60 protein-coding genes and 1 other annotated feature (2 of these 61 only partly in view) are annotated in these 57671 nt (G+C 47.1%); of the genes, 4 read left to right on the top strand and 56 right to left on the bottom strand.

Going from position 1 to position 57671, the window contains the following annotated elements; translation table 11 throughout:
* From dxr to MTR82_RS01365, 39 genes are all read right to left on the bottom strand, one after another.
* Positions 1 to 160, bottom strand: the 5' portion of a protein-coding gene (dxr, locus tag MTR82_RS01555; RefSeq protein WP_246807471.1) for a 1-deoxy-D-xylulose-5-phosphate reductoisomerase. It extends 986 nt beyond the left edge of the window; the window shows 160 of its 1146 coding nt (coding positions 1-160); it begins with the start codon at positions 158 to 160; its stop codon lies off the left edge, out of view.
* Positions 161 to 176: 16 nt separating this feature from the next.
* Positions 177 to 968, bottom strand: coding sequence for a phosphatidate cytidylyltransferase (locus tag MTR82_RS01550; RefSeq protein WP_246807470.1), 792 nt, complete (start codon positions 966 to 968; stop codon positions 177 to 179).
* Positions 965 to 1756: an isoprenyl transferase gene (locus MTR82_RS01545; RefSeq protein WP_052651259.1), complete on the bottom strand. Its 792-nt coding sequence runs from the start codon at positions 1754 to 1756 to the stop codon at positions 965 to 967. The genes MTR82_RS01550 and MTR82_RS01545 overlap by 4 nt, the downstream gene beginning before the upstream one ends.
* 154 nt (positions 1757 to 1910) lie before the next feature.
* A complete protein-coding gene (gene frr, locus MTR82_RS01540; RefSeq protein WP_246807469.1) occupies positions 1911 to 2468 on the bottom strand; it encodes a ribosome recycling factor in 558 nt (185 codons plus the stop codon).
* On the bottom strand, positions 2468 to 3193 hold the full coding sequence (gene pyrH / locus MTR82_RS01535) for a UMP kinase (RefSeq protein WP_052651255.1): 726 nt from the start codon (positions 3191 to 3193) through the stop codon (positions 2468 to 2470). Before pyrH ends, frr begins: the two co-directional genes overlap by 1 nt.
* A gap of 76 nt (positions 3194 to 3269) precedes the next feature.
* Positions 3270 to 4154, bottom strand: coding sequence for a translation elongation factor Ts (tsf, locus tag MTR82_RS01530; protein WP_246807468.1), 885 nt, complete (start codon positions 4152 to 4154; stop codon positions 3270 to 3272).
* An 87-nt stretch (positions 4155 to 4241) separates the two neighbouring features.
* Positions 4242 to 4961 carry a 30S ribosomal protein S2 gene (gene rpsB / locus MTR82_RS01525; protein ID WP_052651252.1) on the bottom strand — a complete coding sequence of 240 codons (720 nt, stop codon included), beginning with the start codon at positions 4959 to 4961 and terminating at the stop codon, positions 4242 to 4244.
* Between the two features lie 310 nt (positions 4962 to 5271).
* On the bottom strand, positions 5272 to 6051 hold the full coding sequence (gene codY / locus MTR82_RS01520; protein ID WP_052651250.1) for a GTP-sensing pleiotropic transcriptional regulator CodY: 780 nt from the start codon (positions 6049 to 6051) through the stop codon (positions 5272 to 5274).
* A gap of 87 nt (positions 6052 to 6138) precedes the next feature.
* Entirely contained in the window at positions 6139 to 7539 is a 1401-nt protein-coding gene (gene hslU / locus MTR82_RS01515; protein ID WP_246807467.1) for an HslU--HslV peptidase ATPase subunit, read from the bottom strand.
* Positions 7536 to 8084 (bottom strand): ATP-dependent protease subunit HslV, encoded by a 549-nt coding sequence (gene hslV, locus MTR82_RS01510; RefSeq protein ID WP_246807466.1) that lies wholly within the window; start codon positions 8082 to 8084, stop codon positions 7536 to 7538. Before hslV ends, hslU begins: the two co-directional genes overlap by 4 nt.
* Before the next feature lie 13 nt (positions 8085 to 8097).
* Positions 8098 to 8991: a tyrosine recombinase XerC gene (xerC, locus tag MTR82_RS01505; protein WP_246807465.1), complete on the bottom strand. Its 894-nt coding sequence runs from the start codon at positions 8989 to 8991 to the stop codon at positions 8098 to 8100.
* A gap of 71 nt (positions 8992 to 9062) precedes the next feature.
* Entirely contained in the window at positions 9063 to 10373 is a 1311-nt protein-coding gene (gene trmFO, locus MTR82_RS01500; RefSeq protein ID WP_052651242.1) for an FADH(2)-oxidizing methylenetetrahydrofolate--tRNA-(uracil(54)-C(5))-methyltransferase TrmFO, read from the bottom strand.
* Positions 10374 to 10391: 18 nt separating this feature from the next.
* A complete protein-coding gene (gene topA, locus MTR82_RS01495) occupies positions 10392 to 12461 on the bottom strand; it encodes a type I DNA topoisomerase (RefSeq protein ID WP_052651240.1) in 2070 nt (689 codons plus the stop codon).
* A gap of 104 nt (positions 12462 to 12565) precedes the next feature.
* Positions 12566 to 13459: a DNA-processing protein DprA gene (gene dprA / locus MTR82_RS01490; protein WP_052651238.1), complete on the bottom strand. Its 894-nt coding sequence runs from the start codon at positions 13457 to 13459 to the stop codon at positions 12566 to 12568.
* 67 nt (positions 13460 to 13526) lie between these two features.
* Positions 13527 to 14429 (bottom strand): succinate--CoA ligase subunit alpha, encoded by a 903-nt coding sequence (sucD, locus tag MTR82_RS01485; protein WP_052651236.1) that lies wholly within the window; start codon positions 14427 to 14429, stop codon positions 13527 to 13529.
* A gap of 17 nt (positions 14430 to 14446) precedes the next feature.
* A complete protein-coding gene (sucC, locus tag MTR82_RS01480) occupies positions 14447 to 15607 on the bottom strand; it encodes an ADP-forming succinate--CoA ligase subunit beta (RefSeq protein WP_052651234.1) in 1161 nt (386 codons plus the stop codon).
* A 132-nt stretch (positions 15608 to 15739) separates the two neighbouring features.
* Positions 15740 to 16516, bottom strand: a complete 777-nt coding sequence (locus MTR82_RS01475) for a ribonuclease HII (protein WP_246807464.1) — start codon at positions 16514 to 16516, stop codon at positions 15740 to 15742.
* Positions 16517 to 16608: 92 nt separating this feature from the next.
* The gene (gene ylqF, locus MTR82_RS01470) at positions 16609 to 17478 is read right to left on the bottom strand and encodes a ribosome biogenesis GTPase YlqF (RefSeq protein WP_052651232.1); all 870 of its coding nucleotides are present in this window, start codon (positions 17476 to 17478) and stop codon (positions 16609 to 16611) included.
* Between the two features lie 12 nt (positions 17479 to 17490).
* Positions 17491 to 18048 carry a signal peptidase I gene (gene lepB / locus MTR82_RS01465; protein WP_246807463.1) on the bottom strand — a complete coding sequence of 186 codons (558 nt, stop codon included), beginning with the start codon at positions 18046 to 18048 and terminating at the stop codon, positions 17491 to 17493.
* Between the two features lie 550 nt (positions 18049 to 18598).
* The gene (rplS, locus tag MTR82_RS01460; protein WP_052651228.1) at positions 18599 to 18943 is read right to left on the bottom strand and encodes a 50S ribosomal protein L19; all 345 of its coding nucleotides are present in this window, start codon (positions 18941 to 18943) and stop codon (positions 18599 to 18601) included.
* 138 nt (positions 18944 to 19081) lie between these two features.
* Entirely contained in the window at positions 19082 to 19807 is a 726-nt protein-coding gene (gene trmD / locus MTR82_RS01455) for a tRNA (guanosine(37)-N1)-methyltransferase TrmD (RefSeq protein WP_052651226.1), read from the bottom strand.
* Complete coding sequence (gene rimM / locus MTR82_RS01450; protein ID WP_052651224.1) at positions 19807 to 20322, bottom strand: ribosome maturation factor RimM; 516 nt, start codon at positions 20320 to 20322, stop codon at positions 19807 to 19809. Before rimM ends, trmD begins: the two co-directional genes overlap by 1 nt.
* Positions 20323 to 20389: 67 nt before the next feature.
* Entirely contained in the window at positions 20390 to 20623 is a 234-nt protein-coding gene (locus tag MTR82_RS01445; protein ID WP_052651222.1) for a KH domain-containing protein, read from the bottom strand.
* Between the two features lie 13 nt (positions 20624 to 20636).
* Positions 20637 to 20909: a 30S ribosomal protein S16 gene (rpsP, locus tag MTR82_RS01440; protein WP_052651220.1), complete on the bottom strand. Its 273-nt coding sequence runs from the start codon at positions 20907 to 20909 to the stop codon at positions 20637 to 20639.
* 92 nt (positions 20910 to 21001) lie between these two features.
* Positions 21002 to 22357 (bottom strand): signal recognition particle protein, encoded by a 1356-nt coding sequence (gene ffh, locus MTR82_RS01435; protein ID WP_052651218.1) that lies wholly within the window; start codon positions 22355 to 22357, stop codon positions 21002 to 21004.
* 12 nt (positions 22358 to 22369) lie between these two features.
* Positions 22370 to 22693 (bottom strand): putative DNA-binding protein, encoded by a 324-nt coding sequence (locus MTR82_RS01430; RefSeq protein WP_052651216.1) that lies wholly within the window; start codon positions 22691 to 22693, stop codon positions 22370 to 22372.
* Between the two features lie 67 nt (positions 22694 to 22760).
* Positions 22761 to 23771 carry a signal recognition particle-docking protein FtsY gene (gene ftsY / locus MTR82_RS01425; protein WP_246807462.1) on the bottom strand — a complete coding sequence of 337 codons (1011 nt, stop codon included), beginning with the start codon at positions 23769 to 23771 and terminating at the stop codon, positions 22761 to 22763.
* A gap of 14 nt (positions 23772 to 23785) precedes the next feature.
* On the bottom strand, positions 23786 to 27334 hold the full coding sequence (smc, locus tag MTR82_RS01420; protein WP_246807461.1) for a chromosome segregation protein SMC: 3549 nt from the start codon (positions 27332 to 27334) through the stop codon (positions 23786 to 23788).
* Positions 27334 to 28092 carry a ribonuclease III gene (rnc, locus tag MTR82_RS01415; protein WP_246807460.1) on the bottom strand — a complete coding sequence of 253 codons (759 nt, stop codon included), beginning with the start codon at positions 28090 to 28092 and terminating at the stop codon, positions 27334 to 27336. Before rnc ends, smc begins: the two co-directional genes overlap by 1 nt.
* A gap of 198 nt (positions 28093 to 28290) precedes the next feature.
* Positions 28291 to 28527, bottom strand: a complete 237-nt coding sequence (locus MTR82_RS01410; RefSeq protein ID WP_052651208.1) for an acyl carrier protein — start codon at positions 28525 to 28527, stop codon at positions 28291 to 28293.
* A 40-nt stretch (positions 28528 to 28567) separates the two neighbouring features.
* The gene (gene fabG / locus MTR82_RS01405) at positions 28568 to 29314 is read right to left on the bottom strand and encodes a 3-oxoacyl-[acyl-carrier-protein] reductase (protein WP_246807459.1); all 747 of its coding nucleotides are present in this window, start codon (positions 29312 to 29314) and stop codon (positions 28568 to 28570) included.
* Entirely contained in the window at positions 29311 to 30246 is a 936-nt protein-coding gene (gene fabD / locus MTR82_RS01400) for an ACP S-malonyltransferase (protein WP_052651204.1), read from the bottom strand. Before fabD ends, fabG begins: the two co-directional genes overlap by 4 nt.
* Entirely contained in the window at positions 30239 to 31234 is a 996-nt protein-coding gene (plsX, locus tag MTR82_RS01395; protein ID WP_246807458.1) for a phosphate acyltransferase PlsX, read from the bottom strand. Before plsX ends, fabD begins: the two co-directional genes overlap by 8 nt.
* Complete coding sequence (gene fapR, locus MTR82_RS01390) at positions 31231 to 31815, bottom strand: transcription factor FapR (protein WP_246807457.1); 585 nt, start codon at positions 31813 to 31815, stop codon at positions 31231 to 31233. The genes plsX and fapR overlap by 4 nt, the downstream gene beginning before the upstream one ends.
* A gap of 90 nt (positions 31816 to 31905) precedes the next feature.
* Positions 31906 to 33948, bottom strand: a complete 2043-nt coding sequence (recG, locus tag MTR82_RS01385) for an ATP-dependent DNA helicase RecG (RefSeq protein ID WP_246807456.1) — start codon at positions 33946 to 33948, stop codon at positions 31906 to 31908.
* The gene (gene sdaAA / locus MTR82_RS01380) at positions 33938 to 34837 is read right to left on the bottom strand and encodes an L-serine ammonia-lyase, iron-sulfur-dependent, subunit alpha (RefSeq protein WP_246807455.1); all 900 of its coding nucleotides are present in this window, start codon (positions 34835 to 34837) and stop codon (positions 33938 to 33940) included. Before sdaAA ends, recG begins: the two co-directional genes overlap by 11 nt.
* 16 nt (positions 34838 to 34853) lie before the next feature.
* Positions 34854 to 35516, bottom strand: coding sequence for an L-serine ammonia-lyase, iron-sulfur-dependent subunit beta (sdaAB, locus tag MTR82_RS01375; protein ID WP_052651198.1), 663 nt, complete (start codon positions 35514 to 35516; stop codon positions 34854 to 34856).
* 224 nt (positions 35517 to 35740) lie between these two features.
* Positions 35741 to 37393 (bottom strand): DAK2 domain-containing protein, encoded by a 1653-nt coding sequence (locus tag MTR82_RS01370; RefSeq protein ID WP_246807454.1) that lies wholly within the window; start codon positions 37391 to 37393, stop codon positions 35741 to 35743.
* A gap of 18 nt (positions 37394 to 37411) precedes the next feature.
* Complete coding sequence (locus tag MTR82_RS01365) at positions 37412 to 37774, bottom strand: Asp23/Gls24 family envelope stress response protein (RefSeq protein ID WP_052651195.1); 363 nt, start codon at positions 37772 to 37774, stop codon at positions 37412 to 37414.
* 219 nt (positions 37775 to 37993) lie between these two features.
* Here MTR82_RS01365 and rpmB point away from each other — a divergent pair, with 219 nt between their 5' ends.
* On the top strand, positions 37994 to 38182 hold the full coding sequence (gene rpmB, locus MTR82_RS01360) for a 50S ribosomal protein L28 (RefSeq protein WP_052651193.1): 189 nt from the start codon (positions 37994 to 37996) through the stop codon (positions 38180 to 38182).
* A 55-nt stretch (positions 38183 to 38237) separates the two neighbouring features.
* Here the strand turns inward: rpmB and MTR82_RS01355 are convergent, their stop codons facing one another.
* The 13 genes from MTR82_RS01355 to MTR82_RS01295 form a co-directional block, all read right to left on the bottom strand.
* Positions 38238 to 38906 (bottom strand): thiamine diphosphokinase, encoded by a 669-nt coding sequence (locus tag MTR82_RS01355; protein WP_246807453.1) that lies wholly within the window; start codon positions 38904 to 38906, stop codon positions 38238 to 38240.
* Positions 38903 to 39568 carry a ribulose-phosphate 3-epimerase gene (gene rpe / locus MTR82_RS01350; protein ID WP_246807452.1) on the bottom strand — a complete coding sequence of 222 codons (666 nt, stop codon included), beginning with the start codon at positions 39566 to 39568 and terminating at the stop codon, positions 38903 to 38905. Before rpe ends, MTR82_RS01355 begins: the two co-directional genes overlap by 4 nt.
* The gene (gene rsgA / locus MTR82_RS01345; RefSeq protein ID WP_246807451.1) at positions 39561 to 40457 is read right to left on the bottom strand and encodes a ribosome small subunit-dependent GTPase A; all 897 of its coding nucleotides are present in this window, start codon (positions 40455 to 40457) and stop codon (positions 39561 to 39563) included. Before rsgA ends, rpe begins: the two co-directional genes overlap by 8 nt.
* A 71-nt stretch (positions 40458 to 40528) precedes the next feature.
* A complete protein-coding gene (pknB, locus tag MTR82_RS01340) occupies positions 40529 to 42508 on the bottom strand; it encodes a Stk1 family PASTA domain-containing Ser/Thr kinase (protein WP_246807450.1) in 1980 nt (659 codons plus the stop codon).
* 2 nt (positions 42509 to 42510) lie between these two features.
* Positions 42511 to 43275, bottom strand: coding sequence for a Stp1/IreP family PP2C-type Ser/Thr phosphatase (locus tag MTR82_RS01335; RefSeq protein ID WP_052651184.1), 765 nt, complete (start codon positions 43273 to 43275; stop codon positions 42511 to 42513).
* Positions 43276 to 43307: 32 nt separating this feature from the next.
* Positions 43308 to 44651 (bottom strand): 16S rRNA (cytosine(967)-C(5))-methyltransferase RsmB, encoded by a 1344-nt coding sequence (gene rsmB, locus MTR82_RS01330; RefSeq protein ID WP_246807449.1) that lies wholly within the window; start codon positions 44649 to 44651, stop codon positions 43308 to 43310.
* On the bottom strand, positions 44648 to 45580 hold the full coding sequence (gene fmt / locus MTR82_RS01325; RefSeq protein WP_246807448.1) for a methionyl-tRNA formyltransferase: 933 nt from the start codon (positions 45578 to 45580) through the stop codon (positions 44648 to 44650). The genes rsmB and fmt overlap by 4 nt, the downstream gene beginning before the upstream one ends.
* Entirely contained in the window at positions 45577 to 46089 is a 513-nt protein-coding gene (gene def, locus MTR82_RS01320; RefSeq protein WP_246807447.1) for a peptide deformylase, read from the bottom strand. Before def ends, fmt begins: the two co-directional genes overlap by 4 nt.
* A gap of 18 nt (positions 46090 to 46107) precedes the next feature.
* On the bottom strand, positions 46108 to 48504 hold the full coding sequence (gene priA, locus MTR82_RS01315; RefSeq protein WP_246807446.1) for a primosomal protein N': 2397 nt from the start codon (positions 48502 to 48504) through the stop codon (positions 46108 to 46110).
* Positions 48494 to 49699 carry a bifunctional phosphopantothenoylcysteine decarboxylase/phosphopantothenate--cysteine ligase CoaBC gene (coaBC, locus tag MTR82_RS01310; protein WP_246807445.1) on the bottom strand — a complete coding sequence of 402 codons (1206 nt, stop codon included), beginning with the start codon at positions 49697 to 49699 and terminating at the stop codon, positions 48494 to 48496. The genes priA and coaBC overlap by 11 nt, the downstream gene beginning before the upstream one ends.
* Positions 49700 to 49773: 74 nt before the next feature.
* Positions 49774 to 49998 carry a DNA-directed RNA polymerase subunit omega gene (rpoZ, locus tag MTR82_RS01305; RefSeq protein WP_052651176.1) on the bottom strand — a complete coding sequence of 75 codons (225 nt, stop codon included), beginning with the start codon at positions 49996 to 49998 and terminating at the stop codon, positions 49774 to 49776.
* The gene (gene gmk / locus MTR82_RS01300; RefSeq protein WP_052651174.1) at positions 49998 to 50618 is read right to left on the bottom strand and encodes a guanylate kinase; all 621 of its coding nucleotides are present in this window, start codon (positions 50616 to 50618) and stop codon (positions 49998 to 50000) included. Before gmk ends, rpoZ begins: the two co-directional genes overlap by 1 nt.
* Position 50619: 1 nt before the next feature.
* Positions 50620 to 50880, bottom strand: a complete 261-nt coding sequence (locus MTR82_RS01295) for an extracellular matrix/biofilm biosynthesis regulator RemA family protein (protein ID WP_052651172.1) — start codon at positions 50878 to 50880, stop codon at positions 50620 to 50622.
* A 130-nt stretch (positions 50881 to 51010) separates the two neighbouring features.
* On the opposite strand from MTR82_RS01295, the gene MTR82_RS01290 reads away from it, so the two are divergent.
* The 3 genes from MTR82_RS01290 to MTR82_RS01280 all read left to right on the top strand — a co-directional run bounded on the left by MTR82_RS01290 (position 51011) and on the right by MTR82_RS01280 (position 54360).
* Positions 51011 to 52675: an Rqc2 family fibronectin-binding protein gene (locus MTR82_RS01290; RefSeq protein ID WP_246807444.1), complete on the top strand. Its 1665-nt coding sequence runs from the start codon at positions 51011 to 51013 to the stop codon at positions 52673 to 52675.
* Between the two features lie 138 nt (positions 52676 to 52813).
* Positions 52814 to 53662, top strand: a complete 849-nt coding sequence (locus tag MTR82_RS01285) for a transporter substrate-binding domain-containing protein (RefSeq protein WP_246807443.1) — start codon at positions 52814 to 52816, stop codon at positions 53660 to 53662.
* A 20-nt stretch (positions 53663 to 53682) separates the two neighbouring features.
* Positions 53683 to 54360, top strand: coding sequence for an amino acid ABC transporter permease (locus MTR82_RS01280; RefSeq protein WP_052651166.1), 678 nt, complete (start codon positions 53683 to 53685; stop codon positions 54358 to 54360).
* Positions 54361 to 54432: 72 nt separating this feature from the next.
* On the opposite strand, the gene MTR82_RS01275 is transcribed toward MTR82_RS01280, so the two are convergent.
* The 4 genes from MTR82_RS01275 to MTR82_RS01260 form a co-directional block, all read right to left on the bottom strand.
* Positions 54433 to 54834, bottom strand: a complete 402-nt coding sequence (locus tag MTR82_RS01275) for a VOC family protein (protein WP_246807442.1) — start codon at positions 54832 to 54834, stop codon at positions 54433 to 54435.
* A 70-nt stretch (positions 54835 to 54904) separates the two neighbouring features.
* Complete coding sequence (gene argS / locus MTR82_RS01270; protein ID WP_425023534.1) at positions 54905 to 56590, bottom strand: arginine--tRNA ligase; 1686 nt, start codon at positions 56588 to 56590, stop codon at positions 54905 to 54907.
* Between the two features lie 49 nt (positions 56591 to 56639).
* Positions 56640 to 56844 (bottom strand) — a binding site (T-box leader).
* Between the two features lie 66 nt (positions 56845 to 56910).
* Positions 56911 to 57189, bottom strand: a complete 279-nt coding sequence (locus MTR82_RS01265) for a hypothetical protein (RefSeq protein WP_052651160.1) — start codon at positions 57187 to 57189, stop codon at positions 56911 to 56913.
* Between the two features lie 33 nt (positions 57190 to 57222).
* On the bottom strand, positions 57223 to 57671 hold the end of the coding sequence (locus tag MTR82_RS01260) for a D-serine ammonia-lyase (protein WP_246807441.1). Its footprint extends 874 nt past the window's final position; the window shows 449 of its 1323 coding nt (coding positions 875-1323); its start codon lies off the right edge, out of view; the stop codon is at positions 57223 to 57225.

The raw sequence follows: 57671 nt of genomic DNA, 5'->3' as shown, positions 1-57671 counted from the left end.
TTTCAGGCCGAAATTCTTGAATGAGCTGTTTGACCACTTGAATATTTTTGCCGGCAGAAAAACCGCGCAGCGTAAATTCTGTATGATGTTCTCTAATGATGTCTGCTGTTTGCATACCGATGGAACCGGTCGCTCCCAGTAAGATGATATTTTTTCCCATTCAATTAATTCCTTTCTTAAATGAAATGCAAAAAGTGAAGCAACGGCATGACAAATAGAATACTGTCGAAACGATCCAGTATGCCGCCATGCCCCGGCAAAATATTGCCGGAATCTTTCACGTTAAAATGGCGCTTCAAAGCGGATTCGACCAAATCGCCCATTTGCCCAAAAACAGAAGCGATGATCGACACAGCGATAATCAGAAGCACCGGTTTTTCAAGGTCGACAAAAAAGTTGAAAATCAGCCCAATCGCAATCGCCCAGACAATTCCGCCGATAAACCCTTCGATGGTTTTATTCGGCGAAATTTCCGGCCAAAGCTTGCGTTTGCCGATTTTGCGGCCTGTAAAATAAGCGCCTGAATCCGTAAACCAGACCACGAGAAGGGCGAAGACCACAAACGCCAGCCCTTCCAAACGCGTTTCGATCAGGTAATAAAACCCGATTCCTACATATAACGTCCCGAGAATCGCAAATGCCGCATCGTCGAATGTGAAACTGTTCTTCACGACTACGGTATGGATTAACAGAAGAATAACTGCCAAGAATGCAATTTCAACTTTCACGTAGCCGGTCATTTCCGTTAAACCGATGGCCCATTTATCAGGAAGCATGAACGCATAAAGAGCGATAAGGGAAATGAGTCCCGGAATACTCCAAAGGGTTCTGCCTTTCATTTTCAAAAGCTCTTGCAGCCCAATCGTCGCAAGTGCGTAAGTAAGCAAGATAAACGGGATTCCGCCGATGATGACAAAAGGAATGAAAAGGGCAGCGGCTATAATTCCGGTGATGATCCGTTGTTTCAATTCGCTTCTTCTCCCTTCAATCCTCCAAAACGGCGGTTTCGCTGCTGATAGTTCTCGATGGCTTCAAGCAAAGACGCTTCGCCGAAATCCGGCCATAGCGTTTCAGTAAACCAAAACTCGGTGTAGGCCAGCTGCCACAGCATAAAATTGCTTAAACGGACTTCCCCGCTTGTGCGGATCAACAAATCAGGCTCTGGAAGCTGATTCGTCATCAACCCATTTGTAATGTGGTCTTCTGTAATATCTTCTAGGGCTAATTTTCCAGCTTGGACTTGTGCGGCAATGTCTTTCACGGCATCCACAATTTCTGCCCGGCTGCCATAGTTCAAAGCAAAATTTAAAATAAGGCCGGTATTGTCTTTTGTGGCTTCTTTTGCTTTTCGTATCGCTTCGATGGTGTGCGACGGCAAGTTATGATGGTACCCCATCATTTCGACTCGCACATTTTCCTCTATCAATTCCGGAAGAAAAGTCGATAAGAACTCTTCCGGCAAACGCATCAAAAAGTCCACTTCCATTTTAGGACGTTTCCAGTTTTCTGTTGAAAATGCATACAGCGTTAAAACACTTACCCCTAAATGATTGGCAAGCTTTGTGATTTTGCGGACCGTCTTCATTCCTTCGTGGTGGCCAGCTATTCTAGGCAATGAACGCTTTTTTGCCCAGCGCCCATTCCCATCCATAATAATGGCGATATGCGCAGGCACTTCTTCATTTGCCACGGCCAAGGCACGGCTTTCGTTTTCCGGCGCGGTATCGGCCATTCTTTTTAATAGTTTATTGAACATTATCTAATCCTCCACCTATTACAAATCGGCATGTCTAATGCTTATCATATCAAAAAAATCGCCTTCGTGCGCTTTCTTTCACGAAGCACTTGAATTTTTTGGCATAAAAAAGCGTCCTGTAAAACAGGACGCTTTATAACGAGTGAAAGTTCGATTAGACTTCTAAAATTTCTTTTTCTTTGTCTTTAGCCACTTCATCGATTTTCGCAATATATGAATCCGTCAATTTTTGGACGTCATCAGAATAGCTGCGCAAGTCGTCTTCCGTGATTTCGCTCTTCTTCTCGAGCTTTTTCAAATCATCATTTGCATCACGGCGAATGTTGCGGATTCCGACTTTTGCGTCTTCCGCTTCTTTTTTCACTTGTTTCACTAAATCCTTGCGGCGTTCCTCAGTCAACGCTGGGATGGCCAAGCGAATCACCGTTCCGTCGTTTGATGGGCTAAGGCCCAAGTCGGATTTCATGATGGCTTTTTCAATATCGCCCATGACTGTTTTATCATAGGGCTGAATTACGATTAAGCGTGCTTCTGGAACAGAAATCCCCGCTACTTGGTTGATGGGTGTAGGAGCTCCGTAATAATCCACTGTCAGTTTGTTCAGGATCGAAGGGTTAGCACGTCCTGCACGGATAGAAGATAGTTCACGTGAAAAAGCTTGAATGGCGTTTTCCATTTTTGTTTTCGTATCGTTCAATACAATTTTCGGCATTAGATTGATCTCCTCACTACTGTCCCGATTTTTTCACCGAGAACAGCCCGTTTTATATTTCCATTTTCCATAATTGAGAATACTACGAGTGGAATGTCATTGTCCATACAAAGTGTAGAAGCAGTAGAATCCATTACTTGCAGCCCCTGCTGGATGACGTCAAAATAAGAAAGCTCTTCGTATTTAACGGCAGTTGAATCTGTTTTCGGATCAGCTGAATAAACGCCGTCCACATTATTCTTCGCCATTAAAATCACATCCGCTTCAATTTCGGCAGCACGGAGTGCAGCTGTCGTATCCGTCGAGAAGTAAGGATTGCCTGTACCTGCAGCAAAGATGACAACCCGCTTTTTCTCTAAATGGCGAATTGCTCTTCTGCGGATATAAGGTTCTGCTACTTGGCGCATTTCAATAGAAGAGAGCACGCGCGTTTCAATGCCTTGCTTTTCTAAAGAATCTTGCAGCGCCAATGAGTTCATGACTGTCGCAAGCATCCCCATGTAATCTGCAGTTGCCCGGTCCATACCCATTTCTGAGCCGATCTTGCCTCTCCAGATGTTGCCTCCGCCTACTACTACCGCTACTTCAACACCCAGCTCGACCACTTCTTTTACTTGGCTGGCTACCGTTTTGATGATTTCAGGAGACAAACCGAAACCTTGCCCGCCTGCCATCGCTTCTCCACTTAGTTTTAGTACAATGCGTTTATATTGTTGAACACTCATCGGTACCCTCCATTACACTTTTATTGAAAAATAGGGAACACTTGGACGTGTTCCCCAGGTAAAACATATTAAATGATTATTTTTTGTTGACTTGGCTCATAACTTCATCAGCAAAGTTATCTTCACGTTTTTCGATGCCTTCTCCAACTTCGTAGCGGATGAATTCTTTAACAGCTCCGCCAGTTGAAGCAGCGAAATCGCGTACTTTTTGATCTGAGTTTTTAACGAAAGCTTGGTCAAGCAAGCAAACGTCCTCGAAGTATTTACCAAGGCGGCCTTCTACCATCTTCGCAACGATGTTTTCAGGTTTGCCTTCGTTTAGAGCTTGTTCAGTCAAGATTTTGCGCTCGTGTTCTACTTCTTCAGCAGAAACTTCGTCGCGTGATACATATTTAGGGTTTAATGCAGCAATGTGCATAGCGATATCGCGTGCTGCGCTTTCGTCAGTTGAGTTTTCAAGTACAACTAGCACCGAAATGCGGCCGCCCATGTGAAGGTAAGGACCAAAAGCGTCTGCGTCAGTTTTCGTACGTACTTCAAAGCGGCGCAAAGTGATTTTTTCGCCGATTTTAGCGATTGCATTTGAAATGTGGTCAGCAACTGTAGAACCGTTTGACATCGTTGAAGCAGTCGCTTCTTCGATTGTAGCTGGCTTCGTTGTGATCAAGTGCTCGCCAAGTTCTTTAACAAGCGTTTGGAATCCTTCGTTTTTCGCTACGAAATCTGTTTCAGCGTTTACTTCGAAAATTACCGCATCGTTGCCTTGAACCAGGATTGAAGTAATCCCTTCAGCTGCGATTCTGTCCGCTTTTTTAGAAGCGCTTGAAAGGCCTTTTTCACGTAGGAAATCGATTGCTGCGTCGATGTCGCCATCTGTTTGAACTAGTGCTTTTTTGCAATCCATCATACCTGCGCCTGTTTTTTCACGCAATTCTTTTACCATTTGAGCTGTAACTGCCATGATTAAATTCCTCCTTAAGATGTGTACGATTTCTCAAAAAAAGGTGATAAGTGGGTTTGGCCGCTTATCACCTGTCATACTTGTGAATTACTCAGCAGATTCAGCTGCTGCTACTTCTTCGTCTTCTTCAGGTTTTGACTCAAGCAAAGCATCAGCCATTTTACCAGTCAAAAGTTTAACCGCGCGGATTGCATCATCGTTTGCAGGGATCACATAATCGATTTCATCCGGATCGCAGTTTGTATCAACGATACCAACGATTGGAATGTTCAATTTGATTGCTTCTGCTACTGCAATGCGCTCTTTGCGTGGGTCAACTACGAACATTACGTCCGGAAGTGAACTCATATCACGGATACCGCCAAGGAATTTAACAAGGCGTTCGTGTTGTTTTTTCAATTGAACTACTTCTTTTTTCGGTAGAACTTCGAAAGTTCCATCTTCTTCCATGCGCTCGATTTGTTTCAAACGGTTCACACGTTTTTGGATTGTACCGAAGTTAGTAAGTGTTCCACCCAACCAGCGTTGGTTGATGTAGTAATTGCCAGAACGTTCTGCTTCTTCTTTGATCGCGTCCTGAGCTTGTTTTTTCGTACCAACGAATAGCACTTTACCGCCTTCTTCGCCCACTTGTTTCATGAAGCTATAAGCTTCCTCCAATTTGCGGACTGTTTTTTGAAGGTCGATGATGTAGATACCGTTACGTTCAACGAAAATATATTTTTTCATTTTCGGGTTCCAACGGCGAGTCTGGTGACCGAAGTGTACACCAGCTTCAAGCAATTGTTTCATAGAAATTACTGACATGTTTGTTTCCTCCTGATAGGTTATTTTTCCTCCGCATTTTTCTTCTCTGAACCGTTACTTTTGCAAGCACCTGCGGAACAGATCAAAATGCGTGTGTATTTAACACCATTTGAAATTATACCACGGTCTGGGTTCGTTCCGCAACAAGTTTCTCTTATTAATTGAAGGGCTTAGAAAATGTCCGTTTGGATTCCGAAAATAATTTTAAGTTTTAGTCTCTGAAAAGCAATATTTTGAAGCGGAATCCACTCCGGATCTTGCATCAAACAAAAAAGGCACCGGAATCAATCCAGTGCCTTTCAATCATTGATTAGTTCATTTTCAATTGTTCAAGTTCAGCTAGGAATTTCGTGTTCAATACTTTGATGTATGTCCCTTTCATCCCTAAAGAACGCGATTCAATTACGCCGGCACTTTCAAGTTTGCGAAGTGCGTTAACGATAACTGAACGTGTGATGCCGACACGGTCAGCAATTTTTGAAGCAACCAGCAAACCTTCGTTGCCGTCAAGCTCTTCAAAGATATGTTCGATGGCTTCAAGCTCACTGTAAGAAAGTGATGAGATCGCCATTTGAACAACTGCTTTGCTGCGTGCTTCTTCTTCGATGCGGTCGCCTTTTTCGCGAAGGATTTCCATCCCTACTACGGTAGCGCCGTATTCGCCTAGAATTAGATCATCATCGTGGAATTCGCCGTTTACGCGCCCTAAAAGAAGCGTTCCTAAACGTTCTCCTCCGCCGATGATCGGTACGATGGTTGTCAACGCTTCTTTGAACAATTCACGCTCTTCTACCGGGAAGATTGTGTGTTCGCTGTTAACATCCAAGTTTTCAGTTGTTTCGTGGATATTTGATAGATTTTGAGTATACTCTGTTGGGAATTGGCGCTCTTCAAGCATTCCGATCATGCGCTCGTTTTCGATTTGCTGGTTGATTGCATATCCAAGAACTTTACCTTTGCGGCTTACGACGAAAGCGTTGCATTCGATTACTTCGCTTAAAGTTTCCGCCATGTCCTTGAAGTTTACAGGTTTCCCTGCAGCTGCTTGCAGCATTGAGTTAATACGACGTGTTTTTTCCAATAAATTCATTTAAATGAACCTCCTACTAATTTGCGAACAGTATTTATTTAATATTCTAAAGGTTTTTACTACTTAATGAAACTATTTTGCATGAAATTACAGAATAAATTGTGACAAATCTTTATTTTTAGCCACATTTTCAAGCTTTTCGTTCACATATTGAGGCGTGATATCAATTTGAGCCGGTGAAATCTCCGACGCTTCAAACGACAGATCCTCCAGCAAACGCTCTAAAATCGTATGGAGCCTTCTGGCACCGATATTATCTGTATCCTGGTTCACTTCATATGCTATTTCCGCTAGTCTGATAATTGACGCATCATTGAAGTGTACCATAACTCCTTCAGTTTCGAGAAGCGCTTTGTACTGATTTATCAAAGAATGTTTAGGTTCTGTAAGGATTTTGACAAAATCTTCAACTTCCAGCTTCTGAAGTTCGACGCGGATCGGGAATCGCCCCTGCAATTCAGGGATCAAATCAGAAGGTTTCGACATATGAAATGCTCCAGCTGCCACAAACAGCATGTAATCCGTTTTCACCGCTCCGTATTTTGTCGATACGGTCGATCCTTCGACAATCGGCAAGATATCGCGCTGCACCCCTTCGCGGGAAACATCGGCAGATGAAGAGTTATTCTTGCTCGCAATTTTATCCATTTCATCAATAAAGATAATGCCATGCTGTTCAGAACGCTTGATCGCTTCTAAAGCCACTTCCTCATCGTCCACTAATTTCGCGGCTTCTTCGGCTGTTAATATTCTTCTGGCTTCTTTCACTTGCAGACGGCGTTTTTTCTTTTTCTTCGGCATCAATGAGGATAAGGCATCTTGCATATTTGCACCCATTTGTTCCATTCCCGAACCTTGCAGGGCATCAAACATGGATGGCATGTTTTCAGTCACTTCTACCATGACCCATTCATCTTCCAGTTTTCCTGCCTTCAAGTCTGCAGCAATTTCCCGCCGCTTTACACGGACTTCCACTTCAGCTGTCGGATCTTCCTCTTCCTGCTGATCCATTTTTTGTCCAAAAAGCATCTCCAATGGATTTTGGCCGTTCGCTTTTTTCTTTCGCGAAGGCGCCAACAGCTTAACGATCCGCTCATTCGCTGCTGATTCCGCCTGGAATTTGACGGCTTCAAATTTCTCTTCTTTGACGATGCGGACAGCCGCTTCCACTAGATCGCGGACCATCGATTCCACATCACGCCCAACGTAGCCCACTTCCGTGAATTTTGTCGCTTCCACTTTCACGAACGGAGCCCCTGTCAATTTGGCGATGCGGCGAGCAATTTCGGTTTTCCCGACGCCCGTCGGCCCGATCATTAAAATGTTTTTCGGAATCACTTCATCCCGGAGCTCTTCATCCAACCGGCTTCTGCGGTAGCGGTTTCTAAGCGCGATCGCAATTGAACGCTTGGCTTCTTTTTGTCCGACGATGTACCGATCCAAATGGTCGGTGATTTGTCTAGGAGTTAAATCTTGTTGTGATTTCATTTGCCCAACTCCTCTACGATAATTTCGTGGTTTGTATAAACGCAAATATCCGCTGCTGTTTCAAGTGCAGACTGAGCGATTTCTTTGGCAGTCATTTGATCGCCGGCATATTTTTTCAATGCACGCCCGGCTGCCAATGCATAATTCCCGCCTGAACCGATCGCAAGTATGCCATCGTCCGGTTCGATCACTTCACCTGTGCCGGCTACGAGAAGCAGCTCGTTCTTGTTCATGACGATCAACATCGCTTCTAACTGGCGGAGGATTTTATCTCCTCGCCATTGTTTGGCAAGTTCCACAGCTGCGCGCTGAAGATTGCCATTGTATTCAGTCAGTTTGCCTTCGAACATTTCAAATAGCGTAAAAGCGTCTGCTACAGAACCGGCAAATCCGGTCAGGACCTGGCCATTGTATAATCTCCGAACTTTTCTTGCTGTATGTTTCATGACGACCGCATTGCCGAAAGTGACTTGCCCGTCGCCAGACATGGCACATTCGCCGTTATGCTGCACGGCAAATATGGTAGTTGCATGGAATTCCTGCATGGTAAATCCCCCTCTAAGCTCTTGGATGAGCATTTAAGTATGTTTTTCGTAAATGTTCTTTAGTCACATGTGTATAGACTTGCGTCGAACTTAAATGTGAATGCCCGAGCAATTCCTGGACTGTCCGCATATCAGCGCCATTATTCAGCAAATGCGTTGCAAATGTATGGCGGATCATATGGGGATAGATCGTGGAATTGATCGATGCCTTTTTCATGCACTCACTCAAAATATGGCGAATGCCTCTATCCGTCAGCAGTTCGCCCCGATTATTGACGAAAAGCCCTTGATGGTCCTGTTTCTTCATTAATTTAGGACGTGCTTCTTCAATATAATGTTCCAATGCTTCGTGGGCAAACTGGCCATAAGGGATATAGCGTTCTTTCCGCCCTTTCCCCATGACTTTGACTATCTGCATATGGCGGTCCAAATCTTGCATGCGGATATTTACGCATTCACTGACCCGCATGCCGGTTGCATATAACAGTTCAAGGATCGCCATATTCCGCAGCGACAACTTGTCCTCGCCTTGAACAGAAAGGAATAAAGCCTCCATTTCTTCTTCATAGAAAAATTGCGGCAGGCGTTCTTCTTTTTTAGGGTGGTAAAGCGAACGGAAAGCGGCTTCACTTAACCCGAATTCGCGATTGCCGTATTTGAAAAAGGAACGGATGGATGAAATTTTTCTCGAAATTGTCGTGCGCGACAGCGTCATTTCGTATAGATTCGTGACATAGTTTCTAGCGTGCAGATATTCTACATCCCGTATATCCGGAATCCCTTCTTTTTCTAGGAACAGAAAAAAATCCTCCAAATCTTTTTCATAATGGTGGACGGTGTGTTCGGAATAATTTTTTTCGAGTTGAATGTAGGCCATAAATGATTTGAGCATCTCTTCTTTATTCATCCGATGGACCCACCTTTTTTGGCAAATAGAAAAGCCTCTAAATTATAACAACATTTAGAGGCTTTTTTCAATTAAACAGTCACGGTATTCATAAAATTGTGAATAGCTGCCAGTGCACGGTCAGCATGTTTTTCAGCACGTTCCTGCTTGGATTTTACGCGTTCGCCTAAATCCGGGAACAATCCGAAGTTGATGTTCATCGGCTGGAAGTTTTTGCTGTCGGCTTCTGTAATATAGCGCGCCATGCTTCCTAAAGCCGTTTCTGCCGGGAAGACGATTTGCTCTTCTCCAAGTGCAAGTTTAGCTGCATTGACGCCGGCAAGCAATCCGCTTCCTGCTGATTCAACGTAGCCTTCAACGCCTGTCATCTGTCCAGCAAAGAAGATGTTCGGATTTGCCTTCAATTGATATGTCGGCTTCAATACCCGCGGCGAGTTGATGAATGTGTTGCGGTGCATCACACCGTATCTCACGATTTCCACATTTTCGAGCCCCGGAATGAGACGCAACACTTCTTTTTGAGGTCCCCACTTCAAGTGCGTTTGGAAGCCGACAATATTGTAAAGGGTTCCGGCCGCATCGTCTTGGCGAAGCTGCACAACAGCATAAGGGCGTTTGCCTGTTTTCGGATCTTCGAGCCCTACCGGCTTCATCGGTCCGAACGTCAATGTTTTTTCTCCGCGAGCCGCCATCACTTCAACCGGCATGCAGCCTTCAAAATAAATTTCTTTTTCGAATTCTTTCAACGGCACGACTTCCGCTTCGACCAAAGCCGTGTGGAAACGTTTAAACTCTTCTTCCGTCATCGGACAATTCAAGTAAGCCGCTTCCCCTTTGTCATAACGGGATTTCAAATAGACTTTATCCATGTCGATGCTGTCTTTTTCAATAATCGGTGCTGCAGCATCGTAGAAATAAAGGTATTCCTCACCTGTCAATTCTCTGACTTTTTCAGCCAAAGCCGGAGAAGTCAATGGGCCGGTTGCGATGATCGTGATGCCTTCCGGAATTTCCGTTACTTCTTCGTTAATGACTTCAACTAACGGATGGTTGCGGACTTTTTCCGTCACCAATCCCGCAAACTCGTGGCGGTCAACGGCTAGTGCTCCGCCTGCCGGAACAGACGCGCGGTCTGCAGATTCGATGATGACCGAATCCATATGGCGCATTTCCTCTTTGATCACGCCAACCGCATTGGTAAGCGAGTTCGCCCGCAATGAATTGCTGCAGACAAGTTCTGCAAATTTATCTGTATGGTGCGCTGGCGTCTGTTTTACTGGGCGCATCTCATAAAGCCGCACATTAATTCCTCTTTTGGCAACTTGCCAAGCCGCTTCACTTCCTGCAAGGCCAGCTCCGATCACGTTTACATATTTCGTCATAGTTAACACCTCTGTCTATTATTGAACTTCTTCTTTGTAGTCGCAGTTTGTGCAATTGATCTGCACGCCTTTTTTCACTTTCTTCTCTACAAGCAGCTCGTTGCATTTCGGGCACGGCCGTTCAATCGGTTTATCCCATGAGACAAAGTCGCATTCCGGATACCGTTCGCAGCCATAGAAAACCCGGCGTTTCTTGCTCTTGCGCTCCACGATTTCGCCTTCTTTGCATGTCGGGCACGTGACGCCGATATGCTTGACGATCGCTTTCGTATTCCGGCAGTCCGGGAAATTGCTGCAAGCCATAAACTTGCCATACCGGCCAAGCTTAAAGACCATCGGAGAACCGCAAACTTCACAATCTTCGCCAGCAGGTTCATCTTTGATCTGGACTTTCTCCATTTCATTTTCAGCCACTTCGAGATCTTTTTCAAAATCCTTGAAGAACACATCAATGATGGCGCGCCAGTCGATATCGCCTTCTTCTACGCTGTCCAGATCATTTTCCATTTTTGCCGTAAATTCGATATTCAAGATATCCGGGAAAAAATCGCTGACCAGTCCGTGGACGATTTCCCCTAATTCTGTCGGGATAAATCGTTTGGCATCCAATGCGACATACCCGCGTTTTTGAATCGTATCCAATGTCGGAGCATATGTGGAAGGCCTGCCTATTCCCAATTCTTCCAAAGTGCGGACCAAACGGGCTTCGGTATAGCGCGGAGGCGGCTGAGTAAAGTGCTGTTTCGGATCAATTGCAACAGCTTCTACAATATCACCTTCTGCCATATCGGGCAAAATATTGTCTTTGTCTTCCGTCTGGTCATCTGTACCTTCGATATAGAGTTTCATGAATCCCGGAAACTTCACTTGGGATCCGTTGGCACGGAAAACCGCTTCCCCGTTCTGCAATTCCGCCATCACCGTGTCCAGAATAGCCGGTGACATTTGGCTCGCCACAAAACGGTCCCAAATCAATTTATACAAACGGTATAAATCGCGCGACAAAATGCTTTTCAACGATTCCGGCGTCCGCATCACGCTGGTCGGACGAACCGCTTCGTGGGCATCCTGTGATTTGGCCGACTGTTTGGCGGCTGTTGTTTTGGTTACATAATCTTCTCCGTAATTGCTTGTCACAAAATCCATGGCATCTTTTTTAGCGGTTTCGGAAATCCGGGTGGAGTCTGTACGCATATACGTAATCAAACCGGTAATGCCTTCTTTGCCGACTGCGATGCCTTCATATAATTGCTGTGCTAACATCATCGTTTTCTTCGCACGGAAGTTTAATTTGCGGGCAGCTTCCTGTTGCAGGGATGAAGTTGTAAAAGAAGGGGAAGGATTTCTCTTTCTTTCTTTTTTCACAACGCGGTTCACGGTGAACTTTTTATCTTTCATCGAAGACATAACTGCTTTTACATCTTCTTCGTTTTGCAATTTCATTTTTTCAGTGGCAGAGCCGTAATACTGCGCTTCGAATTTCTTCTTCGCTTTTTCAAACTCGCCTGTAATGGACCAGTACTCTTCCGGTTCGAAATTTTTGATTTCGTTTTCCCGGTCGATGATCAAGCGCAAAGCAACGGATTGAACACGTCCCGCCGACAAGCCTTTTTTCACTTTTTTCCACAGGATTGGGCTGATGCTATAGCCTACCAAGCGGTCCAGTATCCGTCTCGCTTGCTGGGCATCCACCAAATCCATATCTATTTTTCTTGGATGTTTGAATGATTCTTTGATGGCATCTTTTGTAATCTCGTTGAACACTACGCGGCATTCCGTGGTCTGGTCCACGCCGAGCGCATTTGCCAAGTGCCATGCAATCGCTTCCCCTTCGCGGTCCGGGTCAGCTGCGAGAAAGACTTTCTTCGCTTTTTTTGCTTCTTTTTTCAAATCCTGCAAAATAGGGCCTTTGCCTCTAATTGTGATATAACGCGGTTCATAATTATTTTCAACATCCACGCCCATCTGGCTGCGGGGAAGATCCCGCAAGTGGCCAAGTGAAGCCCGGACTTTATACTTTTTCCCTAAATAGCGTTCGATTGTTTTCGCTTTAGCCGGCGATTCTACAATCACTAAATAATCCGACATGAATATTCCTCCTCATAGAGGTTTCTTAAAATGAATAAAAGAATTACCTGATGCAAAATGTATAACAGTTTTTGTCGGAATGCAAGGTTTTTCATTTTGCTTAGTTATAAATCCTCTGTAAGTTGGGGGTATTCTTCCAGTACCCGCCCCCCGTTCCATAGCGGTACAGCGCCTTCTGCAATGAGTTTATGGGGTCCTGCGGATAAAGGTGAGTAAATATTCCCTGGAACCGCAAAAACGTCCCTGCCATGCTCCAGTGCATGTTCTATCGTGCTCATCGTTCCGCTCTTCTCTTTCGCTTCCGTTACAATGATCCCTTTTGACAGCCCGCTGATGATGCGGTTTCTCATCGGGAAATTCCACCTGAGCGGCTGCATATAAGGTGGATATTCCGTTATGACTAAATGGGTTTCTTCTATTATATTATTGAGCGGACGATTTTCTTTTGGGTAGGGATGCAAAAAACCGCTTCCGGTGACTGCAATGGTCCGGCCTCCACTATCGATAGCTTCTTGATGCGCCATCGCATCTGCACCAACCGCCAGACCGCTGACAATAACCGTTTTTTTCGCAATCAAAGGCGGGAGCAGCGTCTGAATGGCGGCCCGCGAATAGCCGGTAGCTTTTCTAGAGCCGATTATGGCGATTTTAAAGGGTGCTAAAAGCAGGCGTGTATCGCCTTTTGCGTATAGGATGGCTGGCGGGTCAATCAAATCCAGCAAACTTTCGGGGTAATGGGAGTGGAAATAAGATATGGGGGTTATCTTATGTTTTTGATAAAGTTCATCAAAAGGGATATGCAAGGAATCGGCATACGCTTTTTTCAATGAGGCGGCTTGAGCAATTGATATTCCAAGCAATGCCGACCATTCGTTCGGCGGCCTGTATGTCAAGCGGCCAAGTTCAGGGTCATCTGCCATTAATCGCTGGAGCCGGTTCAGTGGCTTCGGATAAACATAATGAAGTGCATAGAATCGCTGCAAAAATTCTTCAGTCATTTTCTGCCTCCTCTATTTTTTTGTATAAAAATAAGGCGCATCCAAAAGATGCGCCTTATTCTGTTAATCAATGCGTTTTACATTTGTCGTAAAGGCCTTTTTCTTTGATCACTTTGATCAATGTTTCGCCAATTACTGATGGAGTGTCTGCAACTTCGATTCCAGCTTCGTTCATTGCTTTGATCTTGTCTGCAGCTGTTCCTTTACCGCCAGAAATGATCGCACCGGCATGGCCCATACGTTTTCCTTCTGGAGCAGTTTGTCCGCCGATAAAGCCGACTACAGGCTTCGTCATGTTCGCTTTCACCCACGCAGCAGCTTCTTCTTCAGCTGTTCCGCCGATTTCGCCGATCATTACGACAGCGTACGTATCTTCATCTTCGTTGAAAGCTTTCAACACATCGATGAAGTTTGTGCCGTTTACTGGGTCTCCGCCGATTCCGACAGCAGTAGACTGGCCGATGCCTTCTTCAGACAATTGGTGAGTCGCTTCATACGTCAATGTACCAGAACGTGAAACTACGCCGACATGCCCTTTTTTGTGGATATAGCCTGGCATGATACCGATTTTGCACTCATCAGGTGTAATAACGCCTGGGCAGTTCGGTCCGACCAAACGAGTTTTCTTGCCTTCCATATAGCGCTTCACTTTTACCATATCCAATACTGGAATGTGCTCAGTGATGCAGATCGCCATATCAAGGTCGGCGTCAACAGCTTCAAGAATCGCGTCTGCAGCAAAAGGTGCCGGTACGTAAATTACTGATACGTTTGCACCAGTAGCTTTAACAGCATCTTGTACAGTGTTGAAGACAGGTACGCCTTCTACTTCAGTTCCGCCTTTGCCAGGTGTTACGCCGGCAACGATTTTCGTTCCGTATTCAAGCATTTGTTTTGTGTGGAAAAGGGCAGTTGACCCTGTAATTCCCTGCACAAGTACTTTCGTGTCTTTGTTAATATATACACTCATTTTTGTCCCTGCCCTTCTTAGCCTACAAGTTCTACGATCTTTTTAGCGCCTTCTGCCATCGTTCCGGCTGCGACAATATCAAGACCTGATTCGTTCAGCAGTTTTTTACCTAATTCTACGTTTGTTCCTTCAAGACGAACAACTAGAGGTACATTCAAGCTAACTTCTTTCGCTGCTTGGATAACGCCTTCTGCGATGATATCGCACTTCATGATACCGCCGAAAATGTTAACGAAGATCCCTTTTACATTCTGGTCTGAAAGAATGATTTTGAATGCTTCCGTTACTTTCTCAGCAGTGGCACCGCCCCCAACGTCAAGGAAGTTAGCGGGTGTTCCGCCGTAGTAGTTGATCGTATCCATTGTTGCCATAGCAAGTCCGGCGCCGTTAACCATACAGCCGATGTTCCCATCTAAAGAAATGTAGCTTAAGTCATACTTAGAAGCTTCAATTTCTTTTGCATCTTCTTCGTCGTAGTCGCGCATTTCCATCACGTTCTGATGACGGTAAAGAGCGTTTGCATCAAAGTTGAATTTCGCATCCAATGCTACGACTTGTCCGTCTCCAGTCACCACTAACGGGTTGATTTCAACGATGGCTGCATCTGTATCCACGTAAGCCTGGTACAATCCAAGCATCAATTTCGCTGCTTTGTTTACCAGTTTTGCCGGAATATTCATGTTGAAAGCCATGCGGCGAGCCTGGAAGCCAGTCAAGCCTACAACCGGGTCGATTTCTTCATAGAAAAGGCGCTCCGGAGTATTTGCTGCCACTTCCTCGATGTCCATTCCGCCTTCTTCAGAACCCATAAGAGTTACGCGAGAAGTTTCGCGGTCTAGTACCAAACCAAGGTAGTATTCTTTTTGGATGTCGCTTCCCGCTTCAATGTACAAGCGTTTCACTTCTTTGCCTTCAGGACCTGTCTGATGCGTAACTAGCACTTTGCCAAGAAGTTCCTTCGCATATGTACGCACTTCATCCAAGTTCTTCGCAAGTTTAACTCCGCCGGCTTTACCGCGGCCACCTGCGTGGATTTGGGCTTTCACCACAACAACATCAGTACCAAGTTCTTTAGCCGCTTTCACTGCCTCTTCCGGAGAAAAAGCTACATGGCCTTCAGGAACTGCTACTCCATATTGCTTTAGGATTTGTTTTCCCTGATATTCATGGATATTCATCTGTCATCCTCCAATCAAACATCTGTCTCGTAATTTTATTGCCTATACCATTGTATTAAAGTTGTCATCGAATGTCCACAGTTGATGATTATCGCCCTAAAAACTTAGACTATTCAAAATCCAGCCGCCCGATTAAAGCTTGTTCGATGCTTCCATCGATTTGATCGGCTCGAAAGTTTTTCGGTGGATTGGAGTGGCGCCGTACCGGGCAAGCGCCGCTAAGTGTTCTTTTGTACCGTAGCCCGCGTGATGTTCAAACCCATATTCCGGATATTCTTCTGCATAGCGGTCCATGATGGCGTCCCGCCCTGTTTTTGCCAATATAGAAGCAGCTGCAATCGCCAAACTTTTTGCATCGCCTTTGATGATGGATTCGCAAGGTTTGGCTGTCTCCAGCTTCATCGCATCCGCTAAGATAATGTGCGGCTGCGGGTCCAGGGATTGGGCTGCGGCTGTCATGGATTCTTTTGTCGCCTGGAATATATTCAAGCGGTCGATCGCTTCCGGCGATTGAATGTGAACCGCGTAGCTCACGGCTGTCTCTCGAATAATTTCAGCAAAATGATCGCGTTTCGCTTTTGATAATTTTTTGGAATCGTCCAGCCCGACGAGTGCTGTACAATCTTCCGGCAAGATGACGGCTGCTGTAACGACTGGTCCCGCAAGCGGTCCCCGTCCCGCTTCGTCAATCCCGGCAACTAATGCTTCCGGATGTGTTTTGAATGATTCATCAAAATCCAATTTCGCTTGGTGATTATGTATTAGTTTGGCTTTGGCTTCTTTTTTCCGCTGCCATGTTTTCACCAATGCCCGGACGCTTGAACGTTCATCTTTTGCCAATTCATCCATCCACGCATCCCATTCTTCCAAAGCCGCCAACTTTTCTTTTATGTCTTTTATTTTCTGCATTGTTTCAACCCATTTCTGCTTAGTCTGCTGCGCTTGAACGGCATTAGAAAAGGCTGTGCCCAATTGCTTGAGAACAGCCTTTTTGTTTCCGATCACGCTTCGTCTTCTGTAATCATTTCGTCCTTATAATCGAATGTGATTTTTCCAAGATGCTGATTCCGGATGTCGCGGACGATGATTTCTGCAGTCATTTCATAGTCCACTTCCCCGTCATTCGTCAAACATCTTCTCCTCTTGCCGATTTTATCGAAAGTCTCGACAATCTCTTCATCCACCTGCTCAATTCCGTATCTTTCCAATAACCGTTCCGGGTAGCGCTGTTCCAGGAAGTTCAATGAATAGACCGCGAGTTCCTGCATTTGGATGACCGAGTCTTTAATCGCCCCGGTGACGGCCAGCTTAAAGCCGATTTCCGGATCTTCAAATTTCGGCCAGAGAATCCCCGGCGTATCGAGCAATTCGATTTCTTTGCCGACTTTGATCCATTGCTGCGCTTTTGTCACTCCGGGCATATTGCCGGTTTTCGCCAAGCTTTTCTTGGAAAGGCGGTTGATGAGCGTCGATTTCCCGACGTTCGGAATGCCGACGATCATCGCACGGATCGCACGGGGCTTGATGCCTTTCGCAATCATCCGATCCCATTTTTCTGCAAGAATTTCCTTAGACGCTTTTGTCACTAATTGCAGCCCTTTGCCTTCAAGCGAATTGATGGCAACGGCTCTTGTTCCTTGATCTTCAAAATAACGAATCCACTTTTTTGTTTCAGCATCATCTGCCATGTCCATTTTGTTCAATATGATCAAACGGGGTTTTTGCTGAATCACTTGGTCAATCATTGGATTTCGTGAAGACAAAGGCAACCGGGCATCCACAAGTTCGAAAATGATATCAACCAGTTTCAGTTTTTCCGTAACTTCTCTTCTGGCTTTGGCCATGTGCCCAGGAAACCATTGTATCGTCATTAAAAACACTCCTTAATTAATAACCCCTGCTTCTGCTACTGGCCAAAACACGAAATTCGTGCTGCCAATAACTTCGTCAATCGGAACAATTCCGATATGGCGGCTGTCTTTGCTGGCCCTCCGGTTATCGCCCAAGACGAACACATAACCTTCCGGGATCGTACTTTGGTTAATCTTCTCTTCTAAAGTAAAATCTTCTGTTAATGTTCCAGTAATGCCTTTTTTATACTCATCTAAATAAGGCTCATCGACCGCTTCTCCATTAATGTATAACTGATCTTCTTCGTAAGCGATGTGATCGCCCGGCAATCCGATGATCCGTTTAATGTAGTCTTTCTGTTCCGGTGCATGGAAAACGACAATGTCGAATCTGTCCGGTTCCCCGACAATATATCCGATCTTATTGACAATCATCCGGTCTCCATGTTCCAAAGTCGGCATCATGGACTCTCCGTCCACCACAATCGGGGTGAAAAAGAAAAAGCGGATAATTGCAGCAATACCGAACGCGATCAGTAAAGCTTTAGACCATTCCCAAACCTCATTTTTTTTCTTCACTTCACGTTCCATCCATGTTCCTCCCTAAACTTTCTGTTTTAATTGTACAAGGATAACAAACTTTTAGCAAAGACAAAGAAAAGCGGAAACGGCCGATTAGCCTCGACAAGCTTAAGGTGGATTGCCGAAGCGGCGCTTTTTGCCGCACAGGCAAGACGACTTAAGACCTCGAGAGGCTGGCCGTTGGAGCTGGACAAAGAAAAGCGGAAAGAGCCGTTTAGCTTCGGCAGCTAAGAGATGGTCTAAACGAAGTGCAGTCCATCTCTTTGCGACGAAGCACGAAGTAATGCAGGAGCAATATATGTTTTAGACAGACTGCGAGGAGGCTGTGGCCGCCGCAGCGGGCTGGCTTATAGCCGAGAAGCTGGCTCTTGCAGCTGGACAAGAAAAGCGGAGACGCCTTGTCAGCCCCGACAGGCTTAAGGCAGAACACGAAGGAAATCCTGATTTCCGGAGTGGGCTGACTTAGGATCCCGCGGGGCTAGCTGCCGGGGGCATCAGCAATCCCTCCAAATAAACAAAAAGAAAGAGGGCGAATTCGCCCTCTTTCATTAGTGCAATCTTATCGAATTTCTTTGATGCGTGCTGCTTTACCGCGTAGGTTGCGCAAGTAGTACAATTTCGCACGACGTACTTTACCACGGCGAGTAACTTCAAGCTGTGCAATTTTTGGTGTGTGTACAGGGAATGTACGTTCAACACCAACACCATAAGAGATTTTACGGACAGTGAATGATTCACTGATTCCGCCTCCACGGCGACTGATTACGACTCCTTCGTATACCTGGATACGTTCGCGAGTTCCCTCGACAACTTTCACGTGTACACGAACAGTGTCTCCCGGACGGAAATCTGGAAGATCCGTACGAAGTTGTTCTTTTGTGATGTCTGCAATAATGTTTTGCATGTTTTTTTCTCTCCTTCTACAGATGCTCTTGCACACAATTGATTGTTGCAGCGGAACACCGTGATCCTGTACTTCACATAAAAGTACAGACTCCATAGTACCACCAAATCTTTTGTTCTGCAAGAGAAAATCCGCTTATCATTTTTTATTTTTCAACGCTTCTAAAAGCTTTTCTTGCTTCGGCGTCAATTCAAGCTTTTCCAATAGATCCGGACGCCGCTCCAATGTCCGCAGCAAGCTTTGCTGCTCTCTCCATTCGTCGACTTTCGCATGATTTCCTGAAGTTAAGACAGCCGGAACTTTCCAGCCTCGGAATTCTGCCGGACGCGTGTATTGAGGGTGTTCGAGCATGCCGGTAGAGAAGGAATCCTTCACAGGGGAATCGGAGTTCCCTAGCACGCCCGGAAGAAGTCTGACGACACTGTCGATTACGGTCATTGCCGCCAGCTCTCCGCCAGTCAGCACAAAATCGCCGATGGAGATTTCGTCCGTCACCAAATGCTCGCGGATCCGTTCATCATAGCCCTCATAATGGCCGCAGATGAAAATCAGCTCTTCTTCGTTTGAAAGCTCTTCCGCTTTCGCCTGCGTAAAGCGTTCGCCTTGCGGGCACATGAGGATAACGCGGGGTTTCCGTTCTTTTGCCACAGTTTCCACTGCATTGAAAATCGGCTCCGGCTTCAGCACCATGCCTGCGCCTCCGCCAAAAGGATAGTCGTCCACTTGGCGTTTATTGTCCGCAAATTCCCGGATATCAACGATTTCCAAAGAAACCGCTCTTTTTTCCTGGGCTTTTTTCAGGATGGATTGCTGGAAAACGCCTTCGAACATGGTCGGAAATAAAGAAAGGACGTGTATATTCATCACGACAACAAACCTTCCAAAACTTCGATGACGATTTTCTTCTCATCAATGTCGATTTCTTTGACGACATCTTCAATATATGGGATGTAATGCTTCTTGCCTTTCTTCGGCGTGACTTCCCATACATCGTTGGCACCCGTTTCCAGAATTTCCGTCACTACGCCGATTTCTTCGCCTTCTGTCGAAAAAACCGTACATTCCAGAATTTCGTGGTGGTAATATGCATCGTCTTCTAACTCGGTCAGGTCATGCTCCGCAATCCGCAAATAGGATTCCTTGAATTCCTGGACATCGTTGATGTTTGGATAGCCTTCAAAAGTCACTAGCTCAAAGTTCTTATGCTGGCGATGGCTGGCGATTTTCACCATGATCGGTTTTTTCGCATCCGGTTTGAACAACCCCAGCTTCATGCCGACCGCAAAACGCTCTTCCGGGAAATCCGTACGGGACATCACCCGGACCTCGCCGCGAATGCCGTGCGTATTGACGATTTTCCCTACATTAAACCATTTCACGCTAAAACATCCTTCCACTTCGGTTTTGGCTGCAAAAAAGGAAGGAACCTAGGCTCCTCCCTTTTTGTTAATCCACAATATCGACGTAAGTTTTTTTCTTATGGTAATTGCCTGCTGCTGAATAGACCACTGAACGAATCGCTTTCGCAACGCGTCCTTGTTTACCGATCACTTTCCCTGTATCTTCTGAATGCACGGAAAGCTTGTAGACGATACGGTTTGCATTTTCGTCTGTTACAACTCGAACTTCTTCCGGATGATCGACCAACGGTTTCACAATTGTTTCAATCAGCTGCTTCATAAGAAAGACTCCCTTACTTGCTTAATTTTTCGTTATGGAATTTCTCCATAATGCCGTTTTGAGAAAACAGGTTGCGTACAGTGTCAGATGGTTTAGCGCCATCGTGAAGCCATTTCAACGCTAATTCTTCGTCGATTTTCACTTCAGCTGGAACTGTCAGCGGGTTGTAAGTACCTACTGTCTGGATTTGACGGCCGTCACGTGGAGCACGTGAATCAGCAACTACGATACGGTAAAAAGGAGACTTTTTAGCTCCCATACGTTTCAAACGAATTTTTACTGCCATTTCTTAAAGCACCTCCGAATAGTTTCACACAAGATATTATATTAGCAAGCTTTAAATAGTTTGTAAAGTATTTTTTCTTAACACCTGAAAATTTATTTGAAAAGCGAATCCAATCCAGGCATCGACATCTTCTTTTTGCCTTTTTGGTTCATGCCGGACATCTGTTTCATCATCTTTTTCATGTCTTCAAACTGCTTCAGCAGGCGATTGACGTCTTGGATCGTCGTGCCGGATCCGCGGGCAATCCGCTTACGGCGGTTTGCATTAATGATTTCAGGGGACGTTTTCTCTTGTTTCGTCATCGAACGGATAATCGCTTCGACACGCCCCATTTGGCTTTCGTCCACTTTCGCGTTTTCAAGCCCTTTGATTTTATTTGCTCCTGGGAGCATTTTCAGAATTTCATCCAACGGCCCCATTTGTTTGACTTGCGTCAGCTGATCCAGAAAATCATCGAATGTGAACGAAGACGTGCGGAATTTCTCTTCCATTTCCTTCGCTTTTGCTTCATCAATATTCGACTGCGCTTTTTCGATCAACGACAGCATATCGCCCATGCCTAAAATACGGGACGCCATGCGTTCTGGATGGAACGGCTCGAGCGCATCCATTTTTTCGCCCATCCCGACAAATTTAATCGGCTTCTGGGTGACTGAACGGATGGAAAGTGCAGCACCGCCTCGTGTATCGCCGTCCAGTTTTGTCAAGACGACGCCGGTAATGCCGATTGCCTCATTGAAATTCTGTGCCACGTTGACGGCATCTTGACCGGTCATTGCATCCACGACCAAGAAAATCTCGTCCGGTTCTTTCAATGCACGGATATCTTTCAATTCCTGCATCAAGTTTTCATCCACGTGCAGGCGGCCGGCCGTATCGATAATGACCGTATCCAAATGCTCTTGTTTTGCGTATTCGATTGCCTGGCGTGAAATCTCGACTGGCGAGATATCTGTGCCTTTCGAAAATACCGGCAATGACAATTGCTTGCCGATCGTTTCAAGCTGCTGGATGGCAGCTGGACGATAGACGTCTGCCGCAACCAATAGGGGCTTGCGGTTGTTCTTTTTGCGCAATTGGCTCGCAAGCTTGCCCGTAGTCGTCGTTTTACCGGCCCCTTGAAGGCCGACCATCATGATGACTGTTGGCTGCTTGGTGGAGAACTCGATCTTGCTTTGCTCTCCACCCATCAATTCCGTCAACTCATCTTTAACGATTTTAACGACTTGCTGGCCCGGCGTTAAACTTTGCATAACGTCTTGGCCAACAGCGCGTTCGCTGACTTTCTTTACGAATTCCTTGACGACTTTCAAGTTGACATCCGCTTCAATTAATGCGAAGCGGACTTCGCGCATCATTTCTTTAACGTCTGCTTCAGACACTTTCCCTTTGCCTTTGATCTTTTGGATCGTGCCTTGCAGGCGTTCAGCTAAGCCTTCAAATGCCACTATTTCCGCCTCCTAATCCAACTCTTTTAATTGATTGAGAAATTCCTGGACCCGCTCATCTGCAATCGGTTCTTTTTCAAATTCCGCAACCAGCTGCTGGCGTTTCTGGAATTTCCCGAATAATTGCAGCTTTGCTTCATACTCTTCAAGCATCGCTTCTGTCCGGCGGATATTGTCATAAACCGCTTGCCTCGTTATATCATAAGCCTCGGCTATTTCACCTAATGAATGATCGTCCAAATAATAGAGCATCATATAGCTCCGTTGCTTGGGCGTCAGCAACTCCTGATAGAAATCAAACAAATAATTCATGCGTGTTGTCTTTTCCAAACCCATCATCGCTGCTCACCTCGCTTGCTCTACTGACAACAATACTGAAAACTGCCTATTCCGTCAAGTAATTTTACTTGTCTGCCTCTTCCATTTCTTCTTCTTTATCCAGGCCTTCTGCAAACAGGCCATAGACGTATTTTTGCGGGTCGAACGGCTGCAAATCGTTCATTTGTTCGCCGAGGCCAACAAACTTCACCGGGATTTTCAGCTTTTGGCGAATCGCCAAAACGATGCCCCCTTTTGCCGTCCCATCGAGTTTTGTCAAAACAATCCCTGTAACGTTGGTTGCTTCTTTAAATGTCTGAGCTTGGATTAAAGCATTTTGCCCTGTTGTGGCATCCAGCGCTAACAGCACCTCATGCGGCGCTCCCGGCACTTCGCGCGAAATGACGCGATGAACTTTCTCCAGCTCGTTCATTAAATTGACTTTATTCTGCAGACGGCCTGCCGTATCGCAGATCAAGACGTCGACGCCGCGCGATTTTGCTGCACGGACCGCGTCGTACATAACCGCAGCCGGGTCTGACCCTTCGCTTTGTTTGATGACATCCACGCCAACGCGCTGCCCCCAAATATCCAGTTGATCGATCGCCCCTGCACGGAACGTATCGCCGGCTGCAAGAAGCACGGATTTCCCTTCACTTTTAAGGCGATGCGCCAATTTTCCGATGGTCGTCGTTTTGCCGACGCCATTGACGCCGACAAACAAGATGACTGTCAAACCATCGGCGAATTTCAATTCATTGATTTCTTCGTCGCCGCCCTCGTAGATCTCCACCAATTTTTCAGATATAACGGATTGGACGCGCGAAGTATCTTTTACATTTTGGCGCTGCACTTCGAAGCGCAGCTGGTCCATCAATTCCATGACCGTTTCAAAGCCGACATCCGCCTGCAGCAGGATTTCTTCCAATTCTTCGAAGAAATCTTCATCCACTTTGCGGTATCTTGCCACTAAGTCGTTGATCTTAGATGTAAATCCGGTACGGGTTTTCGTTAATCCCTCTTTATATTTCTCTGTCGACTCTTCGGCTTCTGCGTTGCCGGCAAATCGATCTTTTAACTTTTTAAAGAAACTCACAAAACCACTCCTTTTTAAATTTCTTCCTGCAGTTTAACAGAAACCAGTTTGGAAATTCCCGACTCCTGCATCGTGATGCCGTAGAGGACGTCTGCCCCTTCCATCGTTCCTTTGCGGTGCGTGATGACGATAAATTGAGTGTCTTCGCTGAATTTCTTTAAGTACTGGCTGTAACGGACAACGTTCGACTCATCCAGCGCCGCTTCTACTTCATCCAGCACACAGAACGGCACAGGGCGCACTTTCAGGATGGCGAATAAGAGCGCAATGGCCGTCAACGCCCGTTCCCCGCCGGACAATAAATTCAGGTTTTGAAGTTTTTTGCCGGGAGGCTGTGCAATAATATCCACACCGGTCATCAATAAATCGCTCGGGTCGGTCAGAACAAGGTCCGCTGCACCGCCGCCGAACAATTCTTTGAACACACGCTGGAACTGTGTGCGGATGGCATGGAACGTTTCATCAAAGCGGCTGGTCATTTCTTCATCCATTTCGCCGATCACGGTGCGCAGCGTATCTTTCGCTTCATTCAAATCGTTTCGCTGGTCGGTCAAGAACGTATGGCGTTCAGATACATGCTCGAATTCTTCAATGGCGCCAAGGTTGACCGGCCCTAACTCTTCGATCGATTGCTTCAGCAATTTCACTTTCTTGCGGACATTTTCTTCCTCATCCTTCAATTCAAACCGCTTCGCTTCTTCCAGCGACAATTGATAAACAGTCTCCAATTGGGCAAGGAATGTCTGGATTTGAACGTCTATCCGGGTCGATTTCACTTCACAAATGCGGATCGCTTCGACGAAGCCTTTATAGAGGCGCTGCTGTTCTTTCAAACTTTCGTCGAGTCCGTTCATTTCTGTTTGGCTCGCTAGACGCTCTGCTTTCAAAGCTTCGACCGCCGCTTGCTCCAATTGTTTCTTTTCCGACCATTTTGCAATCTCGGCAAGGATTTCTTCATCCGAATAAACCTTCGCGGCTTCTTCCGATTGGATCCAATCCAATTCTTTTTGAAGATCCTGCAATTTGCGGTCACTCTTCAATTTGCGCTCCAGAAGCTCCGCTTCGCTTTGGACCAATTGGGAGACGCGTTCTTTGACCACCGCAAATAAAGATTTCTGGTCAGCGAGTTTGGCCATTACGGCATCCCGGGCCGATTCGTTTTGCTGCTTGAAATGCGACAATTCATCGATCTGAGAAGAAACTGACACCAGCTCTTCTCCGATTTCACCCAGGCGTTCAGCAGCCGTTTCTTTCCGCTTCGCCACTTCAGTCAGATCAAAATCTTTATTGCTTTGTTCTGCCTGGAATAAACGGAAGCGGTCTTTCGTCGATTTCAATACGGCTTCCACTTCACGCAGCGTCATGGCACGTTCCGCTTCTAAATCCCGGTATTTTTCGCCTTCAGAACGAAGGTTGTTCAAACGCTGTTCCGTTTCATGCACCTGCGACTGTTCTTGGCTCACAGTTTTCTCCGCCTGGACAATAGTTTCCGCCAGTTCTGCCGACTGAAGGATCAATTGCTCAAGCTCCGCTTTTCTCGTGAAAAACGAGGCCCCGGTTTTATTGGCTCCTCCCGTCATCGAACCGCCAGCATTGACGACATCGCCATCCAGCGTAACGACACGGTAGCGGCTCATGGTCAATTTGGAGATGGCCGAAGCCCCTTTTAAGTCTTTTGCAACAATGACATTGCCCAGCAGATTTTCAATAATCATTTGGTACTGGGCATCATAGCTGACCAATTCGTACGCCATATTGACGAATGAAGGATGCTGCTTGATAGCTGAAATGGAAGACTCTGCAATTTTGCGGGATTTCATCACCGTCATCGGCAAGAACGTCGAACGCCCCGCCCGCTTATTGCGGAGAAATTCGATCGCTGAACGGGCATGCTGCTCATTTTCGGTAATGATATGCTGGCTTGATGCCCCTAAAGCGGTTTCAATCGCTTTTGCATAGTTCTGGTCCACTTGTGCGATTTCTGCTACGGCTCCAACAATTCCTTCGAGCAAGCCTTTATCACGGGCTACCAGCACTTCACGCACACCTTGGAAGAATCCGGAAAAATCTGCTTCCAATTCCTGTAAAGTCTGAATGCGTGCACCTAGCTGCTTTTGGGATTGATACGCTTGGAAAAGCATCGCCTGCTTTTTCTCATAGCCTGTTTTGAGCTCCATAAAATGAGTTTCGGTCGATTTATAAAGGGCGCGTTTTTCAGCCAGCAGCTTCTGGATTTCTTGATGTTTCTTTTCGGCTGATGCCTTTTCTGATTCCAGTTTAGCCAGTTCTTTCGAAAAATCCGCTTGCTGTACGGCAATGCGGCTGCTCGATTCCGATAATTGCAGCTCCTGGAGTTCAAGGTTTTTCAATTCATTCCGGACCGTTGCCTGCTCATTCATCAATTCGATATAAACCGATTTCTGTGATTCAATATCTTCTTCAATATCCCCAGGCGTCCGGTTTAATTGATCCTGCAATTGCTTGATCGCAATCTGGGCTTTTCGCTGTTCGGCTTTTCGCTCTTCCAGCAGCTGCAATTGAGCCCCATGCTTCTGCTGCAGCTGGCCGTTTTCCTCTTGCTCAGCGGCGAGCGACTCTTGAAGCTGCTGCGCTTGGCGATGAGCGTTGCTTTTCTTTTCCGACATCAATAATTTGCGGCCTTCCCATTTCTCGGTTTCGCCGCTCGCTTGTACCAAACGGTTTTGGGAAGCATCAATTTCAAGATCCAATTGGGCTAATGAACGGCGGATCTTTTTCACAGCCTGTTCTTTTTCTTCAATTTCTTTGCCCAATTGCTGTTCTTTTTCGGTATGGCTCTTTGTTTCTTCTCTTAGTGAAGCCATTTCCTCTTCAAGGCGGCTAATATCAAAAGCCAACAGCGCAATGTCTGCGTCTTTCAGCTGCTCGCTCATGTCCAGGTAATCGCGCGCTGTCGAAGCCTGGATTTGAAGCGGCTCCATCCGGCTATCCAGCTCATGCAGAATATCGAGCACGCGGTTCAAGTTCTCATCTGTTTCATTCAGTTTCAGTTCCGCTTTTCTTTTGCGCTGCTTGTATTTCAGAACACCGGCCGCTTCTTCGAAAATCGAACGCCGTTCTTCTGCCTTGCTGTTTAAGATTTGATCGACGCGCCCTTGGGAAATGATTGAAAAAGCCTCTTTTCCAAGGCCTGAATCCATGAACAGATCCGTGATGTCTTTTAAGCGGCAATTTTGCTTGTTAAGCAGATAGGCACTTTCGCCACTTCGAAAAACCCTCCGCGTTACACTGATTTCACTGTAATCGAGAGGGACTCGGCCATCCGTATTATCAAGTATTAAGGTGACTTCCGCAAAATTCAGGGCTTTTCTTGAATCGCTGCCACCAAAAATCACATCTTCCATCTTTGCTCCGCGCAGGGACTTGGCGGATTGTTCGCCGAGCACCCAGCGGATGGCATCGGTCACATTGCTTTTTCCGCTGCCGTTAGGGCCGACTACCGCGGTTACGCCTGGAACAAAATCGATGCCGATGCGATCGGCAAAGGATTTGAACCCCATAATTTCTAATCGTTTCAAAAACATTATTGATCCTCCACTGCTTCCTGCAATTTTTGGATTGCCAGTTTAGCTGCTTGTTGTTCCGCCTCTTTTTTCGAGCGGCCATTTCCAATTCCTAATTCTTTCTCTGCCAGCGACACCCGCGTCACGAAAATGCGGCTATGGGCTGGCCCTTTTTCTTCGATGATTTCATAGCTCAATGCACCGTTGTTCTTCTGCTGCACGAGCTCCTGCAATTGGCTTTTATAATCCATCACATGCGAAAAAGCACCGGTTTCCACTTTAGGGAATAAGACGACGTCCAAAAAGGCCACTACCGGCTCCAGCCCTTGATCCAAGTAAAGAGCGCCGATAAACGATTCGAAAACATCCGCCAAAAGGGCAGGGCGAGTGCGTCCACCAGTCAATTCTTCCCCTTTGCCGAGAAGAATGTAACGGCCGAAATTCAATTCATTGGCAAATAAAACCAATGAAGGCTCGCAAACGATTGCTGCGCGCAATTTGGTCAATTCGCCTTCGCTCATTTGTGGATATTTTGAAAACAGGTAATGGGATACCGATAATTCCAGGACAGCATCACCCAAAAATTCCAGGCGTTCATTGTCTGTGTAATATCTTCTCCGATGCTCATTCACATAAGATGAATGCGTAAATGCTTGGTGAAGCAATGCAGGTTGCTTGAAGTGAATATTCAATTGTTCTTGCAGCTCAGTAAATGCGGCACGCTCGCTTTCTTTTAGCGTTCCGTTTTTCTGCTGGGTAGGTTTTCTTTTCATTGCCATCTTTTATCTGCCTTCCTTTGACGTTCTTCGTTTAATTTTACCTTTTTTCAGGACATTGTGCAAAAAATGTCTTAACTGCGCTGTTACAGTTCTTTTATCATCGGAAGCATGAAAAAGCCAATGAGGAAAAAGCACGGCCTTTTCCTCATTGGCTTTATTTTCCGGCCCATTCAACAGCCTTCTATATTTTGAAAAAGATTATGCTTGTTTTTTCTCAATATAAGCTACTGCGTCGCCTACTGTAGACATGCCTTCTGCGTCTTCATCTGAAATTTCCATGTCGAATTCGTCTTCAAGTTCCATAACCAATTCAACCACGTCCAAAGAATCCGCTCCTAGGTCACCTGTGAATGAAGCTTCAAGTTTCACTTCGTTCTCTTCTACTCCAAGACGATCTACGATTACTTTCGTTACTCTCTCTAGTACTGTTGCCAATGTCGTCACCTCCCCTCAAATCAGTATACAAAATTTCCTGCTACATGACCATTCCGCCATCAAGATGAAGCGTCTGGCCCGTCATATAAGATGAATCGTCAGATGCCAGGAACAATGCCGCCTTCGCAACTTCTTCCGGTTTGCCAAAACGCCCTAATGGAATTTGGGCCAGCATCGTTTTTTGGATATCTTCCCCTAAAGCATCGGTCATATCCGTTGTGATGAATCCGGGCGCTACCGCATTAGCTGTAATATTGCGGCTTGCCAGTTCCCGTGCAGTTGTCTTCGTCAAGCCGATCACGCCCGCTTTGGCAGCTACATAATTTGCCTGCCCGGCGTTGCCCATGACGCCGACAATCGACGCAATGTTGATGATTCTGCCTGACCGCTGTTTCATCATTTGGCGCGTAACGCCTTTCGTGCAAATGAAGACGCCTTTTAAGTTCGTATTGATCACGTCATCCCATTCGTCGTCTTTCATGCGCATCATCAAGTTATCGCGCGTAATGCCCGCATTGTTGACGAGAACATCAATGGATCCAAAAGCTTTCATTGTTTCCTCGATCATCGCTTTGACCGCATCGGAATCGGAAACATTCGCTTTCACGGCAATGGCTTCGCCGCCGTTTGCCCGGATATCCGCTACAACCGCTTCCGCTTTTTCTTGGCTTCCGCTATAGTTTACAACCACTTTTGCGCCGGCTTCTGAAAATCTGCGGGCGATTTCAGCGCCGATTCCTCTCGACGCCCCCGTAACGATGGCCGTTTTGCCTGCCAGTTTGCTCATTTTCCCAGCTCCTCTACCGCTTTTTCAAATGATTCCAGGTCATAGACCGGCAATGTCTTCACCGACCGGTCGATTTTCTTCACCAGCCCGCTTAGGACTTTTCCCGGTCCGACTTCAACGAAAACTGTAACGCCAAGGTCGATCATTTCACGCACTGACTGTTCCCATAAAACCGGAGAATACAATTGGCGCACAAGCAAGTCCTGGAATTGCGTTGCGTGCGTTTCGCTTTTCGCCGCAACGTTTGTGATGACCGGAATTTCGGCATCTTTTAAGTAAATCTGGCTAAGCACTTTAGACAGATCCTGCGAAGCCGGACGCATCAATTCTGAGTGGAAGGGACCGCTGACATCCAACGGAATCGCCCGTTTAGCCCCGCGTTCTTTCGCAACGGCGCAAGCTTTTTCAACGCCGGCTTTTGTTCCGGAAATAACAATTTGCCCCGGACAGTTTAAATTGGCTAATTGCACTACACCGTCCGTATCTGTTACTTCGTTTGTCACTTTTTCCAGTGCTTCGCTGTCCATTCCCAAAATCGCAGCCATCGTTCCTTCGCCTGCCGGAACCGCTTCATTCATGAACAATCCGCGTTTATGGACAATGCTGACCGCTTCTTCAAAAGGCAAAACGCCTGATGCAACTAGCGCGCTGTATTCACCCAAGCTATGGCCGGCCGTATAGTCCGGCACGATGCCGGCACGGTTCAATCGTTCGGTAATCATGGCGCTGACAGTCAGCAGTGCCGGCTGTGCATGGTATGTAAGTGTTAAATTTTCTTGAGGCCCTTCAAGCATCAGTTCCGATAAATTGACGCTTAGCGCCTCGTCCGCTCGATCAAAAAAGCTTCTGCTAGTTTCATCCGATAGGAAGCTTTCGCCCATCCCGACGGCCTGAGAACCTTGCCCAGGGAAAATAAATGCAATTTTACTCATCTTGGCTCTCCTTTTTCAGCGTACTGTAAATCGTTCCCGTCACATCAAATTCCACCATCGTGCGGGTTTGGCGGATCGCATTAAACAAAGCCGTGGAATTGGATGACCCGTGCGCCTTAATCACTGGCGCTTTCAGCCCGAACAACCCGGCACCGCCGTATTCGCTATAATCCAGCATGCCTTTCAGCCCGCCGATTTCGTCTTTTACGAGAAATGCCGCCACTTTTGTTTTGGCAGATGACATAAAGACCTTTTTAATCATAGAGAAGACATTCATCGCCGTGCCTTCGATCGTTTTCAATACCATATTACCGGTAAATCCATCCGTCACCACGACATCCGCTGCGCCGTTCAATAAATCACGGGATTCGACGTTGCCAATAAAATTGACCGGCGCTTCTTTAAGCAGCGGAAAGGCCGCTTTCGTCAAATCATTTCCTTTTTTCTCTTCCGTGCCGATATTTAGCAAGCCAACCCGGGGATTTTGGATCCCTCTCACTTTTTCAGCATAGATGCTGCCCATGACGGCATACTGGACTAAATGTTCCGGCCGCGCTTCCGCATTCGCTCCCATATCAAGCATGACGAAACCTTGTCCGTCCATCGTCGGCAATGTTGGCGCCAACGCCGGACGGTCTACTCCTTCAATCCGTCCGACGACAAACAAGCCGGCAGCCATTAAAGCCCCTGTATTCCCTGCACTGACGCAGGCATCCGCCCGCTGCTCTTTGACAGCTTGCGCCATTTTCACCATGGAAGAATCTTTTTTTCTTCGAACGGCGCGAACCGGATCATCCGTTCCTTCGATCACTTCTTCGCAATGAATGATTTCCAGGCGCTCATGGTCTTTTAGGTAAGGCTGCATTTTTTCCTGATGGCCGTATAGCTGCACCGCCACATCCGGAAACTCGTCCAATGCCTTATAGACGCCTTCTATGATTTCTTTCGGGGCGTTGTCTCCGCCCATTCCATCTACTGCTATTTTCACTCTTCGTCACCTTCACTTTGTTCTGTCATTCGGTACATCTCAAATGTACCGATAAAAACGGTCACTTGATCCACCGAAGAAACGACTTTTACATAAGCCCGATTCTTTTCCGGATTGCGATCCACTACTTGCGCCTTCGCTACCAGCCGCTGCCCCGCTTTGACCGGCTTCAGGAATTGGAGCTCGGACTTGACCGTCAAAGCCAATTCGTCGTTCATTACGGCAACTGCCAAGGAATTCGCCTGGGCAAACAAGTGGTGTCCGCGGGCAATCTGGTTGCGCTGGAAAACATGCTCCGGCTTCACATCAAATATCGAGATCGCTCGCTCATCCAATTCTATATCTATGATTTCGCCGATCACTTCATCGATCGGCAACGATTTCACTTCGTCATCAAATGTTTTTACGGCTACGTGCTTAATCCGTTCCCGAAGTTCCGGAATGGATAATTCCAGGCGGTCAAGCCGGATCGTCTGCACGCTGACGCTGAACTCCGCCGCCAACTCCTCGTCTGTTACAAACGGGTTTTCTTTGATTGACTGGACCAGCGCTTCCTGCCGTATTTTTTTAGGTCTTTTCACATTGTCACCGCCCGCTATTAGCACTTGGTACTAATATGAGTATATAAACAACAAAAAAAGAATGCAAGGATTATCTGAGTCCCTGCATTCTTAATCGAGCCTGCCAAGAGCCAGCGCTCCCGATTCTTCCAATTGTTCGCGTAGGCACCTTGTCTCTTCGCTGACCCAGAATTCTTCACTGTTAATCATTGTTTCCGCATCTTTTCGGGCTGTTTCAAGCGCCCGGTAATCATGCACGAGATCGGCCATTTTAAACTCGGGCAGTCCGCTTTGCTTTCGGCCAAAGAAATCCCCAGGACCGCGAAGCTGCAAATCTTTTTCCGCAAGCACAAAACCGTCATTCGTTTCCGTCATGGAAGTCATCCGTTCTTTGCCGACTTCCGTCTTTGGATCTGCCAACAACACACAGAACGACTGGTTGCTGCCGCGTCCGACCCGTCCGCGCAATTGGTGGAGCTGCGACAAGCCAAAACGCTCAGCGTCGTAAATCAGCATGAACGTGGCATTCGGGACATTCACTCCGACTTCGACCACTGTGGTAGAAACGAGGACGGCAATTTCGCCTTCTGTGAACGAGCGCATCGTTTCTTCTTTTTCGTCCGCCGGCAAACGTCCGTGCATCAATCCCACCGTATGTTTGCCGTGGAAATAGCTTGAAAGCTGCTGGAATAAATCGACTGCATTTTGGAAATCCAGTTTGTCGGATTCTTCGATCAGCGGGCAGATGACATATGCTTGCCGTCCCGCAGCCAGCTCTTTTTCCATTCGGCCGACAATTTTGCCGAACATGTCTTTCTTCATCCAAAAGGTCTGGATTTCTTTTCGGCCGACCGGCATTTCGTCGATCACCGACACATCCATTTCCCCGAAAGCGGAAATCGCTAACGTTCTCGGAATCGGAGTAGCCGTCATAAACAGCACATCCGGATTATAGCCTTTGTCTTTCAGGACTCTCCGTTGGTCGACGCCGAAACGGTGCTGCTCATCCGTGATGACCAGGCCCAACTTTCTAAAGCGCACATCCGGCTGAATCAACGCGTGCGTCCCGATCAAAATGTGGATCTCGCCTGCCGCCAGGCTTTCCAGAATCAATTGGCGTTTCTTCCCTTTGACGGATCCCGTCAACAATGCAATATTCAGCCCGAACGGTTCGAACCACTGGGCGAGCGTATTGGCATGCTGCTCCGCTAGAATTTCAGTCGGCGCCATCAATGCACCTTGAAGACCTGCCGTCACTGCCGCATATAAAGTAATGGCCGCAACGACCGTTTTCCCGGATCCTACGTCGCCTTGCAAAAGCCGGTTCATGCGGAAAGGCTCTTTCATGTCTTTGCAGATTTCATTGACGACCCGCTTTTGGGCGTCCGTCAAATCGAACGGCAAGGCCTGAATAAATTCTTTGAGGCGATTTAAATCGTAATCGATAAACGAGCCGCCTTCTTCTTCCCGGTTCTTTTTTCGGAGCGCTTGCATTTTCAATTGGAACATCAATAATTCTTCATAGACAAAGCGGCGCCTCGCTTGCTTTAACGCTTCGCCGTCCGTCGGAAAATGGATCCATTCCAGCGCTTCGCCGACGGACATCAAGTGGTAATTTTGCCGCAGGCTTTCAGGCAAACAATCTTCCAAATCGGTTTTCGCAATATCCAATGCTTGCCGCATCAATTTGCGGAACGTTTTTTGGTAGATGCTGCCTTTCAAACTATAGACCGGTTCAAAATCCACTCCGTCCGTGCGAGGTCCGATTGTATGGCTGGACACCGTAATCACTTGGCGGCCCCGGTCCCATTTGCCGGTCAACGTAACAATTTCGCCAATATGCAATTTCGCTTTAACATATGGCTGGTTAAAGAAAATCGCTTTGATGAGGTGCCGGCCGACCATCACTTGCACTTGCGTCCGGGATTTGTTCTTCCCTAAAAAAAGGACGGAAGGTTCACTTTCGACCCTTCCCTCCACTGTTACCCGTTCATTATGAGGCGTATCAGCCAAATCTTTCAGCTGAAAATCTTCATGGCGGTAAGGAAACGTCATGATAAGGTCATGGATCGTTTCAATTTTCATTTCCTGAAGTGTTTCGGCAGCTTGTTTGCCGACCCCTTTTAACGTGGCGACAGAATCTTTACTGCCCACTGCCTACCACTGCTCCACCAAAAATTTTGGACTCCAGCCATTTGCCCGTAGGCGTTGCAGCCAAACCGCCTTTAGCCGTTTCCCGCAAAGCGCTTGGCATCGATTGGCCGATTTCAAACATTGCGCCGATCACTTCGTCGCAAGGAATGCGGCTTGTTACGCCGGCAAGCGCCATATCAGCTGCTACGACGGCATTTGCGGCGCCCATGGCATTCCGTTTCACGCACGGCACTTCCACTAATCCCGCCACTGGATCGCAGACAAGGCCGAGCATGTTCTTCATTGTAATCGCAAAAGCTTCGGATGATTGCTGCGGTGTTCCGCCAGCCATTTCCACAATTGCCGCCGCAGCCATCGCTGCCGCCGATCCGACTTCCGCCTGGCATCCGCCGGCAGCCCCTGAGATGGATGCATTGTTTGCCACGACAAAACCGAAGGCTCCCGATGTAAATAAATACCGGATCATTTGCTCACGCGTTGGATTTAATTTGTTTTTCACCGAAAACAGCGTTCCTGGCACAACGCCGGCAGATCCTGCAGTCGGGGTCGCACAAATAGTGCCCATCGCTGCGTTTACTTCATTTGTCGCCACTGCTTTGCTGACAGCATCAAGCAAAAGGTCGCCCGACAAGGCATTTCCTTTTTTCATATATTCCTGCAGCAAGACAGCATCTCCGCCGGTTAACCCGGAAACGGAATGGACGCCGTTCAAGCCTTTTTCAACGGCTTCTTCCATGACGGTCAAGTTGCGGTCCATCTGTTTCATGATGTCTTCCCGTGACCGGTCCATCAATAGCATCTCTTGTTCAATCATAATTTCTGAAATCAATTTATTTTCCTGTTCCGCTCGTTCAACTAATTCACGTACATTGCGAAATAATGCTTCCACAGTTGAAACCCCCTTCTCAATCGGCAATTCTTGTCACTTGCGTGATATTCGGCAGTTCCGAAAGTTCATCCAAAATCGCCCGATCGACATTCTGGTCGATTTCGATGACCATCAATGCCATATGCCCTTTTTCTTTGCGTGAAACTTCCATATGCCCGATGTTGATGTCGTATTTATATAAACAATTTGCTACGTTTGCAATACAGCCCGACCGGTCTTCATGAACCACCAGGATGGCCGGATGGTTTCCGGACAATCGCAGTGGAAAGCCGTTCAATTCCGTAATCTCTATTTTGCCGCCGCCTATGGAAATGCCCATCAACGACATTTCAGACCGTTCATCGCCAATAACGATGCGCGCGGTATTCGGATGGTCCACATGGCCCGTTTCCGGTATGAATTCAAAACTCATCCCCAGCTTTTCCGCTTCTTCAAACGAAGTTTTGATGCGTTCATCAAATGTATCGTAATCCAATAATCCACCCACAATCGCTACATCCGTGCTGTGGCCTTTATAGGTTTCAGCAAATGACCCGTATAAATGGATTTTCGCCCATTTCGGCTGCCGGCCGAATAAATCTCTCGCCACTCGTCCAATTCGCGCAGCTCCTGCTGTATGCGAAGAAGAAGGGCCGATCATGACCGGCCCTATAATATCAAAAACAGATTTGAACTTCATGGCCCAAACCCCTTTCTATCAGTTACTTATAGCTTCAGTTTACATGATTTTGAGCTATTTAACAAAAATAAAAGGAATTGCCCCAAAAGTAAATTCGGGCAGCTCCTTTAGTAGTGAAACTAGTGCAGCGATACAACAGCAATCTTATTCTGCTCCGCTTTATTCGAAATAAAGGGCTGGCCAATAAGTCGTTAGTCGACTTGCAGGCCAGCCCTTTCTCGTTTCTATTCCACAGAAATAATATAGGGATATAACGGCTGTTTTCCGTTATGAATCTCTACTTCTACCTCATCATTTAACGATTCGATAAAGCTGCCTAACGCTTCAGCCGCTTCTTCCGTCGTGTCTTCTCCGTAAAGAATCGTGACAATTTCCGAATCTTCATCAATCAGCTTTGCCACCAATTCTTCTGTGACCCGTTCAAGGTCGGAATCCGAAATGACGATTTTGCCTTCCGAGATGCCCATGAAGTCATCTTTTTTGATTTCGATGCCGTCAATCGACGTATCGCGGACTGCAAAAGTCACAGATCCTGATTTCACTTGTTTCGATGCATTCTCCATCAATTGAAGGTTTTCCTGGACCGATGCTTCTGGATTGAAAGCGAGAAGCGCAGACATTCCTTGCGGCACGTCTTTTGTCGGCACGACTGCCGCTTCGATATCCAGCAATTCTGCTGCTTGCTCCGCTGCCATGATGATGTTTTTATTGTTCGGCAAAATCAGTACGCGTTCCGCATTGATCGAACGGATGGCATTCACGATGTCTTCTGTAGAAGGGTTCATCGTTTGCCCGCCTTCAATCACATAAGAAGCGCCAATGCTGCGGAGAAGTTCCGCAATCCCTTCGCCCATCGCTACGGTGACGACAGCGTACGGATGCGAAGTTGCTGCAGCCGGCTGTGCTTTTTGGAAGCCTTCCCCCACAATATCGATATGCTGCTGGCGCATATTTTCAATCTTCATGCTGATCAGGCTGCCATAGTTTTGTCCATATGTAAGAACTTTTCCAGGCTCTTCCGAATGGATATGGATTTTTGCGATTTCATCGTCTGAAATGACCAGAAGCGAATCTCCATATTCACTTAAATCCGTGCGGAAAGCAGCTTCATTGAATTCTTTTTTGCCTTCTTCGAATTTCACCATAAATTCTGTGCAATAACCGAATTTAATATCAGCTGTATCCATGAAGCCGGCGATGTTTTTATGGTGCTCCGCACTCACAAGATCGTCCATTGTATTATGGGCATGCTTTTCTGGCAGCTGTTCGCCTTTTAGGCATGCCAAAAATCCTTCGTAAACATAAACAAGCCCTTGGCCTCCGCTGTCGACAACGCCGACTTCTTTCAATACCGGAAGCAAGTCCGGTGTGCGTTCTAGTGAAGCTTTCGCTTCCGCTACCACCGCTTCAAATAAAACAACAATATCTTCTTCTTTATTCGCCAGCTCCATTCCTTTGGCAGCTGCATCTTTTGCAACGGTTAAAATAGTTCCTTCAACCGGTTTCATCACGGCTTTGTAAGCTGTTTCCACTCCATGCTGAAGCGCTTCTGCCAATTTCGCTGCAGAAAGTTCGGATTCGTTTGCAATGTATTTGCCGAATCCGCGGAATAATTGCGAAAGGATAACGCCCGAGTTCCCCCGCGCGCCCATCAAGAGCCCTTTGGATAAAGCCCCTGCCGTTTTGCCGATGTGTTCTTCTGCGTTCGCTTTTGTCTCTTTTGCGCCCGACGTCATCGACAAGTTCATATTGGTTCCGGTATCGCCGTCCGGCACCGGGAATACATTTAACGCATCTACATAGTCCGCATTCTGGAACAGATGGTGAGATCCCATCTGTACCATTTCCGCGAATTGAATTCCATTTAATGACTTCATAGCCGTTTTTTCCTCCTCTTACGGGTTCGTGACGCGAACCCCTTGAACATAAATATTAACTGCCTTGACTGGCATGCCAAGCGTTTTGGTTATCGTATATTTGACTTTGGACTGCACTTGATAAGCGACTTCAGAAATCTTTGTGCCGTAGCTGATGATGACATACATATCGATTGCCAAGTCGCCATTTTCTTGGCGGACAATGACCCCTTTAGCAAAATTTTCTTTTCGCAGGATATCGGTTAATCCGTCGCGGATCTGATGCTTCGTCGCCATGCCCACAATTCCGTAGCATTCGATAGCAGCCCCTCCAGCGATTTGCGCAATTACATCATTGGAAATATCGATTTGGCCATATTCGTTCTTTAATTCAATCGACATGAGAATTCCTCCTTGAGTCCTATTTCACTTCTTCCATTCTACATGAAACCATTATACAAGAAAAGCCGCCGTTTAGGGTGTAAAGGTTTTTTTCTTGAAAGACCCTCAAAATTAGTTGCAAAGCGATAATGTGTGTGGTAAATTATTAAAGTATGTGAAACGAAAAACGAACTGAAATTCTATTATAATTTTCAGCTTCACTTGTGAGGAGGGACTTACATGCCTAAAGTATGTGCAGTTAGTGGACGCAAAGCTCGTTCTGGAAACGCCCGTTCACACGCGTTGAATTCGACAAAACGTACATGGGGAGCAAACCTTCAAAAAGTTCGTATCCTTGTAGACGGTAAACCGAAACGTGTATGGGTTTCTGCAAGAGCATTGAAATCAGGAAAAGTTGAGCGCGTATAATCGCTCATGAATAATGCCAGATTGACTTCTGTCAGCCTGGCATTTTTTCATGCGTTCATTTATTGCTTTGTTCCAACTCGTCCACTCTATCCGAACTTTCAATCATCGCACAGCTGCCTTTCGAAAAGGCGACGATGCCTTCTGTTTCCAGTTCATTGCTGATAAAACGGGTAGAGCCGAAAGATAGGGTTTCATCGGCAACTTCGTATTTGAAATGGGTTAATGAAAATCCTTCGACTGTTTCGGCAAACGGATAAAAAGAAATATAGCGGTATTTTTTATCGGCTTGCACACGGTGTGATCCCGGCGACAGGAAACGGATGCGGTTCTGCCGGTTGACCAGCATGAATTCCGTATCCGGAAATTCTTGCTGCATCCGGTAGACGGCATGCAGCGAACTCATATAATGGTCCAGCCTGCCTCCCGTCACTCCTGTAACGATCACTTGGCGGGGCGAAAACTCCATCGCCTTCACCAATGCGAGTTCTGTGTCGGTCTCGTCTTTTTCGGCCGCTGCCCGGTCAAGAGCCGGAAACAGCGCTTCAATCCGCTGCATCTCTTCTTCTGTCACCGAATCAAAATCGCCGACTGCAGCAATTGGGCGGATGCCTTGGTCCAGCAGCACGACTGTGCCAGCATCGACGCCAATAAACGCAGCCTCTTTCCATTCCGAGAAATCCGGCATTTCGGAACGAGGGCCCCCTGCTGTCACAACGACAATCACGAAATCGCCTCTTCTCCAGCCTTCTTGATTTTCTGCAATGCTGCAGCGCGGTCCGGTTTGCTGTAGATCGCAGATCCTGCCACGAATACATTCGCTCCGGCTTTCGCACATGGAATAATGGTTTCTTCATTGATGCCGCCATCAATTTCAATGTCGATGGACAAGCCTTTGTCTTGGATAATCTTCGACAATTGCTCCACTTTCGGCACAACCGATTCAATGAATTTCTGGCCGCCGAAGCCCGGATTGACCGTCATGAACAACACAAGATCGATGTCTTCCAGAATCGGCAAAATCGCTTCCACCGGCGTATGCGGATTTAAAACCACTCCCGGTTTAACGCCGAACGAACGGATCAATTGGATCGTTCGATGCAAATGAGGGCTCGCTTCCACATGGACCGTGATGTAATCGGCTCCTGCTTTAGCAAAATCCTCGATGTAGCGGTCTGCGTTCTCAATCATCAAATGGACGTCGAACGGCAAGTTCGTCAACGGCCGGATTGCGTCCATCACGACGGCTCCAAACGAAATATTTGGCACAAAATGGCCGTCCATTACATCAATGTGGATCCAGTCTGCTCCCGCCGCCTCAACTTCGCGGACTTCTTCGCCCAGTTTTGAAAAATCTGCTGCTAATATAGAAGGTGCAATTTTAATCATTTGAATACCTCGGCTTTCGGCTCATAATTTCTTCTAAAAACTTCAAATAATGTTTGTAGCGGTAATCTTTGATTTCTCCGGTTTCCACGGCTGCTTTTATGGCGCATTTCGGTTCATTCAGGTGAAGGCATTCCCGGAATTTGCAGTCATTCGACTTTTCCGCCATTTCAGGGAAACACGCTGAAAGCTCTTCTTTTTCCATCGTATCAAATTCAAATGAACTGAATCCCGGCGTATCTGCCAGCAAGCCTCCGTTCACTTCAATCAATTCCACATGGCGGGTGGTGTGCTTCCCGCGGTTCAACGCTTTTGAAATATCGTCTGTCTTCAATTCCAATGAAGGCAAAATCGTATTCAACAGCGTCGATTTCCCTACACCGGACTGGCCAGCAAGAACGCTGACTTTTCCTTCTAAAGTAGGCATGAGCCGCTCCTGGAGCTCAGCGTCTCCTTTATAGGTTGGAATGACTTCATAGCCAATTTTTTCATAATCCGCAATAAATTCACTGATCCGCTCTTGTTCCTCTTCTTTCAGCAAATCCATTTTCGTTAAGCAAATGATCGGCTCGATGGAATGCGATTCGATCGCCGTCAAAAAGCGGTCCAATAGGAGTGGATGGAAATCCGGCTGCTTGGCCGAAAAAACGAGAATGGCTTGATCAACATTTGAAATAGGCGGACGGACAAGCTCATTTTTGCGTTCGTATACGTGCAGAATCGTCCCTTCCAAATCGTTGTCCGCTTTGTAATCGACGTAGTCTCCAACAAGCGGCGAAATTTGGCGATTGCGGAAGACTCCGCGCCCTCTGCATTGAATGTAGCGGTCTCCATCGTCGTCCAATACATAATAAAACCCGCTTAACGCTTTTCTGATTTGACCTTTCGGCATGCTTTCACTCCTTTTAAATTGAGGTAAAGAAATCCCCTCTTTTTGGAAAAGAGGGCGTTTCTTTGAATCGGCTATTCCACTGAATTATAGGCAATTGTTTCTTCTTCAATAACGCGGTCGTCGCGCACAATTCGATAAACCGCACTTTTCCCTTCGGCAATCTGCAATTCGATGCGGCGCGAAGTGTCTTCTGTAATGGTAAATTCCTCTGCAGGTTCAGCCATGGTCGTATTTTCATCCTGGATATAGACGGCAACTTTTTGTTCTACGGCCGGTTCCCCTTCAGCTGCCGGTTCAGCCGGCTCATATGGAATCTGGATCGTGTGGATATACGTTTTCATCGGCAATGCAGCCGGGCCAGACGAAACCGTCACTAAAATATCGCTGCCTGCTTCGAGTTCTTCTCCGGCAGCCGGGTCCTGTGATAAAACGACTCCGGCTGCAACCGAATCAGACGGGGCTTCATCAACAATCCGAATGTTAAATCCGGATGAACGCGCATATTCATTGAGGTCCACTTCCGTAAAGCCGGATAGGTTCTGGACTTCCCGCATGTCTTTGCCTTTGCTGACCGTAAATTCAATTTCCGTTTCCGAAATGATGACTTCAGTCCCTGCTTCAGGCTTTTGGCTCAAAATGGTTCCAGCCGGTTCATCCGAGAATTCTTCTTCTTGGTCGATCGATTTATAATTCTGTTCTCCCAGCAGTTCCCGGGCTTGGTCAATCGTGCGTCCGACATAATCGGCAAGTTCCGCTTTTTCTTTTCCTGTGCTGATGAACAGCTGGATTTCAGATTCGCGGTTGCGCATTTTACCGGCTTCCGGTATCGTCCTCACCACCCGGCCTTCGGCCACTTCTTCCGAGGTCTGCTCTTTTTCTTCTCCGATGACAAATCCAAGCGAACGCAATTCTTCAATCGCTTCGTCGCGTTCCATGTCTGTGACGTCCGGCACCGCTACTTGACGCGGTCCGAATAGATCCGGAAATGCGATTGCCACAATTAACCCTGCCAAAATTAAAAATACTGCTATGCCCACTATCCAAGGCCACTTTTTCTTCTTTTTCTTCGGCGGCGGTTCAACCGGTTTTTTTGCCGGTTCTTTTTTGCTCACCGGCGCTATTGTTTTCGTTTCTTCGACGCTGCCGTATACCGCGGGGTCTTTGATCGCTGGCATGGCCCGGGTGGCGTCTTCATCAATAGGAGCTGAAAACTTCGGTTCATCCAAACGTTCAGGCAGCAGCACCGTCGACAAATCCTCCTCCAGCTCGCTGGCAGATTGATAGCGGTGCTGCGGATTTTTGGCCGTGGCCTTCAACACGACGTTTTCCAAACTTTGAGGCATGCCCGGAACAATTTCACGCAACGAAGGCGTTTCGGTCTGAAGATGCTTTAACGCAATGGAGACGGCCGATTCTCCCGAAAATGGCAATTTTCCTGTCAACAATTCGAACATGACAATTCCTAGAGAGTAAATATCCGATTTTTTATTGGCGGTGCCGCCCCGCGCTTGTTCAGGCGATAAATAATGGACCGTTCCAAGCACGGAATTGGTCTGAGTATAGGACGTGGCGCTTAAAGCCATCGCGATTCCAAAATCCGAAATTTTGACGTTTCCTTCCGCGTCCATCAAAATGTTTTGAGGCTTAATGTCCCGGTGGACAATCTGGTTTTGATGGGCATGTGCCAAAGCAGATGCTAGCTGTTTCATAATCTTGACCGCCTGTTCCGGCGCGACGGGAGAATTGTCGATTATGTATTCTTTCAAGGTTTTTCCTGGAACATATTCCATGACTAAGTAATGCAGTGAACCTTCTTCGCCGACATCGAAAATGTTGACGATATGCGGATGTGCCAAACTGGTCGTAGACAAAGCTTCCCGCTGGAATCGCCGGCGCAGCTCTTCTTCATTTGAAAAATCGTAGCGCAGAATTTTAATGGCAATATCGCGGTCTAAGATCATGTCGTGGGCCAAATATACGTTGGACATCCCGCCTCCGCCGATCAGTTCTAAAATTTTATAGCGGCCATTTATGCTTCTGCCGATTAACATGGCTACACCTCCTCAACCTTTGAGGACAGAAGAACGAATGAGATATTGTCTTCTCCTCCTAAATCATTGGCGAGCTTCACCATCTCCTGCCCTTTTTGCGAAAGCGGCTTGGATGAACGGACGATCGACGCGATTTCATCTTTTGAGATTTTATTGCTCAAACCATCTGAACAAATCAGCAAGTAGGAATAATTTTCCAAGGTAAAATGAAGGATTTCTCCGTCAATATCCGGTTCGGTCCCTAGCGCTTTGACGATCCAGTTTTTCTTTGGATGGTCTTCTGCTTCCGCTTCGCTGATTTCCCCGTTGTCGATCAAGACATTGACATAGGAATGGTCCCGTGTGACTTGCTCGACCGATCCGTCGATTACGTAAGCTCGGCTATCGCCGATATGGCACATGACGCATTCTTCTTTATCCAAAATGGCTGCGATTAGCGTAGTCCCCATCCCTTTGCAATCCGGATGTGTTTCTGCGTACTCATAGACAAGCCGGTTTACCGATTGGACATTCAAAGAAAGCCAGGATTTCCGCTTTTCGATCGACACGAAGGCATCCGGCTGTTCTTCATTGAACAAGCGGCTCAATGTACTGACTGTCAATTCGCTGGCAATATCTCCGGCGTTATGGCCGCCCATCCCATCCGCTACTATGGCAAGCATAAGCCCCTCAGGCCTTTTCAAGACTGCTACCCGGTCTTCATTCACTTTTCTTTTCTTTCCCGTATCGCTTTCCATGACGTATTGATACAAATCCCGACACCCCATTTCTCCTCAAATCAAATCTTTTCCTGTGTGAATTAACTTGTTTGCGTTTTGCGGAAAGCGGAAATGAAAAATCCATCTCCTCCAAAATCCTGCGGGAATACCTGGACAAACCCGGAATTTTTCAACCCCAGTGCTTCCGGCAGGGAAACTTCCATTTTTTCCATGTATGGATGTTCTTTCAAGAAGCGTTCAGCCGTTCCCCGATTTTCAGTCGAATCGACTGTACAAGTGCTGTAGACGAGAATGCCGTCTTTCTTCAGCAGCTGCGCAGCTTGGTCCAATAAGTCGGCTTGGATATCCTGAAGCCGTGAAAAATCATCGGCTGTTTTGGAATATTTGATATCCGGCTTGCGTTTGATGACGCCAAGCCCGCTGCAAGGAGCATCTACCAAGATCCGGTCAAATTGCTCCGGTCCAAAACGCTCCACGCTTTTCTTGCCATCTCCGGCAGCTGTTTCGATAATCGAATGGCCTAAGCGTTTTGCTGTTTCATCAATCAATTTCACTTTATGCGGATGGAGATCCATGGCAAAAAGCTGCCCTTGGTTGCCCATCTTTTCAGCGATATGCGTCGTTTTTCCACCAGGGGCGGCGCACATATCGAGGATCTTCATGTTGGGCCCCGCTTGCAGGGCATAAGCCGGCAGCATGGAGCTCTCGTCTTGAATCGTGATAAACCCTTTTTCAAAAGTCAGGCTCTTCGCCGGCTGTCCGTTTGATACGATGAGGCATTCCGGCACTAGCGGGCTTTGCACAGCATCCAATCCTTCAGAAACGAGCATTTCGATCACTTCTTCCGGTGTCGCTTTTACGGTATTGACTCTGACCGTCTGTGCCGGTATTTTATTGTTTTCCAATGCCATTTCACGCGTTTTTTCGAGGCCGAACTGCTCGGCCCAGCGTTTGATCATCCACTCAGGATGGCTCGTCTCGATGGAAATTTTCTTAACCGGATCACTGATCTCATTAACTGAACGGACGCCGTCGCGCTGAACGGAACGGAGAACGCCATTTACTAAGGAAGCGACTCCTCCGTGGCCGCGCCGCTTGGCAATTTCCACGGCTTCGTGGACGACTGCATGCGACGGAATCCGGTCCAGGTAAACGATTTGGTAAAGAGACAGCCTTAAGAGGATTTGGACCCAAGGCTCAATTTTCCCTTTGATAAACGGCTCCAAATAATAATCAAGCGTCATTTGATGCTGCAAGGTGCCGTAGGTGATTTCCGTCAGCAGGCCCCGGTTTTTCGCTGAAATGCCATAATTTTCAAGGGTTTGATGCAGAAGCAGGTTGCTGTATGCCTGTTTGTTCTCAACTGCCCAAAGAATCGAAAAAGCGGCATCCCGGACATTGCCGTGAAGTTTTTTGTTTTTCATTCGAATCGATCTCCTACCTGGATTTTCGGTCCTTTTAAATAATCTTTCGCGGACATCCGCTTTTTGCCAGCAGGCTGGAGTTCGGTAATGGCAAGAATTCCTTCGCCTGTCTGCACCAAAATCGCTTCATCGGCCAATTCGACCACTTCTCCGGGTTTGCCGCTTTTCGAAGAATCGGCTTCTTCGGTCCACCAAATTTTCATATTCGCCTCTTGGAATGTCGTATAAGCGACCGGCCAAGGGTGCAATCCGCGTACTTGGTTGTAAATCGCCTGAGCCGATTTTGACCAGTCAATGCGTTCCTGCTCCCTTGAAATATTGCGGGCAAAGGTCACTTTTTCTTCCTCTTGCGGTATGCGTTTATTCGTTCCTTCTATAATAGAAGGCAAAGTTTCTTTTAACAGTTGGGTTCCGGCTTTACTAAGCTTTTCGAACATCCGGCCGGTATGGTCCGTTTTTTCGATTTCAACAGTAGTTTGGGAAATAATGTCGCCTGCATCTAGACGGTCGACCATATACATGATCGTTACGCCGGTTTCCGTCTGGCCATCGATAATCGCCTGATGAATCGGGGCACCGCCGCGATATGCTGGCAGCAATGATGCGTGGACATTGATCGCTCCGAGTTTCGGCGCTTCTAAAACGGCCGTCGGCAAAATCTGGCCAAATGCAGCCGTGACGATCAAATCCGGTTTCAAATCCAGTACATGCTGCAGCTCTTCGGAATTTTTTAGTTTTTCCGGCTGATATACGGGCAGCCCTAAACGAACGGCTTCTTCTTTTACCGGAGTCGGCGTCAAAACTTTTTTGCGTCCGACTGGACGGTCGGGCTGGGTTACCACTGACACCACTTCATACCCTTCTTCTACAAGCATGCGCAGGATTGGGGCAGAAAATGCCGGAGTTCCCATAAAGACGATTTTCGTCAAATCTGCTCCTCCTCTTCAGCTGCCGCTTCTGCAATCATGGCATCCAATTCTTCCTGAGTCACGTAATTGGAAATTTTCGAGGTGAACAAAATGCCGTCTAAATGGTCAATTTCATGCTGGATGGCACGTGCTTCGTAGCCTTCAGCTTCCAATTCGTACCAGGAGCCGTCGCGTTCCTGCGCTTTGATCTTAATATGGTCCGGGCGCGATACTTCACCGAAAATTCCAGGGAAGCTGAGGCATCCTTCGACGTCCGTATCTTCCCCTTCAAATAACACAAGTTTCGGGTTGATCATTTCAATCGGTTCCTGGCCTTCTGCAAAATCCACGATGGCTACGCGCAAATTCACGCCGACTTGCGGTGCTGCAATGCCCACGCCGTCGTTTTCAACCATTGTTTCATGCATATCATCCAATAAAACCGCCAATTTCTTGTCAAACTTTGTCACTGGCAGGCATTTCTGTTCAAGGATTTCGTTCGGGTGTTTCACTATATCTCGGATTGCCATTTTGTTCTCTCCATTTCTTTACATGACGGAAGTCGGATTCATATCGATTGCTAAGGTCGCACCTTTTTTAATCCATTCTGAGCGGTAGATTTTAATCAACTGCTGCATGACTTCAGCCAACTTCGGTTCTTTTTTGTATTTTATCAAACATTGATAGCGATATCTATTATTGACACGGGCGATCAGCGAGGCTGAAGGGCCGATAATCAACGTATTTGCTGACAGCTGCCCCTTTAAATAGCTCACCGTTTGCTCCGCATAGGATGCTGCTGTCATCAAGTCTTCATGGGTAAACTGGATATTCACGACGTAATAATAAGGCGGATAGCCGCTTGCTCTGCGCATGGCCATTTCGCGGTCATAAAACGGTTCATACAATTGGTCTTTTGCCAAAGTGATCGCATAATGCTCCGGTGTATAGGATTGCACAATAACCGTTCCCGGCAAAACATCCCGCCCTGCTCTCCCGCTGACTTGCGTCAACAGCTGGTACGTTTTTTCTGCAGCCCGGAAATCCGGCAAATGAAGCGTTGTATCGGCGGATAACACGCCGACTAAAGTAATATTCGGGAAATCCAGCCCTTTTGCAATCATTTGCGTGCCGAGGAGGATGTCCGCTTTTCCTTCGCCGAATGCGGAAAGGATTTTTTCATGAGCGCCTTTATTGCGTGTCGTATCGACGTCCATCCGGAGAACCCGGGCTTCCGGAACTAAACGCGCCAGCTCTTCTTCCACTTTTTGGGTGCCTGTTCCGAAAAAGCGGATATGTTCGCTTTCGCATTCCGGGCACGTGTGGGGCACCGGCTCATCGTATCCGCAATAATGGCATTTCATCATTTCCGTAGACCGGTGGTACGTAAGCGAAATGTCGCAGTTCGGACATTGCATGACTGTGCCGCAGTCCCGGCACAGCACAAACGAAGAATAGCCGCGTTTGTTCAAGAACAAGACGATCTGCTCTTTCCGTTCGAGCCGCTCCCGGATCGCTTCTGCGAGCGGTACAGAAAACATCGATCGGTTGCCGCTTCGAAGCTCTTCGCGCATATCGACGATTTCGACTTCGGGAAGCGGCTGATTTTTCGCTCGCTGCTCGAGCACCAAAAGTTCGTAGACCCCTTTTTGCGCACGGGCATAGGATTCCAAAGAAGGCGTGGCGCTGCCCAGTATGACCGGGCATTGATGGTATTCACTGCGCCAAATGGCCACATCGCGCGCATGGTAGCGCGGCGAGTCGTCCTGTTTATAGCTGGATTCATGTTCTTCATCCAGAATGATTAAGCCGAGGTTACGGAAAGGCGCAAAAATGGCCGATCTGGCACCGACCACCACTTTCACTTCGCCGCGCTGGATTTTCCGCCACTCGTCGTATTTTTCGCCAGCCGACAATCCGCTGTGCAGAACCGCGACCATATCGCCGAAACGTTCTTTAAAGCGCAGCGTCATTTGCGGGGTCAACGAAATTTCCGGCACCAGCATGATCGCTTCTTTGCCTTCTTTCAGCACTTGGTCGATGGTCTGGAGATAAATTTCCGTCTTTCCGCTTCCCGTGATGCCGTGAAGCAAGAACGTTTTGGAAGTATTCAGCGACCCGTCGATTGCATCAAAAGCAATTTGCTGCGCATCCGTCAGCTGCAAGGAAGGCTTTCGTTCGATTTCCGACTGCAATTTCGGATCCCGGTAAAGCTCTTCATTATTGATGATAGCAGCCCCTTTTTCGACCAAACTGTAAATTGTCGGCAAAGTGGTGCCGGCATCTTTTTGCATCCGGGAAGATTCGATGGATTTTCCCAAATTCTCTTTCATATAGTCCATTAACTTCAGCTGCTGTTTCGCATTCGGCCGGATTTCAATCGATTCCAATGTTTCAAGCGAATCTGTGATGTGGATCATCCGGACTTTTTTCACAGCAGTCTGCTGGGAGATATCCGTGTCTGCGACAATCGTGCCTTTTTCTAGTTCTTTTTTCAATAACCCATAGACTTCGACAGCTTCCTGGGCGCGGACAAATGGCCGCTTGCCAAAATAGGCCTGCAAAGGCGCCGCAATTTCTTCGATCGGTGCATTCAGCACAAAACGCTTTTCGTATTTTGCCCGGAGCGCAGAAGGAATCATCACTTGAAGGGCATCAATTTCAAAGCAGACGGTCTGCTTTTTCATCCATTTCGCCATGTCCAACAATTCTTCATTGAGCACCGGCACGACGTCCATCAATTCATGGATCGGCTTTAAGCGCGCCGGATCAAACGCTGTCGTATCTTTTATCGCGGTAATGAACCCGAGGACTTTGCGGTTGCCAAATGGCACTTTCACCCGCATGCCCGGTTCAACTAAAACTTGCAAGGGTGCAGGAATTGCATAATCGAATGGCCGGTCAATGGGATGTGCGGCGACGTCGACAATGACTTCAGCGATCATGGCGCTCTTCCTGTTCATGGATCATCGCTAAAAGTTGGCGTGCCAGTTCTGCTTTCGGCATCATTTCAAAGGACTGTTCAAATCCGCCTTTGCCGTAGACAGTCACCCGGTTTGTATCGGATTCAAAGCCCGCCTGCGCTTCACTGACATCGTTCGCAATGATATAATCGGCATTTTTTCGCTGAAGTTTGTCTTTAGCGTATTTTGCCACATCGTTTGTTTCCGCCGCAAAACCGATCAATAATTGATGGATTTTCTGTCCACCCAAATAATGCAGAATATCGACCGTCCGCTCCAGTTCAATTGTTGAGCCGCCTTCTTGTTTCTTCATCTTTTGGGGATGCACGGCAATTGGGCGATAGTCGGCAACCGCTGCCGTTTTAATGACCATATCCGCATCATCGAAATGCAGTTTGACAGATTCCAGCATGTCTGCTGCACTTTCCACGGAAATCCGGGTAACTCCATTTGGCACTGGCAAGGAAACAGGGCCGCTGATCAAAATCGTTTCAGCTCCCATTTGCGCTGCCGCTTCGGCCATGGCATAGCCCATTTTGCCGCTTGAGAAATTCGTCAAGAAACGTACAGGGTCTATCCGTTCTCTTGTGGGACCTGCTGTCACGACCACTTTTTTGCCTGCCAATGGTTTAGGGGCGGCAAAAAAATCTGCAACCAGCGCGGTAATTTTTTCAGGCTCTTCCAGACGCCCTTTTCCAACATAGCCGCATGCCAAAAAACCTTCAGAAGGTTCGATGAAGCGCACACCGTCTTCATGAAGCTGCTGAATATTGCGTTTAACTGCCGGATGGTCGTACATATGGACATTCATCGCCGGTGCCATCCATATAGGAGCCGTGGCTGCGAGCAACGTCGTTGTGACCATATCGTCGCCGATGCCATTCGCCAGTTTGCCGATGACATTGGCTGTTGCCGGAGCCACGAGGATCAAATCTGCCCAATCCGCTAAATCGATATGGGCGATGACTGATGAATCTTTTTCGTCGAATGTATCAAAATAGACATCGTTTCTCGACATCACTTGAAAAGATAAAGGCTGGACAAATTGGCGGGCTGATTCGGTCATGATCACTTTGACGGAAGCTCCCGCTTGGGATAGCTTGCTGACAAGCGCAACCGCTTTATAAACGGCGATCCCTCCGCTTACACACAATAGAATTTTACGATTTGCCAACAATATAAACACCCTTTCTAAACAACAAACTCCCAAAGAACAAAGTTGCTCTGGGAGTCGTCGGTTACGATTAATCGTTAAATTTCATCTTCATAAATTGCAAATTCATCTTGGTGTTCCGGTTTTAGGGCTCCGGCAGCGACTTCTTCAAGCGCTCTGCCGACGGACTTATGGGAAACGTATTTATCGAGCTTTTCGTCGCCGTGTTCGTGCAATTGGCGTGCCCGCTTAGAAGCAAGCGCAACCAGTGAATATTTTGAATCGATTTGAGTTTTTAGTTTGTCAACAGAAGGGTATAACATCAGGCATTCTCCTTTAGCATATCAAAATATCTTTTTTCAACACGTTCACGTTTGCAATGTTCTGCGATGATGATGGCATTGATGCGGTCACAGGCATGTTCAACTTCATCGTTTTCTACAACATAATCGTATAAGTTCATCATTTCAAGTTCCTGGCGGGCAGCCCCGAGACGCGAGGCAATCACTTCGTCCGTTTCTGTGCCCCGGCCGATCAGCCGCTCTTCCAGTTCAGACAAACTCGGAGGCGCCAAGAAAATGAAGAGGCCATCCGGCACTTTCGAACGCACCTGCGCCGCTCCCTGCACTTCAATTTCAAGAAATACATCCCGGCCGGCATCGCGCATTTTATTGACGTACTCAAGCGGTGTGCCGTAATAATTGCCGACAAACTCAGCCCATTCGAGCAGCTGGTCCTGTTCGATCAATTCTTCAAACTCATTTCGGGTTTTGAAGAAATAATCGACTTCATCCACTTCGCCTTCGCGCGGCGATCTCGTCGTCATCGAGATGGAATATTCATAATTTGTATCCGGCTGTGAGAACAGCTCTTTCCTGACGGTGCCTTTGCCGACACCCGAAGGCCCTGATAGTACAATCAGAAGTCCGCGTTGTTTTCTCATTTTATCCCTCATTCATCTCGTCATCGTTTTGTTCTGCCCGCTGCATGACAGTTTCTGCAGATACTGCGGAAATCACCACATGATCACTATCCATGATCAATACGGACTTGGTCTTTTTTCCGCCAGTAGCATCGACCAGCAACCCTTTGCTGCGCGCTTCCTGGATCAGCCGCTTCGACGGTGCGGAATCCGGCGCGACAATAGAGATTATGCGACTTGCCGAAACGGCGCTGCCGCCTCCCAGAGAAATGAACTTCACCATTTTCTTCACTCCATCACCGCCATTTGCAGCTGATCATTCTTCTTCGTTTTCTATCTAACTGTCTTATTATATCATAATATGCGGTGAAAATGATAAGATAGAACAAAACGATTTGAAAGAGGGATTTTTCATGGCATTTGATGGATTATTTACAAAAGCGATGACAACAGAGCTTCAGCAGCTGGTGTCAGGCAGAATTTCAAAAGTTCATCAGCCTAATCAGCTAGAACTGTTATTGCAGATTCGTTCACAGCGGCAAAACCATAAATTATTAATCTCCATTCATCCTTCCTATTCGCGCATCCATCTGACAGGCATGGCAAATGTCAATCCATCGGAGCCGCCGATGTTTTGCATGCTGCTTCGGAAACATATTGAAGGCGGCGTGATTACAGAAGTCGTCCAGCACGAAATGGACCGGCTGATCATTTTAAAGATCAAAGCAAAAAATGAAATCGGTGATGATATCGAACGCGAACTCCATGTGGAAATGATGGGCCGCCATTCGAACGTCATTTTGGTCGATGCAGAGCGCATGATGATTCTCGACAGCTTGAAGCATTTGCCGCCGAGCGTCAATTCGTTCCGCACGATTTTGCCGGGACAGCCTTATGTTTTCCCGCCTTCCCAGGAAAAAAAGGATCCTTTTGGCGCAGCTGGGCAATTGGGTGGACTAACTGAAAAAGAAATTGTCAGCGAGTACGCCGGATTTTCTCCGTTGAATGCACGGGAACTCCATTACCGGATGGCGCAGGCAGACGATAAGCAAAAAGCGGCTGAAGAATTTTTGGCTGCGTTCTCCGCGCCTAAGCCTCTCGGCTATTATGTAGAGCACGAAGGAAAAAGTTATTTTTCTGCTGCATCGCTTACCCATACCGGCGGCACTGAGCTTCGGTTCGAAAATTTAGGCGAACTCCTGGACCGCATGTATTTTGCGAAAGCGGAGCGCGACCGGGTCAAACAGCAAGCCGGCGATCTGGAGCGCTGGCTTCAGAACGAAGTGGCAAAGCTGAAACTGAAATTGAAGAAATTGAAGAAAGAGCAAGACCAAGCGGAAAAGCGGGATTTATTGCAATTAAACGGTGAATTGATCATGGCGAATCTCCACCGGATCACAAAGGGCATGAATGAAATCGAAGTGGACAACTATTATACAGATGAAAAAGTGAAGATCACTTTAGATCCGCGGAAAACGCCGATCGAAAATTCCCAAAAATACTATTCCCGTTACCAGAAAGCCAAAACTGCGCTCGTCAAGACGCAAGAGCAGATTGAAAAAACGGTGGACGACATCAATTATTTTGAAACGCTGATGCAGCAGGTCCAACAAGCAGGCATTTCCGATATTGAAGAAATCCGCGAGGAACTCGCAGAGCAAGGGTTCATGAAAGCCCAGAAGTCGAAGAAAAAGAACAAACCGACCAAGCCTTCCGTCGAACCGTATGTATCCAGTACAGGCGTACCGATTTCCGTCGGAAAAAATAATAAACAGAATGACTACGTGACTTTCAAAGTGGCGTCAAAATCCGATACATGGCTCCATACGAAAGACATCCCGGGTTCGCATGTCATTATCCACAGCAGCGACCCGGACGAAACGACGATTCTTGAAGCGGCGGCCATCGCCGCTTATTTCAGCAAAGCCCGCGAGTCTTCTTCCGTGCCGGTTGACTACACCGAAGTGCGCCAAGTGAAGAAGCCGAACGGTGCAAAACCGGGATTTGTCATTTATTTCGAACAAAAAACAGTCTTCGTCACACCGGATGAAGACCTGGTCATTAAATTAAAGAAATAAGTTTGTCCGACCGCAGGCATTAAACGCCTGCGGTTTTTTATATGTTCCGATCTTCCATTAATTGGGCAAACAGACAAATTGCCCAAACCCCTTTAACATGCTATCTTTTATAGGAATGAAAATTAGGAGGAATACATAATGTTGAAAGCGTTGACACTGAAGAACGGAATGGCCGCTATTGGCGTCCTTTCCCTTGGATTACTCGCTGGCTGCGGCAGCAGTGACCAAACGGAAGAAACAGCGGAAACGAAAAGTGCCTGGGACGAGATACAGGAGAAAGGTTCGCTTAAAGTGGCGACTTCCGGCACGCTTTTGGCCACTTCTTTCAGAGATGCCGAATCCGATAAATTGACGGGATTTGAAGTGGAAGTCGTACGGGAACTTGGCGAGCGGCTCGATTTGGAGGTTGAATTTACGGAACTGGGGTTCGATGAAATGTTGACGAGCGTCAACACCGGACAAATCGATATGGCAGCGAACGATATCGAAATCTCCGAAGACCGCTTGGACAAATTCATTTTCTCCACGCCGATCAAATATTCGTATGGAACGGCTGTCGTGCGAAAAGATGACCTGTCAGGCATCAAAACCCTGGAAGATTTAAAAGGGAAAAAAGCGGCTGGCGCTTCCACCTCGATTTATATGGAAATCGCGCGTGATTACGGAGCCGAAGAAGTGACTTACGACAATGCAACAAATGAAGTTTACTTGCGCGACGTCTCAATCGGCCGGACGGATGTCATCTTAAACGATTACTACCTCTCCACTTTCGGGGTTGCGGCCTTCCCGGAGCTGAACATCACCATCCACCCGGATATTAAATACAGCCCATCTGAAGTCGGGTTGGTCATGAATAAGGACAACGAAGAATTGGCGGACAACGTGAATCAGATGTTGGAAGAAATGCTTGAAGACGGCACCATTTCCGAAATCTCTGCTGAGTTTTTCGGCGGAGCCGATGTCTCCGTCAAACCCGATATTGAATAGGCACGCGAGGAGGATATTGAATGGCTGACATCGAATGGGGCTTGCTGTTTGACCCACAGCTTGCGATCGAGTCTCTTCCTTACGTCTTGGAAGGAATCTGGTACACACTATTGATTTCACTGGTGAGTATGGGCCTTGCCCTCATCATTGGATTTTTTCTGGCACTTGCAAGAACTTCGAAATTCAAGATTCTTGAATGGCCAGCCCGCCTATACATTTCCTTTATGCGCGGGGTTCCGATTTTGGTTATTTTGTTTTTGCTTTACTTCGCGTTGCCCGTCATCGGCATTGAATTTTCAGCATTGCAGGCGGCGCTTATCGGCTTTACCATCAACTGCGCTGCTTATATCGCAGAAGTTTTCCGCTCTTCCCTCGCTTCTGTCGACAAAGGGCAATGGGAATCTTCCACGGCACTCGGCTTGAGCTATTGGCAGACGATGCGGCGCATCATTTTGCCCCAATCGGTCCGCATTGCGGTTCCGCCGCTTTCCAATGTGTTTCTCGACCTCATCAAAGCCTCTTCCTTGGCTGCGATGATAACCGTGCCGGAAGTTTTCCAGAAAGCGCGGATTGTCGGAGCGCGTGAATACGATCTCTTAACGCTCTTGATCTTAGTCGCTTTGATCTACTGGGCCATCTGTTCAGTGATGACCGTTTTCCAAAATTACATGGAAAAGCGCTATGCAGACTACTTGTAAGAGCAGTAGAAGAACGAGAAAAAATGCCTGGAACATTCTGTTGGATAACAGACGTTCCAGGCATTTTTATTGTCAGCTTTCCGGCATATACACGACTTCCCAAAGATGGCCATCGAGGTCCTGGAAGCTCCAGCCATACATATACTCATCGTCCATTTTATCGTTCGAAACAGCGCCGCCTGCTTCAATGGCTTTTTCGACCATTTCGTCCACTTCTGCTTTGCTGTCTGCAGAAATGGCCACAATGACTTCTGTGGATGCTGCGGAATCCGTTAATTGTTTTTTCGTAAACTTTTGGAAAAACGGTTCCACCAATAACATGACATACATGTGATCGCCGATAATCATGCAGCTGGCATTTTCATCAGTCATTTCATCATTAAAGCCAAATCCTAATGCGCTAAAAAAGTCAACCGACTTCTGCAAATCCTTCACCGGCAAATTAATAAAAACATCCTTCACTTTTCTGGCCATTTTATCCCTCCTTTCCGATTTGATCAATTCACTGGTTTTATTCGCCGAAAATCATCCGAACCCTTTATTTTTACATCTGTTCAGGCGCACCGATGCCAAGCAGCTTCAAGCCTTCTTTCAACACAATGGCGGTGGATGAAACCAAGGCCAATCTGGTGCCCAATTCCTCATCTTCCTGCAGAATTTTCACATGGCTATAATATTTATTGAAATCCTGCGCCAATTCGATCAGAAATTTAGCGATGGCTGAAGGTTCATTGTGATGGAAGCTTTTTTCAATGACGTCCGGGAACTCCAGCAACTGCTTCACCACTTGCCAGCTATACGCATCATACAAGCCCTCAATCGGCCCATGATGGCCGCCCGCTTTCCGCAAGATTGAGCATGCACGTGCATGCGTATACTGGACGTATGGTCCGGTCGCTCCTTCAAAACGAAGCATATCTTGCAGCGAAAACTCCACATTCGTCATCCGGTCGTTGTGGAGATCGTGGAAAACCACGGCGCCGACCCCAACCATCTCAGCAACATGCTGCTTTTCTTTCAAAGCCGGATTTTTCTCCTCAATATTTTTTGCTGCCAGCCCAATGGCTTCTTGCAGAACTTTTTCCAACAGCACAAGGCCGCCTTTTCTGGTCGACATTTTCTTGCCATTTTTCAAGATAAAGCCGAACGGAATATGCTCCATTTCGTTTGCAAAGGAAAAGCCCATCTTTTGCAAAGCCTGAAAAACCTGCTTGAAATGCAAAGTCTGTTCCTGGCCCACCACATACAACGCTCTAGCGAATTGATAGTTTTCATGACGGTATAAAGCGGCTGTCAAATCCCGCGTCGCATAAAGAGTGGCGCCGTCCGATTTTCGGATCAATAGCGGGGGCATGCCTTCCGCTGTCAAATCCACCACTTCAGCCCCGGCAGAAGCACTCAATAAATTCTTTTCGGCCAATAAAGCAATCGTCTTCTGCATTTTATCGTTGTAGAAAGCCTCACCGTCCAATGAATCAAACGACACGCCAAGCAATTGATAGATCTTGTTGAATTCCTGCAGCGATTCTTCTTTAAACCAAAGCCAGAGCCTGCTAGCCTCTTGGTCGCCGTCTTCTAATTTCTTAAACCAGCTTCTTGCTTCCTCGTTTAGCTTCGGATTCTTTTCTGCTTCCTGATGAAACCGGACGTAAAGTTCCAGCAATTCCTTGATGGGCTCTTTTTGCACCGCGCTTTCTTCTCCCCATTGCTTGTAGGCAACGATCAATTTGCCGAATTGCGTCCCCCAGTCTCCCAGATGATTGATTTTCACTGTTTGATAGCCGCATTTTTCAGCGATTTTCGCAAGCGAATTGCCGATGACCGTTGACCGTAAATGCCCCATGGAAAAAGGTTTTGCAATATTGGGGGATGAAAAATCGATGACGATATTTTTTCCGTTTCCGAATTCATGTTGCCCATACGTGCTGCCTTTTGCCATAATCTCCTCGATGATGGCTTTGCTTGCCTCTTTCTTTTGGAAAAACGCATTGATATAGGCACCGTCTGCCTGTACTTTTTCGAATGACGGATGGCTGATAAGCGGTGCAAGTTCTTCTGCGATTTTGCTTGGTGCTTTCCGCATTGTTTTGGCTAGCACAAAACAAGGGAAAGCCAAGTCGCCTTGCCCTTCGAATTTCGGCTGTTCGATCAGCCGTTGGATGCCGGTTAAATCCAGTTTTCCCTCGATTTTTTCATCGATGGCCATTGCAAACACTGCTAAATTTTTCATGTTCTCTCTCCTTTTCAAAAACAATAGAAAAATCCCGCCTCTAAATAAATTTAGAGACGGGATTCCCGCGGTACCACTCTGATTGCCCAAACAGGCCAGCTTAAAAAGATAACGGATTCCTCCGACTGCACCCTACTTTCATTTCAGGGAGTTTCTCAGAAGTGCGCTTCATTTTGAATTCGGCTATCAGGCTCCCACCACCCCTGACTCGCTGCCGCTCCCTTCAAAACTACTCTCTTCATCACAGAATTTTTTGGTTATTTTTGTTATTCTAAGCGAAAACCGGAAAAGAGTCAAAGTTATTTTGGAATTTTTTCGATTTACATCTTTAAAGAGTCCACGTAGTTTTTAGCATCTAATAAGGACAGGCCAAGATATTCACGCGCCAATTTTACGGCTTGTACATCTTTCCCTTGGGCCAACAGCTCACGAAGTTCTGCATCGACTTTCGGGTCTTCAACAGGCCCGCCTTTCCTTAAAGCGTCTATGGTTTTCCGCATAGCGGCCATCTGCTTTTCCATCGTTTTAAACCGTTCGTTCACCGAAGCGTACAGCAACAGCATCGCTGCCAACACCACTCCTACTATCAGGATATTCATTCCATCTCCACCTTTCGATTTCAAAAAAACCCATTACAATAGTTTTTTGCCTTTTCCGTAAAATTGCACTCGTTCATGTTCCGGTACGAGTGCTCCTCCCGTAGCCCAGACAATATGGACGGCTTTTGATTCGTCTATTTCGTGCTTCTGCAAGTAATCGGTTTTCACTAATTCGGTTGGCCCCCATAGCCCTGCAGCTGCTGAAGGCTCGATGAAGACCCCTTCACTGTCGGACAAAAGAGCCAACCCTTTGAACAGCTCTTCGTCTTCAATTGTATAAATGCCGCTGACAAGATGTTCACTAATGGAAGAAGCGAAACTGGATGGGCGTCCTACCGCTAAACCGTCCCCTTCTGTCCGATTGTCTATGCCGAAGTCCTGGACACAGACCTTTTCTTTTTCACCGGTAGCCAAGCCGATCAGGACCGCCGGCGAATGCGTCGGTTCCACAAAAAAGCAATGGACGGCATCGCCAAAAACCT

Source organism: Planococcus ruber, assembly GCF_022819085.1.
In the GTDB taxonomy this organism is placed as follows: Bacteria; Bacillota; Bacilli; order Bacillales_A; family Planococcaceae; genus Planococcus; species Planococcus ruber.
Note: the sequence above shows the minus strand (reverse complement) of the source record. Positions and strands in the feature narration are given on the sequence as shown.

What these genes read in the sequence shown, in the direction of transcription:
- MTR82_RS01545 (WP_052651259.1), bottom strand. Translation starts at nt 1,756, where the DNA reads ATGTTCAATAAACTATTAAAAAGAATGGCCGATACCGCGCCGGAAAAC.
- frr (WP_246807469.1), bottom strand. Translation starts at nt 2,468, where the DNA reads ATGCCGAAAATTGTATTGAACGATACGAAAACAAAAATGGAAAACGCC.
- pyrH (WP_052651255.1), bottom strand. Translation starts at nt 3,193, where the DNA reads ATGAGTGTTCAACAATATAAACGCATTGTACTAAAACTAAGTGGAGAA.
- tsf (WP_246807468.1), bottom strand. Translation starts at nt 4,154, where the DNA reads ATGGCAGTTACAGCTCAAATGGTAAAAGAATTGCGTGAAAAAACAGGC.
- rpsB (WP_052651252.1), bottom strand. Translation starts at nt 4,961, where the DNA reads ATGTCAGTAATTTCTATGAAACAATTGCTTGAAGCTGGTGTACACTTC.
- codY (WP_052651250.1), bottom strand. Translation starts at nt 6,051, where the DNA reads ATGAATTTATTGGAAAAAACACGTCGTATTAACTCAATGCTGCAAGCA.
- hslU (WP_246807467.1), bottom strand. Translation starts at nt 7,539, where the DNA reads ATGAAATCACAACAAGATTTAACTCCTAGACAAATCACCGACCATTTG.
- hslV (WP_246807466.1), bottom strand. Translation starts at nt 8,084, where the DNA reads ATGCAGGAATTCCATGCAACTACCATATTTGCCGTGCAGCATAACGGC.
- xerC (WP_246807465.1), bottom strand. Translation starts at nt 8,991, where the DNA reads ATGAATAAAGAAGAGATGCTCAAATCATTTATGGCCTACATTCAACTC.
- trmFO (WP_052651242.1), bottom strand. Translation starts at nt 10,373, where the DNA reads ATGACGAAATATGTAAACGTGATCGGAGCTGGCCTTGCAGGAAGTGAA.
- topA (WP_052651240.1), bottom strand. Translation starts at nt 12,461, where the DNA reads ATGTCGGATTATTTAGTGATTGTAGAATCGCCGGCTAAAGCGAAAACA.
- dprA (WP_052651238.1), bottom strand. Translation starts at nt 13,459, where the DNA reads ATGACTGAAGAATTTTTGCAGCGATTCTATGCACTTCATTATGTTTAT.
- sucD (WP_052651236.1), bottom strand. Translation starts at nt 14,429, where the DNA reads ATGAGTGTATATATTAACAAAGACACGAAAGTACTTGTGCAGGGAATT.
- sucC (WP_052651234.1), bottom strand. Translation starts at nt 15,607, where the DNA reads ATGAATATCCATGAATATCAGGGAAAACAAATCCTAAAGCAATATGGA.
- MTR82_RS01475 (WP_246807464.1), bottom strand. Translation starts at nt 16,516, where the DNA reads ATGCAGAAAATAAAAGACATAAAAGAAAAGTTGGCGGCTTTGGAAGAA.
- ylqF (WP_052651232.1), bottom strand. Translation starts at nt 17,478, where the DNA reads ATGACGATACAATGGTTTCCTGGGCACATGGCCAAAGCCAGAAGAGAA.
- lepB (WP_246807463.1), bottom strand. Translation starts at nt 18,048, where the DNA reads ATGGAACGTGAAGTGAAGAAAAAAAATGAGGTTTGGGAATGGTCTAAA.
- rplS (WP_052651228.1), bottom strand. Translation starts at nt 18,943, where the DNA reads ATGCAAAACATTATTGCAGACATCACAAAAGAACAACTTCGTACGGAT.
- trmD (WP_052651226.1), bottom strand. Translation starts at nt 19,807, where the DNA reads ATGAATATACACGTCCTTTCTTTATTTCCGACCATGTTCGAAGGCGTT.
- MTR82_RS01445 (WP_052651222.1), bottom strand. Translation starts at nt 20,623, where the DNA reads ATGAAGCAGCTGATTGAAACAATTGTGAAACCGTTGGTCGATCATCCG.
- rpsP (WP_052651220.1), bottom strand. Translation starts at nt 20,909, where the DNA reads ATGGCAGTAAAAATTCGTTTGAAACGTATGGGAGCTAAAAAGTCTCCT.
- MTR82_RS01430 (WP_052651216.1), bottom strand. Translation starts at nt 22,693, where the DNA reads ATGGGTTTGGAAAAGACAACACGCATGAATTATTTGTTTGATTTCTAT.
- smc (WP_246807461.1), bottom strand. Translation starts at nt 27,334, where the DNA reads ATGTTTTTGAAACGATTAGAAATTATGGGGTTCAAATCCTTTGCCGAT.
- rnc (WP_246807460.1), bottom strand. Translation starts at nt 28,092, where the DNA reads ATGGCAATGAAAAGAAAACCTACCCAGCAGAAAAACGGAACGCTAAAA.
- fabG (WP_246807459.1), bottom strand. Translation starts at nt 29,314, where the DNA reads ATGAGCAAACTGGCAGGCAAAACGGCCATCGTTACGGGGGCGTCGAGA.
- fabD (WP_052651204.1), bottom strand. Translation starts at nt 30,246, where the DNA reads ATGAGTAAAATTGCATTTATTTTCCCTGGGCAAGGTTCTCAGGCCGTC.
- sdaAB (WP_052651198.1), bottom strand. Translation starts at nt 35,516, where the DNA reads ATGAAGTTCAAATCTGTTTTTGATATTATAGGGCCGGTCATGATCGGC.
- MTR82_RS01370 (WP_246807454.1), bottom strand. Translation starts at nt 37,393, where the DNA reads ATGAAGTCATTAAATGGAATTCAATTCGCGGAAATGGTACAGATGGGA.
- MTR82_RS01365 (WP_052651195.1), bottom strand. Translation starts at nt 37,774, where the DNA reads ATGTCGATTGAATTAAAGAACGAATATGGCCAAATCGATATTTCCAAT.
- rpmB (WP_052651193.1), top strand. Translation starts at nt 37,994, where the DNA reads ATGCCTAAAGTATGTGCAGTTAGTGGACGCAAAGCTCGTTCTGGAAAC.
- rpe (WP_246807452.1), bottom strand. Translation starts at nt 39,568, where the DNA reads ATGATTAAAATTGCACCTTCTATATTAGCAGCAGATTTTTCAAAACTG.
- rsgA (WP_246807451.1), bottom strand. Translation starts at nt 40,457, where the DNA reads ATGCCGAAAGGTCAAATCAGAAAAGCGTTAAGCGGGTTTTATTATGTA.
- pknB (WP_246807450.1), bottom strand. Translation starts at nt 42,508, where the DNA reads ATGTTAATCGGCAGAAGCATAAATGGCCGCTATAAAATTTTAGAACTG.
- MTR82_RS01335 (WP_052651184.1), bottom strand. Translation starts at nt 43,275, where the DNA reads ATGGGGTGTCGGGATTTGTATCAATACGTCATGGAAAGCGATACGGGA.
- rsmB (WP_246807449.1), bottom strand. Translation starts at nt 44,651, where the DNA reads ATGAAAAACAAAAAACTTCACGGCAATGTCCGGGATGCCGCTTTTTCG.
- def (WP_246807447.1), bottom strand. Translation starts at nt 46,089, where the DNA reads ATGGCAATCCGAGATATAGTGAAACACCCGAACGAAATCCTTGAACAG.
- priA (WP_246807446.1), bottom strand. Translation starts at nt 48,504, where the DNA reads ATGATCGCTGAAGTCATTGTCGACGTCGCCGCACATCCCATTGACCGG.
- rpoZ (WP_052651176.1), bottom strand. Translation starts at nt 49,998, where the DNA reads ATGTTATACCCTTCTGTTGACAAACTAAAAACTCAAATCGATTCAAAA.
- gmk (WP_052651174.1), bottom strand. Translation starts at nt 50,618, where the DNA reads ATGAGAAAACAACGCGGACTTCTGATTGTACTATCAGGGCCTTCGGGT.
- MTR82_RS01295 (WP_052651172.1), bottom strand. Translation starts at nt 50,880, where the DNA reads ATGGTGAAGTTCATTTCTCTGGGAGGCGGCAGCGCCGTTTCGGCAAGT.
- MTR82_RS01290 (WP_246807444.1), top strand. Translation starts at nt 51,011, where the DNA reads ATGGCATTTGATGGATTATTTACAAAAGCGATGACAACAGAGCTTCAG.
- MTR82_RS01285 (WP_246807443.1), top strand. Translation starts at nt 52,814, where the DNA reads ATGTTGAAAGCGTTGACACTGAAGAACGGAATGGCCGCTATTGGCGTC.
- MTR82_RS01280 (WP_052651166.1), top strand. Translation starts at nt 53,683, where the DNA reads ATGGCTGACATCGAATGGGGCTTGCTGTTTGACCCACAGCTTGCGATC.
- MTR82_RS01275 (WP_246807442.1), bottom strand. Translation starts at nt 54,834, where the DNA reads ATGGCCAGAAAAGTGAAGGATGTTTTTATTAATTTGCCGGTGAAGGAT.
- argS (WP_425023534.1), bottom strand. Translation starts at nt 56,590, where the DNA reads ATGAAAAATTTAGCAGTGTTTGCAATGGCCATCGATGAAAAAATCGAG.
- MTR82_RS01265 (WP_052651160.1), bottom strand. Translation starts at nt 57,189, where the DNA reads ATGAATATCCTGATAGTAGGAGTGGTGTTGGCAGCGATGCTGTTGCTG.